Source organism: Kitasatospora sp. RG8 (assembly GCF_017813315.1).
Taxonomy (GTDB): Bacteria; Actinomycetota; Actinomycetes; order Streptomycetales; family Streptomycetaceae; genus Kitasatospora.
Window position 1 is genome coordinate 159,056 of sequence record NZ_JAGIYX010000010.1, and the last position, 57,290, is coordinate 216,345.

Consider the following 57,290-nt stretch of genomic DNA (forward strand, 5'->3'; position numbering starts at 1 on the left):
CTCGCCGCGGACAGCCGCTGCCGCCCGCTGTGCTTCCACCTCACACCCGGCCAGGCCGGCGACGCACCAGCGTTCGAGCACGTCATGGCCACCCTGCGCGTTCCCAAGCCGATCGGGCGGCCGTGCACCCGGCCCCTCGTGGTTCTGGCGGACCGGGCCTATTCGTCGCGTGCCATCCGCGACCACCTGCGCCGGCGCGGGATCCGGGCAGTGATCCCGCAGCCCGCCGACCAGATCGCCAACCGCAAGCGCAAAGGCCGGCAAGGCGGTCGCCCGCCGGCCTTCGACCGCGAGGCCTACAAGCAGCGCAACACCGTCGAGCGCTGCATCAACCGCCTGAAGAACTGGCGCGGCCTGGCCACCCGCTACGAGAAGACGGCCACCGTCTTCCAGGCCGGCCTCCACATCGCGGGAATCTTCATCTGGTCCGCCCGCTGATCCAAAAGAAAGGACCTAACCGGCCCGCCCCACCCCGCCCACCCTCCCGGAAGGGCACCTCCATGCCCGAATCGCCCGTACCGCAGCAGCCCCCGCTCGCCGACGCCCTCATCGACGTCCTCGGCAACGCCCTGGCTGCCGCCCACTTCGCCGTCGCCGCCGCGTTCAACGCGCACGCCCGGGGCGACGTCACCCCCGCCGTCCCCGACGACTTCGACTGGCCCCAACTCGAAGCCTTCATCCACCAACTCGGCTACGAGGCCGACGAGTCCGACGCGGCCCTCAACCTGTACCGGCTCCTCACCGCCGCCCAGCGGATCGCCTACCGCGAGGGCGCCGGCCGCAACACCACCTGGCACCCCGCCCGCCTCAACCCCAGACCGCGGCCCGGGCCCGGAGCTCACCGGTGATCGATCCCAAGCGGTCGCGTGACGGGCCCGATCGGCCCGTGAGCCTCGGGTGCCGGCGTCGGCCGGCTACCCGGCCAGGGGCCAGCCGATGACCTGGTCGAGTTCGACTCCGCGGAGAACGGCCTTCTCCAGCCTGACGTCGGTGGCGTCGGTGAGCCCGTAGGGCGGAGTGCCGGTGAGGACCCGGCCGAGCCGGGCGCCGGTCAGGTCCGCTGCCCGGAGGTCGGCGCCGGTCAGGTCGCAGCCGGCCAGCATGACGCCCCTCATCGAGGCGCCGCTCAGATCGGCTCCGCGGAGATCGCACAGCTTGAAGTGGCAGCCGTCGAGCGTGGCGTGGCGGAGATCGGTCCCACGGAACGTGCACCGCGTGAACCACAGCGGCCGTAGCCGTACCGACGCGAGGTCCGCGCCGTCGAAGGACTCCCGCTGGAGGGTCGCGTACAGGCGGCGCGAGGCGAGCTCGTCCTTCGGCGTCATCGGTCGGCTCATGCGGGACATCGTGCCAGCCCGCAGCGGGGCACCTCGGCGGCGGGGCGTCCCGGCGCGCGGTCGCGGAATAGCCCGGGCGCGGCCGAGGCTGACCTGACCATGGGTGAGATTCTCGTGACCGGCGCGACCGGCAACGTGGGCCGGGAGGTCGTTGTCCAACTCCTGGCCAGGGGTGCCTCCGTGCGTGCACTGGCGCGTGATCCCGAAACGGCCGGGCTGCCGGCTGGAGCCGAGGTCGTGGGCGGGGACCTCTCCCGGCCGGACACGCTGGAGGAGGCGCTGGCCGGGACCGACACCGTGTTCCTGATCTGGCCGTTCCTCACGACCGAGGGCGCCCCCGCCGTACTGGAGGCGATCGCGCGGCACGCTCGCCACGTCGTCTATCTCTCGTCGTCGGGGGTGGACGACGACGCCGAGCGCCAGACCGACCCGATCAACCAGCTCCACGCCGACATGGAGCGCCTGGTCGAAGGAACCGGCCCGGCGTGGACCGTTCTGCGCTCGAACACCATCGCCTCCAACGCGCGGGGGTGGGCCGCGCAGATCCGCGCCACGGACGTCGTCCGCGGGCCTGACATCGCCGCCACAGCGGTGATCCACGAGCGCGACGTCGCGGCCGTGGCGGCGCACGCGCTCACCGACGACGGGCACGCGGGCCGGAAGCACGTCCTGACCGGTCCCCAGGTGCTCAGCAGGGCCGATCAGGTGCACGCGATCGGGGTGGCGATCGACCGCCCGACGCGTTTCGAGAAGGTCCCGGTGGAGGTCGCCCGTCGGCAGATGCTCGCCGACGGCAGGCCCCCCGCTCTCGTCGAGGCCCTGTTGGCCAGCGCCGAAACACGACCGGGATCGGACGTGATCACGTCGGCGGTGGAAGTGATCACCGGACGGCCGGCGCGCACGTTCCACTCGTGGGCGCAGGAGCACACGGACGGGTTCCGCTAGGACGGGATCCGCCCACGCAGGAACCGCCCACACGGGATCCGCCCCACGGTGATCGTGACCGCCGCCGTCCCGGCCGACTTCGCCGGGCGAAACCCCCGTGCCATTGGGAGCGGTGTCTCCTACGCTGCTCCGGCGTGAGCACATCGAACGCCATACCCGTCCTGCGAACCCCTGACCTGCGGAGCGCCTATCAGGCGGCCCAGCGGATCCTGGACCTCGCCATCCCCATGGACCGGTTCAACATCAGTGCGGAGGCACAGGCACGGACCCTGGCCGAGGCGCAGCGCATGGCCGCCGCCTTCCCGGACGCCAGGCTCTGTACCGAGGACCCGTACCGGCCCGAGTCCCACGACGACGTCCGGCGCATGGTGGTGGCGGGGGACGAGGGAGTGTCGGCGGCGCTCCCCGTCGTGCTCGTCATCGAGAACCAGCCGGTCGGGTCGATCGAGGAGAGGTTCCTCGACATGATCGGCTCCGGGCCCGCCTACGTCGACTGGGACTACTTCTCCTGGCCGGCCGTCCCGGAACTCGGCCTGGACGTCCGGAACAAGGACGCCTACGTCCAGATCGTCTTCAACTGCCACGGGGTGGGCCGCGAAGTCCCCGCAAGCGATCACACGGTGTACATCCACTTCCGGGAGGGTGACGTCGAACGCGCCGAGTGGCTGGCCCGGCAGGCGGGACTCCAGCCGATCGGGCCGGTGGAGTGCGGCTGGTAGCCGACGCGACGCCCCACCCGCCCGGATTCGCCCCACCCGCCCGGGACCGGCCCGGGCGTACCCCGGCCCCGGGCCTCACCCGGCCCGGGTGCCGGGTCCCGGTCGCCGGCGGGGCGCGGTCACGGCTCGTGCCCCATGCGGTCGGGACAACAGGCGGCCGACGCTGAACCCCTGGCCCGGCGGTCTGGGGATCAGGCCGCCGGACCCCAGTTGTCCACATCACAGGGGTTCACATGAAAACCACCCGGTCCGTTCCCACCGTTCCGCACGCCCGCAGCGCCTCCGTGGGCACCTCGCTGGTCGGCCTGCTGGAACAGCAGGTGCACGCGCGGCCCGAGGCCGTCGCGGTCGTCGACGAGGAGCGGAGCCTCACCAACCGGGAGCTGTCCGTCGAAGCCGGCCGGCTCGCCGCCCGTCTGCACCGCCTCGGGGCGGGCGCCGACGACTGCGTCGGCCTGTGCGTCGAACCGTCCGTCGACCTGATGGTCGGCGCCTGGGGCATCCTGCACGCCGGGGCCGGCTACCTGCCGCTCTCGCCGGACTACCCCGAGGACCGGCTGCGCTACATGATCGAGGACAGCCGCACCCGGGTCATCGTCACCCAGGACCACCTGCGGGACCGCCTGGCCGGCCTGGCCCCGCAGGGCACCCGGATCGTCACCGCCTCCGAGGCCCCGGCCGACGGCGCGCAGGCGCCTCCGGCCGGCCCCCGCCCGGAGGCCCTGGCGTACGTCATCTACACCTCCGGCAGCACCGGCCGCCCGAAGGGCGTGATGATCGAGCACCGCAGCGTCGTGTCCCAGCTGCGCTGGATGCACGCCACCGGCCACCTGGGCGCGGGCGTGGCGGTGCTGCAGAAGACGCCGATGAGTTTCGACGCGGCCCAGTGGGAGATCCTGGCCCCGGCGGCCGGGGCCCGGGTCGTCATGGGTGCGCCCGGCGTGTACCGGGACCCGGAGGCCCTGATCGCCACCGTCCGGCGGCACGGGGTGACGGCGCTGCAGTGCGTGCCGACCCTGCTCCAGGCGCTGCTGGACACCGAGGGGTTCGCCGGGTGCACCAGCCTCACCCGGGTGTTCTCCGGCGGCGAGGCGCTCTCGCAGCGGCTCGCCCGCTCGTTCTCCGGCCAACTGCCGTGGGCCTCGCTGGTCAACCTCTACGGGCCCACCGAGTGCACCATCAACGCGACCGCCCATGTGGTGGACCCGGAGGCGATCGGCGACGGCGCGGGCACCGTCCCGATCGGGCGACCGGTCGACAACACCCACTGCTTCATCCTGGACGGGGACCTGGCGCCGGTGGGCGTCGGGACGACCGGCGAGCTGTACATCGGCGGGGTCCAGCTGGCGCGCGGGTACCTGCACCGGCCCGAGCTGACCGTCGAGCGCTTCATCCCCTCCCCGTTCATCCCGACCGAGCGGCTCTACCGGACGGGCGACCTGACGTACTGGAACGAGGACGGCACCATCCAGTTCGCCGGCCGGGCCGACAACCAGGTCAAGCTCCGCGGTCACCGCGTGGAGCTGGACGAGATCGCCGTCGCCATCGAGGAGCACACCTGGGTCAGACGGGCGGCGGCGGTCGTCACCGACGACGAACGCACCGGCCACCAGAGCCTGGTGGCGTGCGTCGAGCTGAACCCCCGGGAGGCGGCCCTGATGGACCAGGGCAACCACGGCCGCCACCACCAGTCCAAGGCGAGCCGGCTCCAGGTGAAGGCCCAGCTGTCCGACCCGGGCCTGCGGGAAGCCGGGGAGTTGCGCGGGCGGCCGGTGGTGGAGCTGCCCGGCAAACGGGAGTCCGGCCTCCAGCGGCGCGAGACGTACGCCCGCAAGACCTACCGCTTCTACGAGGGAGGGCCCGTCACCCGGGACGATCTGCGCAGGCTGCTCGCCCCGCGCCCGGCCGACACCTACGCCCGCCGGCTCGACCGGCTGACCTTCCCCGAACTCGGCCGGATCCTGCGGTGGTTCGGACAGTTCCACAGTGAGGAGCGGCTGCTGCCCAAGTACGCGTACGCCTCGCCCGGCGCGCTGTACGCGACGCAGCTCTACCTGGAGACCGGCGGCCTGGACGGCCTCGACGCCGGCCTGTACTACTACCACCCGGTCGACCACACCCTGGTGCGGATCGGCCCGGCCGAGGAGCGCGCCGAGGCGTACCTCTCGGTGCACTTCTCCGGCAAGAGGAGGGCGATCGAGCCGGTCTACAGCAACAACATCCAGGAGGTCCTGGAGTTCGAGACCGGGCACATGCTGGGCGTCTTCGAGGAGGTGCTGCCGGCGTACGGCCTGGCCGTCCACCCGCTCGGCCTCGACACCTCCGTCAAGGACCGCCTGGACGTCGCGGAGGAGGACCACTACCTGGGCACCTTCGCGATCCGGGGCGGCGGCGCCGCGCCGCGGCCGGACACCGTCGAGCTGTTCGTCCAGGCCCACCCCGGCCGGGTCGAAGGCCTGCCGGCCGGCCAGTACCGCTACGTGAAGGGAGAGTTGGTGCACGTGTCGGACGAGCTGGTGCAGTCGCGGCACGTGATCGCGATCAACCAGGGCGCGTACGACCGGGCCGCCTTCGGCATCACCGCCGTCAGCCGGGCCGACCGGCCGTGGCTGGAGTACATCGACCTGGGCACCAAGCTGCACCACCTCCAGCGCAACGGCCTCGCCCTGGGGTTCATGTCCTCCGGCTACAGCTCCCGGACCGGCCATCCGCTGCCGGCCGCGCGGCGGATCGACGCGATCCTGGACGCCTGCGGCATAGCCACCGGGCCGTCGTACTTCTTCGTCGGCGGCAAGGTCAGCGAGGAGCAGATCCGCAGCGAGGGCATGCGCGAGGACGCCGTCCACATGAAGGGGCCGGCCGAGATCATCAAGGACGAACTGGCGACCTTCCTGCCCGAGTACATGCTCCCGAACCGGGTGCTGGTGCTGGACTCGCTGCCGCTGACGGCGAACGGGAAGGTCGACACCAAGGCCCTGGCCGGCTGCTCCGACGCCGTCGCCCGGGCGGGTGGCAGGAGCGCGTACGTGGCTCCCGCGACGCGCTACGAGCGGTGGCTCGCGCAGGCGTGGGGCAGGGCGCTGAAGTACGAGAACGAGAACGCCTCGCCGGCGCGGTCACCGGAGGGTGCGGTGGAGGGCTCGCCGGAGGGTGCGGCGGAGGGTTCGGCCGTGGTCTCGGTGGAGGACGAGTTCTTCGCCGCCGGCGGCAACTCACTGATCGCCGTGGCGCTGGTCAACCGGATCAACCGGGAGTTCGGCGCCCGGCTGCCGCTCCAGGTGGTGTTCGAACACCCCAAGCTGGCCGACCTGGCCGCGCGGATCGAGGGCGCCGTGGAGGGCGCCCGGGCGGGCGGCGACGGGGCCGGCGGGCCGAGCTCGCGGTTGGTGCCGCTGCACCCCGGCAGCGCGGACCGTCCGGTGTTCTGCTGGCCGGGCCTCGGCGGCTACCCGATGAACCTGCGCCTGCTGGGACGCGAGGCGGGCGACGGGCGCGCGTTCTACGGGATCCAGGCACACGGCATCAACGCCGGCGAGGAGCCGTACCCGACCATCCGGGAGATGGCCGCCGCCGACGTCGCCGAGATCCGGCGGGTGCAGCCCGAGGGGCCGTACACGCTCTGGGGCTACTCCTTCGGCGCCCGGGTCGCGTTCGAGGCGGCCTGGCAGTTGGAGAGCGCCGGGGAGCGGGTGACGGAGGTGCTGCTGATCTGCCCGGCCAACCCGAAGGTCCGCCAGGCCGACGGCCGGCGCTACGGGCGGGAGGCGTCGTACCGCAACCCGGCGTACCTGACGATCCTGTTCTCCGTCTTCGCCAGTGCCGTCAGGAGCCCCGAACTGGAGCGCTGCCTGGCCGAAGTGGAGGACGAGGACGGCTTCGTGGCCTTCGTCCATCGTCTCCTCCCGGAGCTGGACGAGGAGATGATCCGGCGGATCACCCGAATCGTGGGCGAGACCTACGAGTTCGAGTACACCTTCCGTGAGCTGGCCGAGCGGCGGCTGGACGCGCCGGTGACCGTCTTCAAGGCCTCGGGGGACGACTACTCGTTCATCGACGGGCACACCGGCTGGTCCGCGCGCCCGCCGACCGTGGTCGAACTGGCCGGAGACCACTACGGCGTGCTGAAGGAGCACGGCATCGGCGAACTGGCGGCGGCGATCCGCAACCGCTAGGCCTCCGCCGGTCCGGCAGAAGGGCGACGCCCTGCACCGCACGGTGCCGGTCGCCGCCCTTCTGCGTGAGGCCGCGGCCCGGCGAGGCCGGGGCGCGGCCCTTCCCGGGAGGTCTCCTGTCGGACGGGTGTGCCAGAGTCTGCGCATGCTTGAGATCGCGGTGAAGACGGAGAAGCCGGGCCGGCAGGTCCGCGTGACCGCCGAGGAGCTGGCCGGGCTGGTCCGGCGGCTCGACGGCAACGGTGACCGGTTCCTGGTGCTCCAGCGCGTCCCGGACCTTCCCGACGTCTTCGCCCAGGTCTGGGAGGAGGCCGACGGTGTCTTCACGCTGGAGCACCGCGACGGGGGCGCCGACCGGCACTTCGAGACCAGGGTCGAAGGCTCCGAGGCCGTGATCGCGGCGCTGACCGGCTGGGCCCGCCAGGAGGACGGCTGGGACACCGGCCTGGTCTGGTCGCCGCTGGACCTGGGCCCCACCCCTGAGGTGCCGCCGCTCGACCTGGACGAGGACGAGCGCGGGGAACTGGAGAAGAGCGTCCGCGAGATGCTGGCCGGTGGCTATGCCTCCCGTGACCAACTGGCCGAGCACGCCGAGGAGTACCTCGTCTCCGGCGACCGCCGGCCCGTCTCGCGCGAGCAGGCGCGGGTGCTGGCCGACCGGCTCTGGCTGGAGCGCGTCGCGGAACAGGCCGCCTGGCAGGGCGAGACCGACCCCGAGCGGCTCAGCCGCGCGTTCGCCGCCCTCCAGGAGGCCGGCATCACCGCCCGCGAGAACTTCACCTGCTGTCGCAGCTGTGGCGAGGCCGAGATCGGCGCCGAAGGCGGGCCCGACGCCCGCGGCTTCGTCTACTTCCACAGCCAGTGCACGGACTCCGCCGCGGCCGGCCACGGACTGATGCTGCTCTACGGGGGCTTCGACGGCTCGTCCGGGACCACCAGGGCCGTCGGCGAGGAGGTCGTGGCCGCCGTCGAAGCCGTCGGCCTCCGCACCGAGTGGGACCGCGACCCCGGCCGGGCCATCACCGTCACCCCGCTGGACTGGCGCCGGCGCCTGGTCGGTTAGCCGCACCGGGCCGGTTGCGCCGGCCGGGTGGCCCCGGAGCCGCAGCGGCCTGGTCGCGTTGGCCTGGGGCTCCGGTGAGTTGGAGCAGCCTGGGTCGCACCGCCTGGGTCGCACCGCCTGGCCACACCGCCCTGGTCGCGCCGCCCTGGTCCCACCGCCCTGGTCGCAGCGGCCGGCGAGGCCGGGGGCGCGGCCCACGCGGGGGAGGGCGTCCGGTCAGTGCCGCCCGGGCCCGGCCGACGAGCCTCCGGGGCCGGACACCCAGCGCGGATCCAACGCGACGGCCTTCACCCCTTCGAGGTCGAGCACCGGCTTGGTCCGGGTCCGCGGGCCCAGGTCGGAGGCCGCGTCGCAGGCGCCGGCCACCACCCGGCTGCCGTTCGGGCGCAGCGTGTCGACCGTGTTGCACCGGACCTCGCCGGTCGCGCCGGCCGACGCCTCGTAGGACTTCACGACGGTGCCGTCGGCCGTGGTCACCGTCTGGCACCCCACCGGCGCACGGTCGCAGTTCATGCGGTCCTTCACCTGGTCCGTCACCCCGCTCTGCACGGTGATCGTGACCAGCCCCTTGCCCCGGCCGTCGTCGAGCAGTGCGGTGGCGTACTCGGGGCCGTTCTCCGAGCCCCCGGTCGCCTTCCCCCGGCCGGAAAGCATCGTGACCAGCAGCGCCCGGAGGTCGGACGGCTTCGCAGCCGGGGGTGCGTCGGTGGCGGACGGGGCGCCGCTGGAGGGCGACGCGCCGGCGGAGGGCTGGGCGAGGGTGGAGGGCTGGGCGGGGGTGGAGGACTGGGCGGCCTGCTGCACCGGGGTCGGGGGCGTCCGGTCGGCGCCGTGCAACAGGGCGGCGCCGACGCCCAGGACCGCCACGAACGCCACCACACCCGTCAACCGCGCGGCCCGGGCCCGGCGGTGCCGGCGCTCGCCCCGCTCCGCCGACCGCAGCACCAGATCGTGCGGGGGCGGCGCGAACCGGGCCGCCGCGCGGTCCAGGCCGTGGGCCATGGCGCGTCCCAACTCATGTTCCAGCTTCTCGTCCGCGGACACGGGATGACTCCGTTCATCCAAGTTCATCCAAGGGGTACCGCCGCCTCGGCCCACCAGGGGCGGCGGCTCGGCAGGAGCGCGGGGCTAACCCGCCGACACGTCGGCCAGCTCGTCGCCGAGCAGCCCGCGCAGCCTGCGCAGCGCACGCAGGCTACGGGTGCGGACGGTCGTGGGAGGAATCTTGAGGATCTGCGCGGTCTCCTCGACCGACCGGTCCTCCCAGTAACGCAGCACCAGCACGGCCCGGTCGGCGGCGGACAGGCGCGCCAGCCCGTCCAGGAGCGTCAGCCGCAGGTCGGCCTGGTCGGCACGGGCCTCGGCCGTGTCGTCCAGCCGGTCGCTGACGCGCTCCCAGAAGCTCAGCCGCCGACGTTGCGCCAGGTACGTTCGGACCAGGACGGTGTGCGCGTAGGCCACCGGCGGCCGGTCGTGGTTGATCTTCCGCCAGGACCGGTACATCTTGGCGAGCGTCTCCTGCACCAGGTCCTCGGCCTGGTGCCAGTCCCCGGTGAGCAGGCACGCCGTGCGGAACAGCCGGCCGCCGGCGGCATGCGCGAACTCCAGGTAACCCGCAGGTGCTTCCCCCACCGAGACGTCCTTTCCTGCTTTCCTGTCGTCCCTCCTACATGCGGCCGCCCTCATCGCGCGTTTCCGGATGTGGCGCACGTCACTTCGGGGTTCCGGGTGGACTTCGGGGTTCCCGGCGGACTTCAGGAATCTCGGTGGACTTCGGGGTTCCCGGTGGGGAGGCGGTTGCCTCAGGGGCCGTCCATCCCCGGCAGCGTGTCCTGCTCCACCTCGTGGCGGGCCACGCGCTCGGACGGGTCCCGGCACTCCGGGCCGAGGCGCAGCATCCGGGACTCGGGATCGTGCAGCGGCCGGTGGCAGCGGCGGCAGGTGACCCGGGGGCGCAGCACCTCCGGCGCGTCGGTGCCGGGGAGTGGTTCGGGGGTGAGGCCGGTCGCGGGGCTGGTCGTGGGGCCGGCCGCGGGGTCGGCCGCCGGGGCGGTCGCCGGGCCGGGGTCGGGGGTGGTCATGGGCCGACGGTAGTGGGCGGGGGCGTGAAAGGATCTCCCCATGGCGAGTGAGCGCAGCAGTGCAGGAGACCCGGCGCGCACACTGGCGCTGCTCTGGGGCGTGTCGGCGGAGGAGAAGCCGGGTCGGCGGGGGCCACGACAGGCGAAGTCGCCGGCGGAGATCGCCGCCGTGGCGATCGCACTGGCCGATGCCGAGGGCGTGGATGCCGTGACCATGCGGCGCGTCGCCCAGGAGCTCGGCGTCTCCCCGATGGCGCTCTACACCTACGTGCCGGGCAAGGCCGAGCTGCTGGACCTGATGCTGGACACCGTCTACGCGACCATGCCGCGTACCGCCCCCGCCGACGAGGGCTGGCGCGCCCGGGTCACCGCCGTGGCCGACGACAACCGTGCGCTCCACCGGGCGCACCCCTGGGTGGCGGGCGTGTCCACCAGCCGTCCGCCGTTGGGGCCGGGGGTGATGGCCAAGTACGAGTACGAGCTGCGGGCCCTGGAGGGGACCGGCCTGCCGGACGTCGAGCTGGACTCGGCCCTCACCCACCTGCTGGGTTTCGTGCGGACCTGTGCCCTGATGGCGGCCGACGAGCGTGCCGCCGAGCAGGACAGCGCGATGAGCGATGCGCAGTGGTGGGCCGCCAATGCCGACCTGCTGGCCCGCGTGTTCGACCCCGAGCGCTACCCGGTCGCCGCTCGCGTCGGCGCCGCGGCCGGCGAGGCCCACGGCGGCGCCTACAGCCCGGATCACGCGTACGCGTTCGGCCTCGCCCGGGTGCTGGACGGCTTCGCGGCGCTGATCGCGGCGCGGGGCGAATAAGTCGACCGGTCTGCATATTTCTGTGTGCGGTGTGCCCGCTGGGCCTGCGGCGTGGGCTGTGCCTGGGGCGTGGGCTGGTGCCCGGCGCGCGAGCCCGCTGCGTGCGTCCGCGGCGCGAGTGAATCTGTAGACCGATCGGTATATGCAGACCGGTCTACATAGGTAGACCGGTCTGCATAAAACGCCTGCTCGCCCGCTCGTCCGGCCGCTCGTCCGAACTCCCGGGGCCGACCTCCCGCGCGGCGCCTTCCGCGGTGCCTCCCGAGGGGCGTCCCGTCGGCGGCCTGCCCCGCCCGGTCGCCCGCGGGGCGCCTCCTCAGCGGCCCGGCCGGGCGTCGTACTCGGCGCGGGCCGTCAGCACGGCGGGCACGCGCGCCTCGGACCAGTGGGCGAGTGCGGCGACCAGCTGCGCGGCCTCCCGGCCCAGCGGGGTGAGGCTGTAGTCGACCCGGGGCGGGATGACCGGATGGGCCTCGCGCAGCACGAAGCCGTCGCGCTCCAGGGTCTGGAGGGTCTGCGCGAGCATCTTCTCGCTCACCCCCGCGACCCTGCGTCGCAGCTCGCTGAAGCGGTAGCCGCGCTCGTTCAGCGCCCCGAGCACCAGGACGCCCCAGCGGGTGGTGACGTGTTCCAGTACCCCGCGCGAGGGGCACATGCGGTCGAAGACGTCCGGCGGGGGCAGTTCGCCGACGGGCTTGGCCTTGCTCATTACCTCCATGTCAGTACCCTACTTTGAAGTGCGTACTTTCGGATAGTTAGTGCTGTCCCTAGGGTTAGTTGCGAGGTCAACAAGGACACCAACCACGAGGGAGCACACCATGTACGTCGTCACCGGAGCCACTGGACAGCTCGGCCGCCTGGTCGTCGAGGGCCTGCTGGCCAAGGTCCCCGCGGGCGAGGTGGCGGTCGCCGTCCGCTCCGCCGCGAAGGCCGCCGACCTGGCCGCCCGAGGCGTGACCGTTCGCGAGGTCGACTACGACCGCCCGGAGAGCCTGGCCGGTGCCTTCGCTGCGGGTGACCGCGTGCTGCTGATCTCGGGCAGCGAGGTCGGCCGCCGGATCCCGCAGCACACCGCGGTGGTCGAGGCGGCACGTGCCGCCGGGGTCGCGCTGCTCGCGTACACCAGCGCGCCGGGTGCGGCCACGTTCCGGCTCGCGGACGAGCACAAGGCGACCGAGGCGGCGATCCGCGAGTCCGGCGTCCCCTACTCCTTCCTCCGCAACGGCTGGTACACCGAGAACTACCTGGGCGACGCCGCCGGCACGGTGGCCCGCGGCGTCGTGATCGGCAGTGCGGGCGAGGGCCGGGTGGCCAGTGCCCCGCGCAGCGACTACGCCGACGCCGCGGTCGCGGTGCTGCTCGGCGAGGGCGACGTGAGCGGTCACGCGGACACCGTGTACGAGCTGAGCGGCGACGCCGCGTGGAGCCTGCCGGAGCTGGCCGCCGAGCTGGCGCGGGTCTCGGGCCGGCCGGTCGAGCACCGCGAGGTGACCCCGGCCGAGCACCGCGAGGTGCTGGTCGGCGCGGGCCTGCCGGAGGCCTTCGCCGAGGCCCTGGTGGACGTGGACGCGGGCATCGCGCGCGGCGAGCTGGCCGGCACCCCCGGCGACCTGGCCCGGCTGATCGGCCGTCCGACCGGCCCGCTGGCCGAGAGCGTGCGCGCCGCGCTGAGCGCCTGAGGGCCCCGGACCGCCCGTCCCGGCGGCTCCCGGTCCGCCCGTTCCGCGGTCCCCGGTCCGCCCCTGTCATGACCAAAAACCGAATACGGAGATGACATCCTGCCCTTCGCCCGCTACCGTCGCCTCGACACACGTGCGCGCGGAGGGCAGGCCGTCAATGCCAGAGACAACCCAGCAGGAGGCCGGCAGAGGGCTCTGGTTCGGCATGGCCGCGTACGGGATCTGGGGGCTCTTCCCCCTGTTCTGGCCGCTGCTGGAGCCCGGCGCCGCCGACGACATCCTGGCCAACCGGATGGTCTGGTCGCTGGTCTCCGTGGCGCTGCTGCTGCTGGTCCAGCGGCACTGGGGCTGGATACGCCCGCTGCTGCGCCAGCCGCGCCGCCTCGCGATGCTGGGCGGGGCCGCCGCCGTGATCTCGGTCAACTGGGGCGTCTACATCTGGGGCGTCAACGCCGGGCACGTCGTGGAGACCAGCCTCGGCTACTTCATCAACCCGCTGGTCACCATCGGGTTCGGCGTGCTGATGCTGAAGGAGCGGCTGCGGCCCGCGCAGTGGGCGGCCGTCGGGGTCGGAGCCCTCGCCGTGGTGGTGCTGACGGTCGGGTACGGCCGGCTGCCGTGGATCGCGCTGACCCTGGCGTTCTCCTTCGCCACCTACGGGCTGCTGAAGAAGAAGGTCGGGCTGAGCGGGCTGGAGAGCCTGGCGGCCGAGAGCGCCTTCATGTTCCCCTTCGCCCTCGGCTACCTGATCTACCTGGAGGTCAGCGGCCGCGGCACCTTCGGGCACACCGTGGCCGGTTCGTACGGCTGGGGGCACTCGGGGCTGCTGATGCTCAGCGGGGTGATCACCGCGATCCCGCTGCTCTTCTTCGGCGCGGCGGCCGTCCGGGTGCCGCTCACCGTGCTCGGGCTGCTGCAGTACCTGGCGCCGGTGTTCCAGTTCCTGATCGGCGTCGCGGTCTTCCACGAGTCCATGCCGCCCGCCCGCTGGGCCGGCTTCGCCCTGGTCTGGGCGGCGCTGGCGCTGCTCACCTGGGACGCGCTGCGCCGGGTACGGGCCGACCGCGTGGAGCGGGCGGCCGCCCTGGCCCGGACGGCCCCGGCCGACGCCACGGCCCCGGCCGACGCCACGGCCCCGGCCGACGCCACGGCCCCGGCCGAAGCCACCGCCACCGCCCGCTGACACCGGCGCGCCGGTGCCGCCCCGGCGGCGACTGCCGACTGCCGACTGCCCGCCCGCCGACCGGCCGGTGACACCCCGTCGCCCGCCGGCCGGTGGCACCCTGCCGACCGGTGGTGGGCCCTCAGGCCGTGATGTCCCGGCTCGTGAAACGGGACCACGCCGCCGAACCGAAGACCGCGACGTACGCACCCTGGAGCCCCAGGTTCTTCAGCACGTTGTCCCAGTACATCGGTTCGCGCAGCAGGTCCCCGAAGCTCAGCCAGTGGTGGGCGAAGAGGAACGGCTGGATCGCGTGCAGCTGCGGGAAGCTGTCCAGGATCTGGACGGTGATCACCAGGCCGACGGTGGCGGCCATCGCCGCGATGCCGCTGCCGGTGAGCGTCGAGATGAAGAGCCCGATCGCGACCAGCCCGGCCAGCGAGGCGGCCACCACGACGGCGACCAGCACCGCCCGCAGCAGGGCCGGGCCGACCCCGATGGTCTCCCCGGAGACCAGCGTGACCTCTCCCATCGGGAACAGCGCCGCGCCGGTGGCCAGCGCCGCCAGGGCGACGGTCAGGGTCGCGGCCAGGCAGAACGCCAGCCCGGCGGTGAACTTGGCGGCCAGCAGCCTGGTCCGCCCGGCCGGTGCGACCAGCAGGTAGCGCAGCGTTCCGCCGGCCGACTCGCCGGCCACCGAGTCCCCGGCGACCACGCCGACGGTCATCGGAAGGAAGACCGGCAGCGACACCGCGAGCGCGGTGAAGACCAGGAACAGGCCGTTCTGCGTCACCTGGGCGATGAACGCCGGGCCCTCGCCCCTGCTCGGGCCGTCCGTCTCGATCTTGACGACCACGCCGATCAGGACCGGCAGCACGGCCAGGATGCCGAGCAGCACCATGGTCCGCACCCGGCGGAAGGTCAGCAGCAGTTCGCTGCGGAACAGCGCGAGGAACCCGGCCGCCGTCTGCGGCCGGCGCCCGGCCGCCCGGGGGGTCACCACCCCCGTCGCCTCAGCCTGCGACATCGAATCCCTCCCCGGTCAGCGCCACGAAGGCGTCCTCCAACGTGCCCCGTTCCACACCGAAGCCGTGCACCCGCACCCCGGCCGCGACCAGTGCCGCACAGATCCCGGGCAGGACGTCGTCGGCCGGCGCGTCCAGCCCGCCGTCCACCCGGCCTTCGCCCTTCTGCAGTCCGGCGACGTGGTGTGCGGCCAGCACCTCGGCGGCCTGCGCCACGTCCGGTGTGCGGACCACCAGCCGGCCCTGCGCCCGGGCGGCCAGTTCGGCGACGGTGCCCTGCACCAGCAGCCGGCCGCGCGACATCACCGCGGCGTGGGTGCAGACCTGCTCGATCTCGTCCAGCAGGTGCGAGGAGAGGAAGACCGTCGTGCCCTCGGCCGCGACCTCCCGGACGAGGGCCCGGATCTCCCGCATGCCCTGCGGGTCGAGGCCGTTGGTCGGCTCGTCGAGCACCAGCAGCTCGCGGGGCTGGAGCAGCGCCGAGGCGAGTCCGAGCCGCTGCTTCATGCCCAGCGAGTAGGCCCGGGCCTTCTTGCCCGCGGCGGCCGTCAGGCCGACCCGCTCCAGGGCCTCGGCCACCCGTTGCCGGCGGGTGCGCGGGTCGGCGGTCGGATCGGCCGCGTCGAACCGGGCCAGGTTGTCCCGGCCGGAGAGGAAGCCGTACAGCGCAGGGCCCTCGATCAGCGCGCCGACCCGGGGCAGCACCGTGCCGACGGACTGCGGCATCGGTTCGCCGAGCACGGTGGCCACGCCCGCGGTGGGCGCGATCAGACCCATCAGCATCCGGATGGTGGTGGTCTTGCCGGAGCCGTTGGGGCCGAGGAAGCCGAAGACCGAGCCCCGCGGGACCGTCAGGTCCAGCCCGTCCACGGCGAGCTGGCCGCCGCGGAACCGCTTGGTCAGGCCACTGGTCCTGATCACGTAGTCGGACCCGGAGACCGGCCCACCGGCCGAGCCGGCCGAGCCGGACGCGGTGGACGCGGCGGAGGCGGCAGAAGTGGAGGAAACGGCAGAAGCGGAGGAAACGGCGGAGGCGGAGGAGGCGCTGGAGGCGGAGGGAGCGGAGGAGACGGCGGGAGCATCGGGAACGGCCACGGGGGCCGGGCGCGCAGCCGCGCCCCGGCCCCCGGCCGGCTCCGTAACGTCCCCCGTTACAGGAGCCTGGGTCACTTACTTCACCCCGGCCGCACTCTGCAGCACCGGCAGCGTCACCGCGCCCGCGAAGACCCGGCCGTCGTCGGTGACCAGCACGTTCAGCACCTTGGTGCTGATCAGCGAGCCGCCCTCGACCGGCTTGCCGAGCGACTTCACCAGCGCCAGCGGGTTCTGCACCCGGGCCTCGCCGCCCTTGCCGTGCCTGCCCTTCGCGCCCTCGGCCGGGACGGAGACGTCGCCGGTGGGCAGCTTGCCGCTCAGCACGGCCGTCCAGCCGTCGCCGACCACGTTCAGCCCGGCGGCGGCCTTCTCCGCCTCCTCCCGGGACGGGGCCTTCCCGGCGTCGCCAGCCTTCTGCTCCGTCACCTTGGCGCCCTTGGGCACCGCGAAGTCGAAGGTCTTGGCGGCCGGCTTGGCGAACGACACCTCGGTGAAGTGGACGTCGAACACCTTGCCGCCGTCGGTGCCCTTGACCAGCACCGCGAGCGGCACGCCGTTGTCGGCGGCCACCGCGATCCGCACCTCGCCGATGGTCGAGCCGGACCGGGTGGGCTTCAGGCTGAGCTGGTACGCCTTCTGCCCGGCGACGGTCGCCGTGCCGTCCACGGTGACGGTGGTGCTGCCCGCGCCCGCCGCGAGGAACTGGCGGGCGGCCTCCTGCGGGGTGGCCGGCACCTGGGTCAGCGGCGGCTTGCCGCCGTGCCCGTCACCGCCGAGCCCGTCGGGACGGGAGCCCTGCGGGGCCGTCAGGTGGACGGCCTCGTTGCTGGTGCTGTCCCAGGCCCAGACCTGGTCGCCGTTGTGGACCAGCTCGTACCCGGCCAGCTGCTGGATCAGGCCGATCCGCTGGCGGTCGGGGCCGTCCACGGCGACCCGCAGGGTGTGCTCGCCGCCGAGCAGCTGCGTCAGCTTGGCCTCCGGCGAGGCCGCGGACGGCTTCGAGCCGCCGGTACCGCCCGAGCCGACCCCTCCGCCACCGGCCGTGAGGCCGGCGCCGGCCCCGAGGAGCTCGCTCGGCACCCCGAGGTCCGCGGAGACCGAGACCGTGCCCGAGAGCGTCTGCGCCTGCGAGCCGAGCGCCTTCGCCACCACCTGTTCCGCCGTCAGCGCCGGCAGGTCCGGCGGGGAGTCGGCCGCGAGCGCCGGCACCAGGCCCACGCCCGCGGCGATCACCGCCGCCACCGCCACCGGCACCGCCACCCGCACCGCGGTGCGCCGCCCGGCCCGGTACGGCACCGCGGCGCCCTCCCCGTCGCGCTCGGCCGCCCTGTCGTCCGTCATGAGTGTCCTACCCCTCCGTAGCCGTGACCGACTTCCTCTGCACCTCCATTACACGGCGCCGGGCGGCCGGGGTCATCGCCCTCCAGGGCCAGATAGGGGTCGCCCTCCGGGCGCAGCCGACCCTGATGCGTCCTCAGGGTTGTCTCCTCCGGATGTACGAGAACTGGCGTAGGGTCGCGCCATGGATGCAACCAACACCCCGACTGCGAACGCGATGCGGCGCGCCCTGCGCCGTGCCCGGGACGGTGTCGCGCTGGACGCGGCCGAGGCGGCGGTCCTGCTCCAAGCCAGGGGCGACGACCTCCTGGACCTCTGTTCGAGCGCGGCCCGGGTGCGCGACGCGGGCCTGGAGGCGGCGGGCCGGGCCGGTGTCATCACCTACTCCAAGAGCGTCTTCATCCCGCTCACCCGGCTCTGCCGCGACAAGTGCCACTACTGCACCTTCGCCACCGTCCCCGGCAAGCTGCGCCGGGCCGGGCACGGGATGTTCATGTCCCCGGACGAGGTGCTGGACGTGGCCCGGCGCGGGGCCGAACTCGGCTGCAAGGAAGCCCTGATCACCCTCGGTGACAAGCCGGAGGACCGCTGGCCCGAGGCCCGCGAGTGGCTGGACGCGCACGGCTACGACGACACCATCGCGTACGTCCGGGCGATGTCGATCCGCATCCTGGAGGAGACCGGCCTGCTGCCGCACCTCAACCCCGGGGTGCTGAGCTGGACGGACTTCCAGCGGCTCAAGCCGGTCTCGGCGTCCATGGGAATGATGCTGGAGACCACCGCCACCCGTCTGTGGAGCGAGCCCGGCGGCCCGCACCACGGCTCGCCCGACAAGGAGCCGGCCGTCAGGCTGCGGGTGCTGGAGGACGCCGGGCGCAGCTCCGTCCCCTTCACCAGCGGGCTGCTGATCGGCATCGGCGAGACCTACGAGGAGCGCGCGGAGTCGCTGTTCGCGCTGCGCCGGATCTCCCGGGCCTACCACGGCATCCAGGAGCTGATCCTGCAGAACTTCCGCGCCAAGCCGGACACGGCGATGCGCGGCATGCCGGACGCGGAGCTGGACGAGCTGGTCGCCACCGTCGCCGTGGCCCGGCACATCATGGGCCCGTCGGCCTGTCTCCAGGCGCCGCCGAACCTGGTGGACGGCGAGTACCGGCGGCTGATCGGCGCCGGCATCGACGACTGGGGCGGGGTCTCGCCGCTGACGCCCGACCACGTGAACCCCGAGCGCCCCTGGCCGCAGATCGACCGGCTGGCGGAGCAGTCGGCGGCGGCCGGTTTCGAGCTGCGCGAGCGCCTCGCCGTCTACCCCGAGTACGTCCGCAACGGCGAGCCCTGGCTGGACCCGCGGGTGCTGCCGCACGTCCGCGCGCTGTCCGACCCGGAGACCGGCCTGGCCCGCCCGGACGCGGTCGTCCGGGGGCTCCCCTGGCAGGAGCCGGAGGACCTCCCGGCCTCGTACGGGCGGACCGACCTGCACACCGCCATCGACTCCGAGGGCCGCACCGGCGACCGCCGGGCCGACTTCGAGGACGTCTACGGCGACTGGGAGGTGCTGCGCGAGCAGGTGCTCGCCAAGGGCGCGCCCGAGCGGCTGGCCGGCGACCTGCGGGAGGCCCTGGCGGTGGCCGCCGACGACCCGGTGAGGCTGACCGACGACCAGGCGCTGGCCCTGTTCCACGCGGACGGCCCGGCGCTGGACGCGCTCTGCCGGATCGCCGACGACGTGCGCCGCTCGGCGGTCGGCGACGACGTCACCTACTGCGTCACCCGGAACATCAACTTCACCAACGTCTGCTACACCGGCTGCCGGTTCTGCGCGTTCGCCCAGCGCCGCACCGACGCGGACGCGTACACCCTCTCGCTGGAGCAGGTGGCCGACCGGGCCGCGCAGGCCTGGGAGGTCGGCGCCACCGAGGTCTGCATGCAGGGCGGCATCCACCCGGACCTCCCCGGCACCGCCTACTTCGACATCGCGCGGGCGGTGAAGGAGCGGGTTCCCGGCATCCACGTGCACGCCTTCTCGCCGATGGAGGTCGTCAACGGGGCTACCCGGACCGGGCTCTCCATCCGCGACTGGCTCCAGGAGGCCAAGGCGTCCGGCCTGGACACCATTCCGGGCACCGCCGCCGAGATCCTGGACGACGACGTCCGCTGGGTGCTCACCAAGGGCAAGCTGCCGGCCGCCACCTGGGTCGAGGTGGTCACCACCGCGCACGAGCTGGGCATCCGCTCCTCGTCCACCATGATGTACGGGCACGTGGACACCCCGGCGCACTGGCTCGGGCACCTGCGGCTGCTCGCCGGGATCCAGCAACGGACCGGCGGCTTCACCGAGTTCGTGACGCTGCCGTTCATCCACACCAACGCGCCGGTCTACCTGGCCGGCATCTCCCGGCCCGGGCCGACCGCCCGGGACAACCGCGCGGTGGTGGCGATGGCCCGGCTGCTGCTGCACCCGCACATCCCCAACATCCAGACCAGCTGGGTGAAGCTGGGGGCCGAGGGCGCGGCCGAGATGCTCCGCTCGGGCGCCAACGACCTGGGCGGCACGCTGATGGAGGAGACCATCTCGCGGATGGCCGGTTCGGCGTACGGGAGTTACAAGTCCGTCCGGGACCTCCAGGCGATCGCCGAGGCGGCGGGCCGGCCGCACCGGCAGCGCACCACCACCTACGGCGAGGTCCCCGCCGAGCGGCAGGCCGCGGCCCTGGCCTCGGACGGACACCTGCCGGAGCTGCTGCCGGTGCTCGACTGAACCGAGGGCCGGCCCGGCGGGCGGTCCCGGAACCGGACCGCCGGAACCGGCGTCCCTGTCGTGGCGGTCCGGGCCTCGGGCCGCCACGACGATCGGGGGACGCGGTGGGGACGGCAGCGGTCAGAGGCGGCAACGGCCGGTGGGGCGTGCTCGCGGCGGTGGTGGTCGCCGGGGTGCTGGGCTGGGGCTTCGCGGCGTACGCGGGGGACGTCTACCACCGTGAGATCGGGGGACCGCTCCAGCACTGCGCCAAGGTGGGGAGCCTGGCCGGGCCGGCGGTCGCCGCGGCGGTGATGGCGCCCCTGCTGAGCGCCGCGGGCGCGGTCGCGGCCGGGTGGGTCGCGGTGCGGTCCTCGCGGAGTCCGCTCCTGCTGGTCGCCGGGGGCGTACTGGCCGTGGCCGCCGGGCTGTTCGCCGTCGGCGAGGTGTTCAACGCCGTGGACGTGCTGTCCGGCCCCCACACCTGGGGCAACACCTGCGAGTGACGGCCCGGCTGTCCCGCTCGGGCAGCCCCTCTTCGACGGCCTCGGCCCGTCGGCCCGCTTCGGCGGCCCCTCGCGCCGGTCAGGGCGAGTGCGGTGGCCAGGCGGGTGCGGGAGATGGTCATGGCCCCGGACGGTGGGGAGTGCGGGGTGGTGGTCCGGGGCGGGCGCGTGGCGCGGCAGCAACATTCTGTTGAAGACTGGTGTTCCGGGGAACCCCTCGACTTGTTCAGCCATTCGAATACAGTGCGAGGGCGCGCGACCGGCTTCCGTCGCGCCGCCGCTCCCCGGACGAAAGGCGCCCCGTCGTGATGCCACTCTGGTCACGCGCACAGCAGCAGGACTTCCGCAGCCGGGTGCGGGGCTGTCTGCTCGGCGGCGCGATCGGTGACGCGCTCGGCGCGGGCATCGAGTTCGAGTCGCTGGAGAAGATCCGGGCGGTGCACGGCCCGCAGGGCGTCACCGGCTACGTCCCCGCGTACGGGCGACTCGGCGCGGTCACCGACGACACCCAGATGGTGCTCTTCACCGTCGACGGGCTGATCCGCGCCCACATCCGCCGGGACACCGGCAGCTGGCACCCGCCCACCGACCTCCACCTCGCCTACCTGCGCTGGTCCGCCACCCAGCGGGACTGGGGTCCGGACGAGCGGCGGGCCGACCTCGGCTGGCTCGGCCGCGAGGAGTGGCTGTACGCCCAGCGCGCCCCCGGCCAGGCCTGCCTCTCCGGCCTCTCCGGGCCGGACGCCGAGCGCCTCGGCACCCTGGACGCGCCCAAGAACCCGCACTCCAAGGGCTGCGGCACGGTGATGCGGGCCGCGCCGTTCGGGCTGCTCACCACCTGGGAGCCGAGCCTGGTGTTCCAGCTGGCGGTGGAGTGCTCGGTGCTGACCCACGGCCACCCCACCGGCTACCTCTCGGCCGGCGCGCTGGCGGTGATCGTCCAGACCGCGGCCCGCGGCGGGACCCTGGAGGAGGGCGTCCACCTGGCGTTGGCACTGCTCTCCGAGCGGCCGGCGCACGAGGAGACCACGGCGGCGCTGCGGGCGGCGCTGGACGCGGTCCGGGCCGGGGAGCCGTCCGCGGAGCGGGTCGAGGCGCTGGGGGAGGGCTGGGTCGCCGAGGAGGCGCTGGCGATCGGGCTCTACTGCGCGCTGGTCGCCCACGACATCCGCTCGGGCCTGCTGCTGGCGGTGAACCACTCGGGGGACAGCGACTCCACCGGCGCGATCTGCGGCAACCTGCTCGGGGTGCTGCACGGGGACACCGCGCTGCCGCCCGGCCTGGTGGCCGGTCTGGAGGGGCGCGGGGCGCTGCTGGAGCTGGCCGACGACTTCGTCCTGGAGCTGATGCACGGGTCCGAGCTGCACGGCCCGGACACCGCGGAGGGCGCCGCCTGGTCCGCGCGCTACCCCGTGCTGCGCTGATCGTCCGGCCGCCTGGGCCGCACTGGTCGCCCGAGCTGCACTGGTCGCCTCGGCCGCACTGGCTTCCTCGAACGCCCCGGGTGCGTCGAGTGTCCCGGACGCGCGGCTGCCCGTGGTGGTGTCCGCCGCCGGGGGAGGCGACGGGCTCCGCCACGGGCAGCCGGTCGAGAACGGTGGACGCGGATCAGAGGTCGCCGAACGCCCCTGCTCCGGCGGCGGACGCGAACGCCGTCCAGGCCTCGGCGGAGAAGTGCAGCTGAGGGCCCTGCGGATCCTTGGAGTCCCGGACCGCCACAGCGTCCGCGGCCGGCGTGGCGATCTCCACACAGGCGCCGTTGCCGCCACTGTGACTGCTCTTGCGCCAGGCGGTCCCGTTCTCGAAGGTGGTGCTCATGCGTGGTATCCCTCTTCAATGTTGGCTATCAGTGACCGGCTCTCGGCCACCCCGAGCGCAGCCGCCCGCAGGTGGTCGTAAAGACTGGTATAGCGGCGCACGTCCGCGTCCTTCTCCAGGTAGAGATCGCTCGTCACCCCTTCGAAGTAGACAACCGTGGAATCGGCTGACTCCGGGAACTCCAGCAGGGAGAATGTCCCGGTCATACCGGGGTGGGCGCCGTGCTCGAAGGGGATCACCTGGATGGTGATGTTGGGGCGCTGGCTCAGCTCCAGCATGTGCTTCAGCTGATCGGCCATCACGGCCTTGCTGCCGACCTCGCGGCGCAGCACCGCCTCGTCTATGACGGTCCAGAGGCTGCCGAGCTGGTTCTCGCCGTTGACGCGGTCCTGGCGCTTCATCCGGACCTGCACCCGGCGCTGGACGGCGAGCGCGTCGGTGTCCGGCTGGGTGCCCTCGACCACGGCCTGGGCGTACTGCTCGGTCTGGAGCAGGCCGGGGACGAACGAGGACTCGTAGGCGCGGATCGAGGAGGCCTCGGCCTCCAGGCCGATGTAGACGCTGTAGGGGGTGGGCATGTCGTTGAAGTCGTGCCACCAGCCGCGCTGCCGCGACTCCCGGGCCATCTCCATCAGGCTGGCGCGCATCGCCTCGTCGGTCACGTTGTAGACGTCGCAGAGGTCGCGGACGTCGCGCTGGCTGATGCTGCGGCGTCCGTTCTCCAGCCGGCTGATCTTCGACTGGGAGACCATCAGCCGGCCGGCCACCTCCTCCGCCGTCATGGCCAGGCCCTCGCGCAGCTTGCGCAGTTCGGAGCCCAGGCGCCTGCGACGGACGGTGGGATTGATGTTCGCGGACACGTCGACCTCCGGCCGGACCTCTGGTGATCGTTGGAACGGCAGTCCTCGGAACACTGTGGAAATTGGGACCAACCCCCCTGACTTGGAGCAGCATGTCACCTTGGATCAGGTCGGCGCCGGGTAATCGCAGGAGCGCAGTAGAACAGATCATCGGAAAAGCGCTTCGGCGAGACAGCGGGCACCCACGAGTGGTAAGGCGGCTCTGCGGCTCGATCCGGTACTTCTGCGGTGGTGGTGCGGGCGCCGCCGACGCCCGCACAAGTGCTGGTGGCACGTGCCGGGGCGGTCCGGTCCCGGCTCCGTGGAGCGGTCCGGCCGGACTCCGGGGACGGCGGAGGGGCGGCCGCCCGGCGACTTCCGTCGCGGGCGACCGCCCCTCCGTGCTGCTGGTTGCTCGCCGCCGGGTGGCGGCGTGAGCGGTGCGGCGAGCGCCGTGCCGCGTGCTGCCGTGCCGTGCCGTGCGTGCTGCGGTGCCGTGGTGCGGGCCCGGCCTGTGGCACGGGCCCTGCGGTGCGTGCCCTGCGGTGCGGGTCCAGCTGTGCGGACCCAGCCGTGCGTGTCATGCGGTGCGGGCCCAGCCGTGCGTGTCATGTGGTGCGGATCCTGCTGTGCAGGACCCGGGCGCGGGTCCTGCGGTGTCGCCCGTTCGTTCCGGTCGGTGTCAGCGCACGCCCACGCGGGGCGCCACGACCCGGCCGGCGGCCCCGCCGCGGCCCGACGCCCGCTGACCGGGGCGGCCTGCGGCGGCAGGGGTGCCGCTGCCTCCCTGGGGTGAACGGTTCTGCTGCGACGGAAGGCCGTTCTGCACGTCCATCACGGCGTGCGCGACCATCCCGCCGAGCGGGTCGTACCGGATCAGGTCGCGCAGTCGCGACCGTGAGGACCGGCCCTCGTTGCCCGGGTACAGATGCTTGCCCAGGCCCACCGAGTGGGCCAGGGCGGCGAGCGCCGCGGTCCGCGGGTCCGGCGGCACGCCGGTGCGGATCGCGGTGTCCAGCCGCTGTTTGATCGCGGCGTTGGTGCAGTCGTCGGACGCCTGGTAGCGCGTCGTCGGCAGCACCCCGCACACCTGGCCCGGCACGGCCGTGACCATGCCGCACCTCTCCAGGTGCGCCAGATAGGTCTGCCGCAGCCCCAGCCGGGGCCCGCCGATCCAGTGCGCGGCACGGACCGGACTGCCGCGTCGGCGCAGCAACTCCAGTGCGTGGTCCAGTGTCGGGTCGCCGGTCGGCCTTGGCAGCACGACGGCGATCCGGTCGCCCTCCGGGACGATCCGTCCGGCCAGGGACAGCTCGACGAGCTGCGCCCCGGCAAGTCCGAGGTCGAGGGTCTGCGGCTGCGCCGTGGTACCCGTGGTCGGGTCCAAGGCGAGCAGCAAGAGTTCCTCGGGAATAGTTCTGCGGCTCTTGCCCATCCAAGCCTCCCCGCGTGGATGGGAAACAGCGTGACGCCTCTCACACGGGCTTGTCGAGTACGCCTCCGAATCGTGACCTTGCGTACGAGGCGGGGAACCGGCGGCGCCAGGCCCGGCGTCTGACCGGTGAACGGGCCGCGGTGCGGCCGTGCGGCGGCAATAACCGCCGGTCGGGCGGGGTGTGGGCGGCCGGAACCTCCGTCGGTGGCGGAGACTGTACAGGTACACGGGGCGGGGCGTCGGCTTCCCGAAATCGGGTCTGCCGGTGCCCCGCCGGTCGTTGAGGAGGCTGGGTTACGTGGGCGAGTCCCCCGACAGGGTGCTGCGGGACGGCGAGCGGGCGAGCGAGCGGGGTGGGGAACGGGTGCGTCCGGCGGACGGTGACGGCGTCCAGGAGGCAGCCGGTGCGGCCGGTGCCGCCGCCGGTGCCGCCGATGTTTCCGGCGACGCCGACGCCTCGGACGCCGTGGACGCCGTGGATGCGGCGGACGCTGCTGACGGCGGGTCGGCCGAGGCACCGTCCGGGACGGCGAAGGCCGGCTCCACCGTGCAGCTCCGGGTCCGGGATGTGGACACGGTGACCACGATGCTCCGGCTGCCCGTCGACAACGCGACCACGGCCCTGCGGCTCCCCCCGGAGCTGACCTCGCCCGCCCCGAAGAGTGACGAGTCCGCAGCTGACGGAGGGTCTGCCGATTCCGACGGCGATGCCCCCGTGAAGGGCGGCGCGTCCGGCGGGGCCTCCGGACGGCCGGCCGGAACCGACCCGCGTCTCGCCCTTCGGACCGCCGCGTCGGCGGAGAAGCCGGCGGAGAAGCCGGCGGAGAAGCCGGCCGCGAAGGCAGCGGCGAAGGCAGCGGCGAAGGCGACGGAAGAGCCGGCCGCGAAGGCAGCGGAGAAGGCACCCGCGAAGGCGCTGGACGAGCCGGCCAAGAAGCCGGCGGAGAAGCCTGCCGTGAAGCCCGCCAAGAAGCCGGCGGAGAAGCCTGCCGTGAAGCCCGCCCAGGAGCCGGCGGACAAGCAGTCCGAGAAGCCGGGGCCGGCGAAGGCCGAGAAGCTGGAGAAGTCCCTCCCCGCGAAGGCCGCCGCGCTTCCCGTCGCCGCCGCGCTCCCCGCGACCCCCGTGCAGCCCGCCGCCCCCGGCTCGGGCACCGTTCCCGAGCCCCCCGAGCCGGAGCCGACGCCCGAGCCGGGCCCCGTCCCCGAGCCGGTGCCCGAGCCCCACCCGGAGCCCGCGCCCGTCCCCGAGCCGGAGCCGACGCCCGGCCCGGAACCGCTGCCGAAGCCCACGCCCGCCCCGAAGCCCGGGCCGGCGCCCGCTCCCGCCCCGCTCCCCGTCCCGGACCCGCAGCCGGTGCCGCCGGCCCCGCCGCTGCCGAAGCCGGAGCCGCTGCCCGCCCCCGCACCGCCGGCCGTCCCGGAGGCGGTCGGCACCGAACCCGGTCCGGTCGACCTGCTGAGCATCACCGAGCCGATGCTCGGACCGGCGACGACGGCCGAGGCGATGGAGGTGCTGGCGGCGCTCAACGCCCGCCCGGTCTCGCCGCTGCGCCGCGCGCTCAAGCGGATCACCATCTGGACGGTCTTCCTCGCCGTCGTACTCGGCGCGGTCGTGGTCGCCCAGCTGCTCCGCCCGCTGCCGGACGCGAAGGTGAAGCTGACCGCCGCGGGCAGTTTCAACTTCGGTGGCGACCAGATGGACCTCGCCTGGCCGGCCAAGGGCCAGTCGGCCGCCGAGGTGGTCGGCGTCGGCAGCCTCGGCAGCTCCGGCCCGGAGACGCCGGCCTCGATCGCCAGTGTCACCAAGGTCATGAACGCCTACCTGATCCTCCAGTCGCACCCGCTGAAGAAGGGCGAGAGCGGCCCGAAGATCACCGTCGACAAGCAGGCCGCCCAGGAGTCCGGCAACAGCGACGAGTCCAGGGTCACCCTGGCCGAGGGCCAGCAGCTCACCCAGTACCAGGCGCTGGAGATGCTGATGCTGCCGTCGGCCAACAACGTGGCCCGGCTGCTGGCCCGCTGGGACGTCGGCTCGGAGGACGCGTTCGTCAAGAAGATGAACGACACCGCCGCCAAGTTCGGCATGAACAACACCGTCTACACCGACCCGGCCGGTTACAGCCCGGACACCAAGAGCACCGCGAAGGACCAGCTGAAGCTGGCCGAGCAGGTGATGCAGAACGAGATCTTCCGGCAGATCGTCTCCACCCCGGACACCAACTTCAACGGGCAGAAGATCTTCAACACCAACACCCTGATCAACGCGAAGAACGGGGTCATCGGCGTCAAGACCGGTTCCAGCACCCCGGCCGGCGGCTGCCTGATGTGGGCCGCCTACAAGGAGGTCGGCGGCGTGAAGCGGCTGATCCTCGGCGTCACCCTGGGCCAGCAGGCCACCTCCCCCGCGACCAGCGACGGGATCCTCCCGACGGTGCTGAAGGTCAGCGGCAAGCAGATCCAGGCGGCGCAGAACGTGGTGACCGGGCAGACCATCGCCAAGCAGGGCGACGTGGTGGCCCGGGTCGAGGACGGCCTCGGCGGCACGGTCCCGGTCGTCGCAGGCAAGGATCTCGTCGCGGCAGGGTTCCCCGGCATCACCGGCACCCTCACCCTGGACCCGGTGAAGCTCGGCCACCAGGCCCAGGCCGGAACCCAGGTCGGCACGCTGAGCCTGGGCGCGGGTGACAACAAGACGGAGGTCCCGGTCCTGCTCCAGTCCGACCTGGCCCCGCCGTCCATCCTCTCCAGGCTGACCCGGATGCTCTGACCGGAGTCGTCGCCGGAAGGGACAACACGAACGGAGTGGGAAGTCGGCCGGTCCGACTTCCCACTCCGTTCTCATGCCCGTTCTCATGCCCGGCCCGGTGTGCGCTCGAAGTCACCGCCCGAGATCACACGGGGCCGCCCGCCCGAAGCCGCCCGCTGCGGTCGCCCGCCCGAAGTCGCCCGCCCGGGGCGGGGCCTACAGCCGGACACCGCCCCAGCGGCCCGGTTCGGTGCGGGTGCCCAGCCACTCGGTGAGCGGCGGTTCCTCGGACAGCACCCGCCCCAGCGAGATCGCCAGCGTCAGCGCGGTGAACATCACGATCAGCCAGGAGAGCCCGGTGAAGACCACCCCGTAGGGCCCGAACTGGCTCACACTGCGCGACATCGCCCCCGGCAGGTAGATCCGCGACGCGATCCCGAGGCCGACCACCGCCACCCCGCAGAGCAGCGACCCCGGCAACAGCGGCAGCCAGCGCACCCGGCCCGCCAGCAGCAGGTGCTGCGTCCACCACCACATGCCGCCCGCGGTGAGGAAGGTCAGGGGGATCCCGAGCCACAGGCCCAGGCCGAACCCGCTCCGGATCGGGCTCTGGAGCACCAGGGCGATCAGCCAGACCAGCAGCCAGACCAGCCACCGCCAGGCCGCCAGCCGCGTCCCGGACTTGGGCAACTCCCAGCAGCGCTCGCAGACCCGCTGCATCGCCCGGCTCAGCGCGGTCGCCGACAGCAGCGTCATCAGGACGCCGATCGCCCCGTAACCGGACTCGGACTCCTGGTCCTCGTGGCTCTCCAGCAGTTGCTGCACCGACTGCTGGGCCGATCCCTGGATCCCCAGCTCCTGGCGGAGCGTGTGCACCACGCCGTCCCGGATCGCGGCCGGGGCGAACACCGCCAGCACGAAGAGCGCCGGCAGCGCGCTCAGGAAGGCCTGGGCGGCCAAACGGGTGGCGTTGTCCAGCAGGTTCACCCGCAGCAGCTGGCCGAGTGCCCGGCCGACCAGTGGCACCTGTTCGGGCAGCGCGCGGGCGTGCCGGGCCAGCGTCTGTGACCGGTCCTTCAGCCGGTCCTTCAGCCGGGCCATCCGCCCGGGCGGCTGCTCGCTCACGGGCTCGTCCTCCTGGTGCAGTCGCGGCCGTGGACGGGCGGGCGGGCAGGGGCGTGCCCTGGACGCCGTGCTCCATGGTCACCCGGCCCGAGCGCGCCCGCATCCGGGCAGCCCCGGGCGCGGCGCGGGCGCCGGGCGCCGGGCGGCGGGCGCGCGGCCGGTGAGGGCGGAAGGTCAGCGGGTGGAACGGTCCAGCAGGGCGAGCGTCACGCCGCCGAGGGGGGTCACCCGGCTCGGTGTGCCGTACCGGGCCTTGAGCGCCTGCGCCTGGTCGTCGGGCATCGCGGCCAGTGGCTCGGCGGTGTCCCCGAGCACCAGCAGCCATATCCGCTGCGCCTGCCCCACGCACTCGGCCGGCCGCGGACAGGCGGAGGGGAAGAGGTCCTCCGCCTGCTCCGCGCTGCGCTCGACGAAGACGGGGTAGGGGTGGACGCCCTCCGGCAGGTAGTAGGTGACGCCCGGTCCGACCATCGCCCAGCTCTGGTTGCCGAGCGGGGCCGCCAGGCCGTCCCCGGGCCGGTAGCCGGCCGCGATCAGCTCGGCGGCCGCCCGGTACGGCGCCTCGGAGAGGGAGTGCGAGCCCGGGTCCCGCACCTCGGACTGCGTGGGCAGCGCCGCCGCCGCCGGCACCGCGAGCAGCCCGACCGCCAGCAGCACCCCGGCGGCCCGGACCTGTCCCGGCGTCCGGCTGCGCCGTGCGGCCGCGGCCACCGTCGTGTACACCGCGCGCACCCCGCCGCCGGCCAGCGCGGCCCAGGCCGGCACCGTGAACAGCAGGTACCGGTCGATGAAGTACGAGGTGCTGCCCTGCGACGCCAGCCAGACGGAGGCCACCGGCAGCACCGCGAGCAGCAGCAGCTGCACCGCGGGCAGCCGCCGTCCGGGCAGTACCAGTACCAGCAGGGCGAGCAGGGCGAAGACGTGGAACACCCCGGCCGAGCCGAACAGCGCCTCGCCGAAGTGCTGCAGCGTGTGGAGGCCGGGCTTCCCGATCCAGCCCAGCTGCCGCCCGGACTGCCGGCTGCCCAACAGCAGCACCGGCAGCACCGGCAGCGTCGCCACGGCCACCGCCAGCGGGTACTGCCAGAGCACCCGCCGCCGCACCGCGCCGCGGGCCCGCCACAGGTGCGCCGCCACCACCGCCAGCTGCCCGGCGAGGGTGCTGAACGAGATCACGTGGCCCGCCCCGGCCACCGCCATCGTCACGCAGTACGGCGCCCAGCGCCTCCAGGTCGGCCGCTCCAGCGCGCGCAGCAGCAGCCAGGTCGCCGCGGCGATCGCGCAGGTCACCAGCGCGTACGAGCGGGCCTCCTGGGCGTACCGGGAGATCGTCGGCACCACGGCGAACAGCAGCCCGCCGCTGACTGCCGCCACCCGGCCGCCGAACAGCCGCTGAGCGGTGAGTGCCACGAACGCCGCCGCGCCGGCCATCGCCAGCACCGACGGCAGCCGCAGCGCGATCATGGAGTCGCCGGCCACCGCGGTCCAGCCGTGCATCAGCACGTAGTAGGCGCCGTTGCTGGCGTCGATGTGCTGGAGCAGCCGGAAGAGGTCGCCGAGCGGCCGGGTGGCCGCGGTCCACGTCGACACCTCGTCCCGCCAGAGCTCCGGCGTGCCGAGCCGGTACCCGCCGATGCAGAGCATGGCCAGCGCCGGCCACAACCAGACCTGCCCGAGCAGGCGGAGAGCCGGGTGCGGGGCGGCGGCTGGTCTCATCGGGGGCCTTCGTGATCGGACGGGTGCGGGCAGTCCCTCGCAGGCTACTGGACGCCGTCTGACACCCAGTCGGCAGTCGCCCCTCAGGGCGCCGCCCCCCGCTCCCGCCCTCCCGGACGCCGACCCGGCGCAGGACCCGCCCGCGTACCGCGGAAACCCCAACACCCGCCCCACCGCCGATCCGGTACGCTGTCCACCGAGTGCGCCTCAGTAGCTCAGGGGATAGAGCACGGCTCTCCTAAAGCCGGTGTCGCAGGTTCGAATCCTGCCTGGGGCACAGAAGGAACGACCCGAGGGAAAAGCCCCGGACCACCACGGTCCGGGGCTTTTTCGTCAGGGTCGCGTACCTCTGGAGGAGGAGGCGGCGGCGGGCGGCGTCAGCTCCCGGGGTGATCAGGAACGCGACGTCCTGCCGATGGGGGCGGGGTCGGGGCGAACCTAGGCTCGATCATGATCCTGACGGAGCATCACGGCTGGTCAGGCGGTTGATCCGAGGGGCCATGACGACGTACCGATACACCCTGGCCGAGTTGCGCGGGCAGTTGCGGCAACTGGCGCTCACCGGAGCGGCGATCGCATTGGGGGTGGCCTTCCTGATCGCCTCGGTCAGTGGCAGCGGGGCGTTGGTCGACTCCTTCAGCCAGAGCGCCGCCGCCGAGGTCGGCCCCGCCGACGTCCAGGTGACGGCGCCGGAGGCGCGGGGCCCGCTGGAGCCGGGGGCGGCCGACCGGGCCCGGCAGGTGCCCGGGGTGGCCGCGGTGTCCGCGCGGCTGGCCGGCCGGGGCGGGGTGCTGACCCCCGCCGGGCGCCTGCTGGACGAGGCGGCCGTGATCAGCTCGGTCGCGGCCGACCCGGCGCTGCGCTGGCAGCTGCTCAAGGACGGGCGGTGGCCGGCCGGCCCGGGCGAGGTGCTGCTCGACGCCGACACCGCCCGCCGGGTCGACGCCCGGCCCGGTTCGGACGTCCGGCTCACCCGGGCGGACGGCACCACCGGCACCGTGCGGCTGGCCGGGACGCTGGACGGCCGGGGCGCGCCCGGCTTCGCCGGACGACCGGTCGTCGCGGTGCCGGACGGCTCGGTGGCGCAGTACGCGACCGGGGTCGCCACCACCTCGCTCGACCTGCGCCTCGCCCCGGGTACCTCGCACGCGCGGACCGCCGAGGCGCTGGGGCAGGCCCTCGGCGGCGGGGTCGAGGTCCGCACCCACGACGCCTCCGTCGCCGAGGCGACCCGGCAGAGCCGGACGCTCTACGGGGTGGTGCTGATCGCGGCGCTGTCGTTCGTGCTGATCGCCCTCGCCGTCGCCCGCATGGTGGTCGGCAACACCTTCTCCGTCGTGCTCGCCCAGCGGACCCGCCGGCTCGCCCTGCTGCGCTGCGTCGGCGCCGACCGGGCCCAGGTCCGGCGGCTCATCCGCCGCCAGGGGCTGCTGCTCGGGGCGGGCGCGTCGGCCGCCGGGGTCCTGCTCGGGGCGGGGCTCTGCGGCGCCGGCACCCTGCTGGCCGGCACCGCCGACCTCGGGCCGGTGCACCTCTCGCTCACGCCGTCCCCGGTGACCTGCGTCCTGGCCTGGCTGTTCGGCGTACTGCTCACGGTGCTCGCCGTGCGCGGCCCGGCGAAGGCGGCCTCGGCGGTGCCGCCGGTCGCGGCGCTCGGCGGCGTCACCGGCCCCACCGGAGGTGCCAGGGTGCGCGCGACGGTGCTGTCCGTGCTGCTGCTGGCGGCGGGCGCCGGACTGCTGGCGGCCGGGGTGACGACCGGGCCGCCGTTGTCACTGCTCGCGGTCACCCTGGGGGCGATCAGCAGCTTCTTCGGGGTCCTGCGGTTCTGCCACCGGCTGCTCCCGGCCGTCGTCGCCGGGCTGGGCGTACCGGTGCGGCGGTTCTGCGGGACGGCGGGCGGGCTCGCCACCCGGCAGCTCCGGCTCAACCCGGGGCGCACCGGCGCCACCGGATCCGCGCTGCTGCTCGGGGTGACGGTGATGGTGAGCGCGGTCACCGCGCTGGAGATCACCTCCAACTCCCTGGTCCCGGCGGTCTCGGCCCGCCAGCCGGGCGTCTTCTCGGTGACCGCCCCCGGCGGAGCCCCGCTGCCGGCCGGGGCGCTCGCCGCGCTCGGGCGGGAGCGGACGCTCGGCGTCACGCCCGTCCGCTCGGCCGCACTGGAGGTCGACGGCCGCAGCACGCTGGTGGCCGCGGCCGACCCGGCCCTGGTCAACCCGGCCACCGACGGGGCCGGCCAGGCCCGGGCGCTGGCGGACGGCTCCGCCCTCAGCGGCTTCGGCGACGACGGTCCGGCCGGCCCCGGCGAACACGGCGAGCACGGCGCGCACCGGGTCGCCGGCACGGCGGGAGCACCGGGCACCACCCTGCGGATCGAGTCCGGCCGCAGCCGGCTGCCGTTCACGCTGCAGAACGGGGCCGTCCTCTTCGTCACCCCGGCCACCCTGGACCGGCTCGCCCCGGCGGCGGCCGTCACCACGCTCTGGATCAGCCCCGCCGCCGGTGCCGACCGGTTCGCCGCCCGGCAGGCGATGGACCGGGCCCTGGACGGTCAGCCGCAGGTCACCGTCACCGACACGGCCGCGCAGGCCGAGACCCTGCGCTCGCTGCTGGACCGGATGATGCTGATCAGCATGGCCCTGCTCGCCTTCTCGGTGGCGATCGCCGGGCTCGGCGTCGCGGCCACCCTGATGCTCGGCGTCGACGAGCGCGCCCGGGAGATCGGCATGCTCCGGGCGATCGGGATGTCCCGGCAGCAGCTGCGCCGGATGCTCACCCTGGAGGCACTCCTGCTGGCGCTGGCCGGCGCCCTGGTCGGCACGGGCCTGGGCCTGGGCTACGGCTGGGCGGCCGCCAGGTCCGTCACCTCGACCCTGGGCACGGTGGGCGGCCCGCCGGTCCTCCTGGTGCTCGCGGCCCTGGCGCTCACCGTGCTGACCGGCCTCGCCGCGGCCGTCCTGCCGGCCCGCCGGGTGGGGCGGATGACGGTGGTGGACGCGCTGCACGCGCCGTGACGGGGCCGGGTGCTCCCGGGTCCCGGGCGGCTGTGCACGGCCGGCGCGGGACCGGGCCGGTCCCGCCGGTGCTAGCCGGTCGCGCCGTCCGGGCGCTCGGCGGCGTCGTCGAAGGGCGGGTCGTAGGGGGCGGGGCGGGGCGGGGAGACCAGGACGCGCTGGACCCTCGGCCTGGTCCGCCAGTTGACCCGCCGGACGTCCCGGGCGAGGGCGCCGGGCCGCCAGAGCTCGACGCCGATGGTGACCGCGCCCAGCACGAACCCGGAGGCCAGCCACCCGCCCAGCACGTCGCTCGGCCAGTGCACTCCGAGGGCGATCCTCGTCCAGCCGATCGTGAGCACCGTCAGCACGGCGACGGTGCAGGCGGCGATCCGCCCGCCGCGCCGGCTCTGCGACCAGAGCAGCCCGGCCAGGACGGCGCAGGTGATGGTGGAGGCCATCGCGTGCCCGGAGGGGAAGGCCGGGCCGCCGGCGTGCGAGACCGGATCCGGGAAGGACGGCCGCTGGCGGTCGAAGGAGAGCTTCAGCAGCCACTGCATGCCCCAGCCGACCAGGGTCTGCGCCACCACCCAGCCGGCCAGCACCCGGGCGCCGATCAGCCAGAGCCAGACCGCCGTGAGGCCGAGCAGTGTCCGCATGGTGATCGTGCCGCCGATGTCGGAGAGCGTCTGCACCGAGGCCGTCCAGGCGGTGCTCTCCCGGGCGTAGCGGTGCATGCCGTCGATCCACGCGTGGTCGAGCCGGGCGAGCGGCTCCCAGCCGGTCTGCACCAGGGCCGCCAGGACGCCGAACAGCAGGGCGCAACCGGCCGCCAGCGCCACGCACCAGCGGAGGTGGCGGTTACGCGGGGTGACGGGCGGCGCGCTGTTGGTCAGGTGCATGGCTGACACCTTCCCAGTGTGATGTGCCGAGCGGGCGCTGGACCGATAGCGATTTGGCATCTTTTGTGCGGAGAACCTGCGTGCGCCGGGGCGTGGGCGCGGGCGGATCCCCCGTGGTGCGGGAACGCGGACGGTGTTGCGGGGGTTCACGAAGGAGAGGGCGGGATGCGTGGAGGGTTGGCGGAGGAGTCGTGCGCCGGCTCCCGGGCCGACCCCGGCGGCGCCCCGCCCGGGCTCCGGAGGGCGTACCGCTCCGAACCGGTCGCCCCACTGGCACCGGATGTACCGGAGTGGTCACCCTCCGTCCATCGCCGGGGTGAAAACCGGCAGGATACTGCATCGCTGGAAGAATCTGAGCGACTTGGGAATGTTGTCCGGAATCTGTTCGTTGGATCGTTACGTGTGAGCCCCGAGGGGCCCGCACTTCTTGCCCTTCCCGCCCCGACGGGGCAGGCAGGCAACCTCGGCAGCACCAGCAAAGGGAGCAAGCATGGCCACCCGTGCCGTCGTTCGCGACAGGGCCGACCGGACTCGCGCGGCCCGCCCGACCAACCTTGAGGCCGATCGTGACCTGGTCGGTATGTACCTCGACGAGATCGCCAGGACGCCCCTGCTCGATGCCGCCGAGGAGGTCGAGCTCTCACTGCGGATCGAGGCCGGCGTGTACGCACAGCACCTGCTGGAGGAGGGAGAGCTGCCCAAGGGCGTGAAGCGCGAGGAGCTGGAGGCGATAGCCGAGGACGCGGAACGCGCCAAGGACGTCTTCATCCGCTCCAACCTCCGCCTGGTGGTGGCCGTCGCCCGGCGTTACCCGCGCAGCGGCCTCCCGCTCCTGGACCTCATCCAGGAGGGCAATGCGGGGCTGGTCCGGGCGGTCGAGAAGTTCGACTACGCGAAGGGCTTCAAGTTCTCCACCTACGCGACCTGGTGGATCCGGCAGGCGATCACCCGGTCGATCGCCGACCAGTCGCGGACGATCCGCCTGCCCGTCCACCTGGTCGAGGAGCTCGGCCGGATCCGGCGGGTGCAGCGCGAGAAGTCCAAGGAGCTGGGCCGCGAGGCCGATCCGGCCGAGATCGCGGCCGAGCTGGACACCACCGAGGCGCGGATCAAGGACGTGCTGGACTGGGCGCGCGACCCGGTGAGCCTGAACATGTCGGTCGACGACGAGGGTGAGACCCAGTTCGGCGACCTCGTCGAGGACACCGGGGCGACGTCCCCGGAGGACGCCGTGATGGTGATGCTCCGCCGCGAGGAGCTGGACGACCTGATCGGCCGGCTGGACGACCGTACGGCGTCGATCATCCGGTCCCGGTACGGGATGGAGGACGGCCGGGAGCGGACACTGACCGAGGTCGGCAAGCAGCACGGGCTGACCCGCGAGCGGATCCGCCAGATCGAGAAGCACGCGCTGGCCGAGCTGAAGAAGATCGCCGACCACGCCGGCTTCGAGGCCGCCTGACGGGTTCTCCCGGCGGCCTCGGCCACCGTCGCCCGGGCCGCCGTCGGCCACCGCCGTGGGCCCCGGCGCGGAGCGTTCCGCGCCGGGGTCCACGCGTCCCCGGACGGCGGCCCGGCCGCGGGGCCGGGGACGGCTCCGGGGCCCGGCCCGGTGCCGGGAGCTTCTAGGCTGGAGGAGTGGACAACGTGCAAGACGGAGGCCGACCGGTGACCGAGCAGAAGCCCGTGCAGGACGGCACGGACCCCACGACGGCCGCGGGCGACGGGTCCGGCGTCTCCGCCCAAGCGGCGCCGAAGGCCCGCCTGGTCTTCCGCGACCCGCTGGACCAGCAGTCCCGGGACGACACCGACAGCGGCTGGGGCGACCGCCCGGCAGCGGGGGAGAGCAGTGGGCGGGGGCTGGACTGGTACCTGAGCCAGCGCCCGCCGCACCACGGCGACTGACCGGGGCGTGCCGCTGCGCGCAGGGCGCCTCCGCGCGGCCGCGCACCGGGCTGCCAGGGCTCAGCGCTGGGACATGACCAGCGCGTCGCGGATCTCGGTGAGCAGGACGACCTCCTTGGCCTCCGCCTCCACCTGGACCTCGGCCAGGGTCCTCCGTTTGGCGGTGAACCTGGACATGGGCAGGATCAGGCAGAAGTAGACGACGGCCGCGGTGATCAGGAACTGCAGGGCCGCGCTCAGCAGCGAGCCCCAGAGGATGAGGACGCCGGACGTCACCTCCCCGGTCGCGCTCACCTCACAGGGGCCCTTGAGGCAGGAGCTGTAGGAGGTCAGGTCCTTGGCCCCGAACACGCCGACGATCGGATTGATCACGCCCTTGACGAAGGTGTTGACAATGTTGGTGAAAGCCGCGCCGATGACCACGGCGACGGCGAGGTCGACGACATTTCCCCGCAGCAGGAATTCCTTGAAGCCTTTCATGCCGCGTGAACGACGAAGTCGTTGTCCGGTTACAGGTGATCTTCGGTGGCCCCCGATTGACAACCCGTTTGGTGGACGGGTGCGGCGCCCGGCGGTGGCAGGCCCGCCCGCGCGGGCCCGAACGCCAGCGCCGCCGCCACGGTGAGCAGGAGCAGGGCCGGCAGCCCGGGCCGGTGCCGGAAGGCCTGCCGGAGCCGGTGGAGGCGGCCGGACCCGCGCCGGATCGGCGGGAACGACGGCACCTCCCGCCGGGGCGGGACGGAGGGCGCGGGGAGCGGGAACGGAGGGGGGAGGCTCGTGGTCGTCATGAGCACCGCCGGTGGTCGCAGGGCGCCGGCCCGCTGCGGACCGGCTTCTCGTGACGCACACTCTGGGCCGCAAGCGAGCCCGGCGGAAGTCCTTTCCCCAGGTCTGTGGAAAACCCGGGGTTGTGGATAACTTCCGTCACCCGCCCGGGTGAATTCGGGGGCTCCGGGAATGCGATCCCAAACCTGCACCGGAACCACCCCGGGCCCCGCACACCCCCCCGGGCCCCGCACGGAAACCACCCCGGGCCCCGCACGGAAACCACCCCGGGCCCCGCACGGAAACCACCCCGGGCCCCGCACAGTTCCCCCGGGCCCCGCACGACGAAGGGCCCGCCGACCCCGCCGGAGCGGGGCCAACGGGCCCTTCGAAAGCCTGGGATCAGCCGGCCGGCTTCGCCGCGGCCGCCGGGGCGGGGCTCGCCGCGGGGGCGGAGCCGCCCGAGGACGAGGCCGGGGCTGCCGACGAGGACGAGGACGACGAGGACGAACCCGCGCCCACCGAGCTGCTGGAGGACGAGCGGCTGTCGGTCCGGTAGAAGCCGGAACCCTTGAAGACCACACCCACGGCCGAGAAGACCTTGCGGAGCCGTCCCTGGCATTCGGGGCACGTGGTCAGCGCCTCGTCGGTGAACTTCTGCACCGCCTCCAGGCCGTTGCCGCACTCGGTGCACTGGTACTGGTACGTGGGCACTTGTCTTCCTCCTGGCACTCTCGCCTGATGAGTGCTAACGATGGTCAATGATGCGGCATTCCGCTGGATCAGTCCAGCGACTCGAATGTGAGATGAGACGGGGGGCGCCGCCTGGCGCCCCCCGCACGCGTGCTGTACGCGCTCCGCTCAGCGCTCGGCCGCGCCGACCAGCTGCCGCGCCACGGGCCGCTCGCCACCGGCGGCGACCACCGGGGTGCTCGCCGCCCCCGGCGCGACCAGCAGGTGCCGTAGGGCGACCAGCGCGACCAGGCCCAGTCCGGCGCCGGCCACCGGCACCAGGAACCCGGCCGACGGCCCGTGGCCGTCGATCAGCCGCCCGGCCACCGTGGAACCGGTCGCCAGGCCGAGGCCGATGGCGCCGGTCAGCCAGGTGAAGGCCTCGGTCTTGGCGCCGTCCGCGACCAGCGTCTCGACCAGGGTGTACCCGGTGATCAGGGTCGGCGCGATGGCCAGGCCGCAGACCAGGCCGGCGACGGACAGGGCGACCAGGTTGGGCATCGCCCAGAGCGTCGAGCAGCCCAGCACCAGCAGCGCGTAGCTGGCCAGCATCCGCTGCCGGGCGGCGCGGCGCCAGGCGATCATGCCGTAGAGCACGCCGGCCAGCATCGAGCCGCCGGCGAAGATCCCGTAGACCGTGCCGTTGGCGCCGGGCTGGCCGACGGACTCGGTGAAGGCGGTGACGGAGACCTGCATCCCGCCGAACACCGTGCCGACACCCAGGAACGCGCCGGCCAGCAGACGGACGCCGGGCGAGGACAGCGCGGAGACCCGGCGGGCGCCCGGCTGGTGCGGGTGGCGGGCCGGGGCGGTGCGGCGCTGGGCGGCGAAGGCGAGCCCGCCGGCGACGGTCAGCGCGGCCTCGGCGATCAGCCCGGCCGAGGGGTTGACCGAGGTGGCGATGGCGCTGGCCAGCACGGGGCCGATCACGAAGGTGAACTCGTCCGTCACCGACTCGAAGGCGAACGCGGTGTTCAGCTTGGCCGCGGGCGCGCCCTCGGTGGAGAGCTTGGCGACCCAGCGGGAGCGGACCATCGCGCCGATCTGCGGCACGCTGGCACCCGCCGGGGCGGCCGCCAGCAGCAGGGCCCAGACGGGGGCGTGGCCGAGGGCCAGCGCGATCAGCACGCCGACCGAGACCGCGTGCACGATCACGCTCGGCACCAGGACGGCCGCCTGGCCGTACCGGTCGGCCAGCCGGCCGGTCTGCGGCCCGACGAGGGCCTGGGCGACGGCCGAGACGGCCGCGACGGTGCCGGCGGTGCCGTACGAGCCGTGGGTGTCGAAGACGAGCAGCAGGATGCCCAGGCTCAGCATGGCGTACGGGAGCCGCGCGGCGAACGCGGGCGCCAGGAACGTCCAGGCGCCCGGGGTGCGCAGCAGCGCGCCGTAGCCGATGCGGGCGGGCGCCTCGGCGTCGGAGGGGGCGTCCACGGGGACGCCGCTGTTGTCGACCGTTCGGCGGGCCGTCACGGTCGGTCCTTCCTGCTGCCTGGTAGCGCGGAAGGGGCAAGGGGTGGCCCCGACGGCGCCGAGAGTCGTCCTCTCGCGCGTCGACCGGGGTAGTTACCGGGCCGGCCCGGTGTGGTTGCCGGGGGTCAGGCCGCGGCCGCCGAGCGGTCGCGCCAACTCTGCTTCAGGCAGATGCTGGGGTGTTTCGTCCATCATACTTATACGCGCGTAGATGTCGCGCTTGCCTCCACAATACAGGGTCCATCCAAATTTGTCCTGCCAATTGAAGGTAAACGGCGGACGAACCCCTCAAGTCGCAGGCCAGGGCGTCCGTTCAGCCACTTCAAGCCCCCCTGCTCGGCTGCCCCCGGGTCCCGCCCGGCCCCTGCCCGGCCGCCCCCGGGTCCCGCCCGGCCCCTGCCCGGCCGCCCCCGGGTCCCGCGCCCGGCCTCCCTCAGCGCCCCCGGCCGTTCAGCCACCCGGCGAGCTTGCCGCCCTTGTCCACGGCCCGCAGCCGCCGCTCCGCGGCCTCGCCCACCTCGTCGGTGGTGACCACCAGCAGCTCGTCGCCGCCGCGCAGCACGGTCGCCTTGTCCGGGACGAAGCTGCTCCCCTCGCGGACGACCAGGGTGACCGCCGCCCCGGCCGGCAGCCGCAGCTCGCTGATCTCCACGCCGGACATCTTCGAGTCAGGCGCCAGCGCCACCGAGAGCAGGTGTCCGTGCAGCTTCTCCAGCGGGGCGGACTCGATGCCGAGGTCCTGTCCCATCGAGCCCTCGCCGATCCGCAGCCACTTGGCCACCAGGGGCAGGGTGGGGCCCTGGAGCAGGGTGAACACCACGACCAGGATGAAGACGATGTTGAAGACTTCCTGGGCCATCGGGGCGCCCGCGACCATCGGGATGGTGGCCAGCACGATGGGCACCGCCCCGCGCAGTCCGGCCCAGCTCAGCAGCGCCTGTTCGCGCACGGGGAGCCTGAACGGCGTGAGGGTGAGCACCACCGAGAGCGGCCGCGCCAGGAAGACCAGCACCGCGCCGATCACCAGCGCGGGCACCACGGCCGAGCCCATCGACTCGGGGGCGCAGAGCAGGCCGAGCAGCACGAACATGCCGATCTGCCCGATCCAGGCCAGCCCGTCGGCGAAGCCGCGGACGGCCGGTCCGTGCGGCAGCTTGGCGTTGCCGAGGATGACGGCGCTGATGTAGACGGCGAGGAAGCCGGAGCCGTGCAGCAGTGCGCCGCCCGCGTAGGCGAGCACGGTGAGCGCCATGACCGCGATCGGGTAGAGGCCGGAGGACGGCAGTGCGACGTGCTTGATCCCGAACGCGCCGATCCTGCCGACCGCGAAGCCGACGGCCGCGCCGATCGCCAGTTCGGCGACGATCGTGCCGACCAGCACGTACCAGGAGTCCAGCTCGCCCGCGGTGGCGAAGGCCACGACCAGGATGACCACGGGCGCGTCGTTGAAGCCGGACTCCGCCTCCAGCAGGCCGGTGAGCCGGTGCGGCAGCGGCACCATCCGCAGGACGGAGAAGACGGCCGCGGCGTCGGTCGAGGAGACGATCGCGCCGAGCAGCATGGAGGTCCGCCAGTCGAGGCCGACCAGCCAGTGGGCGCCGGCGGCGGTCACGAAGACGCTGACCCCGACGCCGACGGTGGCGAGCACGGTGGCGGCGGGCATCACCGGTCTCACCTCGCGCCAGCTGGTCTTGAGACCGCCCTCGGCCAGGATCACCACTAGGGCGGCGTAGCCGAGCACCTGGGTGAGGGCGGCGTTGTTGAAGGAGACGCCGAGGCCGTTCTGGCCGAGGGCGACGCCGATGCCGAGGTAGATCAGCAGGCTGGGCAGTCCCGACCGGGTCGAGATGCGCACGGCGACCACCGCGACCAGCAGGATCACGGAGAACTCGAGGAGCAGCTGGTTCAAGTGGTCGACGTTCACGCAGGGGCACCTCGGGCAGGCTGGGGGCGGGCGGGGTGTCTGGCGGCGGTGAGGCCGGAGGAGTCGACGGCCGGAAGGGGGACGGGGCCGGCGAAGGCCGATTGCTCCCCTTGCGGATCGTTACTCAGTCTAACATTTTGCCATATCTTTAGCTTCACCTTTCCCACCGGCCTCCCGCCTGCGGTTCTCTGACCTCCCCGGATCCCACCGTGGGCGTCCCCCGTGCACGCCCGCCAGCCGAGTCGGCCTAATGTGGTGCCCTGTCATGGCCGAGTGCCCTGGACATGCCCACCTGCTCCCCAGTCGAGGACCGCAAGGACCCAGATGCCCCGCTCGAAGAAGTTCCGGCGCGCCCGTCTGATCGTGATCGTGCTGGTCGTGCTGCTGGTGGCCGGCACCGGCTACGGCGGCTACCGGGGGGTGGCCGCGGTCCGCGCGTCGTTCCCGGAGGTCGACGGCAGCGTCAAGGTGGCGGGCCTGAGCGCGCCGGTCGACGTCAAGCGGGACGCCAACGGCATCCCCCAGCTCTACGCCGACACCGGCGAGGACCTCTTCCGGGCCCAGGGCTACGTCCAGGCCCAGGACCGCTTCTGGGAGATGGACGTCCGGCGGCACATCACCGCCGGCCGCCTCTCCGAGATGTTCGGCGACGGCCAGGTCGAGACCGACTCCTTCATCCGCACCATGGGCTGGCGCCAGGTGGCGCAGAAGGAGTTCGACGAGAAGCTCGCGCCGGAGACCAAGAAGTACCTCCAGGCCTACGCGGACGGCGTCAACGCCTGGCTCGGCGAACACCCCGGCGGCCAGAGCGCCTCGCTGGAGTACACGCTGCTCGGCGTCGTCAACGGCGGCTACAAGCCCGAGCAGTGGACGCCCGTCGACTCGGTGTCCTGGCTGAAGGCGATGGCCTGGAACCTCTCCGGGAACCTCCAGGAGGAGATCGACCGCTCGCTGCTCGCCCAGGACTTCAGCCCGGAGAAGATCGCCGAGCTGTACCCGGAGTACCCGTACGCGAGCAACGGCACGATCGTGAGGACCGGCACCGTCAGCGGCGACACCTACCGCCCCGCCGACGGCGCCGCCCCGGCCGCCGGCGCGCCCGGCACCGGTTCCGCCGCCCAGGGTGCGGCTGCCACCAAGGCGATGCTGAAGGACGTCACCGACCGGATCGACGCGATGCCGCAGCTGCTCGGCCGACAGGGCCAGGGCATCGGGTCCAACTCCTGGGCGGTCGCCGGTTCGCACACCACGACCGGCAAGCCGCTGCTGGCCAACGACCCGCACCTCGGCCCCGGCCTGCCCTCGGTCTGGTACCAGATGGGCCTGCACTGCCGGACCGTCTCGGCCGCCTGCCAGTACGACGTCTCGGGCTTCACCTTCGCCGGCATGCCGGGCGTGGTGATCGGCCACAACAAGGACATCGCCTGGGGTTTCACCAACCTCGGCGCCGACGTCACCGACCTCTTCCTGGAGAAGGTCACCGGCCCGGAGACGTACCTGGTGGACGGCAAGGAGGTGAAGTTCGCGCTGCGCAAGGAGACCATCAAGGTCGCCGGCGGCGAGGACCGCACCATCACCGTCCGCACCACGCAGACCGGCGCACCGCTGATCTCCGACCAGAGCACCGAGCAGCAGAACGTCGGCAAGTACGCGCCGAACGGCACCGCCGCCCCCGACCGCGGCACCGGCGGCTACGGCGTCGCCCTGCAGTGGACGGCGCTCAGCCCCGGCAAGACCATGGACGCCGTCTTCGAGCTGGACCGCGCCAAGGGCTGGGACGACTTCCGGGCCGCCGCCAAGGACTTCGCCGTCCCCGCGCAGAACCTGATCTACGCCGACTCCAAGGTCATCGGTTACCAGGCCCCCGGCGACATCCCCGTGCGGGGCAAGGGCGACGGCACCTACCCGGCCCCCGGCTGGGACTCCGCCTACCAGTGGAAGGGCTCCATCCCCTTCACCGCCCTGCCGTACAGCTACAACCCCCCGGCCGGCTACATCGTCACCGCCAACCAGGCCGTGGTCGACCCCTCGTACAAGTACCTGCTGACCAAGGACTGGGAGTACGGCACCCGGGCCAAGGAGATCACCGACCAGATCGAGGCCAAGCTCAAGAACAACGGCAGGATCTCGCCGGACGACATGCAGGAGATGCAGCTCGACAACACCAGCATCCTCGCGAAGAAGCTGGTCCCGCTGCTGCTCAAGGTGCAGATCGACGACCCGTACGTGCGCGAGGCGCAGGACCTCCTGAAGGACTGGAACTACCACCAGGACGCCGACTCGGCCGCCGCCGCCTACTACAACGGCGTCTGGCGCCAGCTGCTCAGCCTCTCCTTCGGCCAGAAGTTCCCGGCCGACCTGCGGGCCAAGGACAACTGCCTGCTGGTCCGCCGGCAGACCGACCCGACCAAGCCGGACAGCAGCACCCAGATCGTCACCGAGTGCGGCACCCGTGACCCGGGCAAGGCCCAGCCGGACGGCGGCGACCGCTGGACCGAGGTGGTGCGCCAGCAGCTGGACAAGCCCGACAGCGGCTGGTGGACGTACATCGACTCGGAGCACAAGGAGCAGAAGGGCCTGGACAACCTGCTCGCCGAGGCGATGAAGAACGCCCGTCAGGACCTCACCTCGCTGCTCAGCAAGGACGTCTCCACCTGGAGCTGGGGCCGCCTGCACAAGCTGACGCTGCGCGAGCAGACCATGGGGACCGACGACTCGTCGATCGCCTCCGGCGTCGTGCACAAGCTGCTCAACCGCGGCCCCTACCGCCTCTCGGGCGGTTCGGCGGCGGTCGACGCGGCCGGCTGGAACGCGGCCGCCGGGTACGAGGTGGACTGGATCCCGTCGATGCGGATGGTGGTCGACATGAGCGACCTCGACGCCTCGCGCTGGATCAACGTCGGCGGCGCCTCCGGGCACGCCTTCCACCCCAACTACAACGACCAGACCGACCTCTGGCTCGACGGCAAGCTGCTGACCTGGGCCTTCTCGCCGGACGCGGTCGAGAAGTCGGCCAAGAACAAGCTGGTGCTGACCACCGGCTGACCCGCCGCAGGACCGCGGCCCCGCCCACCCCGCACCGGGGAGGGCGGGGCCGCGGCCGTTACCGGCCCGGCGCGTCCCCGCCGAGGCGGTGCAGCCCCGACGGCGTGAGCGCCACGTCCACCGGCAGGTCGTGCGGCTCGGCCGGCACGCTCGCCAGCAGCTCGTGCTCGTACAGCAGCACCGCCAGCAGCGGCCGTACGCCGGCCCGCTCCAGCCGGGCCAGCACCCGGTCGTACGAGCCGCCGCCCCGGCCCAGCCGCAGCCCCTGCCGGTCCACCGCCAGGCCCGGCAGCAGCACCAGCTCCGCCCCGGTCACCGCCTCCGGCCCGAGCCGGCCGCCGACCGGCTCCAGCAGCCCGCGCCCGGCCGGGGCCAGCGCCCCGGGACCCTCGTACGCGGCCCAGTCCAGGTCGTTGTCGGCCAGCAGTACCGGCAGCAGCACCCGCACCCCGCGCGCCAGCAGCGCGTCCAGCAGCGGACGGGTGCCCGGCTCGGCGCCGACCGAGACGTAGGCGGCCACCGTGGCACCCGGCGCGGCCAGCTCCCCGGCGTGCCCGGCCAGCTCCTCCGCGGCCGCCTCGCGGACCTCCGGCGCCAGTGCGCGCCGCTGCGACAGCAGCCGTGTCCTCAGCGCGCTCTTCTCGTTGTGCATGGGATCCTCCACGGCTCGATCCTCCCCAGCTCTGTGCGGGCGACGCCCAGAGCCTGACATGCGGAAGGCACCCCGATGTCCACCCCGCTGCTGGTCCAGGCCCTGGCCGTCCTGAGTGCCCCCGCGCTGGCCGGCGCCACCGCGCTCGGGCTGCGACAGCGCCGCCGCGACCGGGGCGCGGCCGCCCGCGAGGCCGGGCTGCGCGAGCGCGTCGCCGGGCTGGAGGCCCGCTGCGCCGAGCTGGAGCGCACCGCCTCCTGCGACCCGCTCACCGGCGTCTGGAACTACCGGCACCTCCAGCTCACCCTGGACGGGGAGATCGAGCGGGCCCGCCGCGCCGAGCAGGCCGAGCAGCAGGACGGGCCGCGCCCGGTGGCCCTGCTGCTGCTGGAGATCGCGGGCTTCGAGGCGGTCGTCGCCGAGCACGGCCGGGCCCGGGCCAACGCGGTGCTGCGCGACCTCGCCCAGCGGCTCGGCATGGAGATCCGCCGCTCGGACACCTTCGGCCGGTACAGCGGCGAGGAGTTCATGGCCGTGCTGCCGGACACCGGCGCGGAGGGCGCCGCGCAGGTCGCCGAGCGGCTGGTCTGGTCGGTCCGCCGCCACCTGCTGCTGGACTGGTCCTCCGGCCCGCGCGAGGACCGTCGCCCGCACGGCAACGGGCTGACCGCCGCCGTCGGCGTCGCGGTGCTGCCGGAGGACGGCACGCACGCCGCCGTGCTGCTCCGGGCCGCCGACCGGGCCCTGGCCGAGGCCCGGGCGGCCGGCGGGGACTGCTGGCGCGGAACGTCCTGCCCGCGGTCGCACGGCGGTCCCGCCGCCGAGCACGACCGTTCGGGAAAGGCGGGTAGTCTGTCGGCCTGTGCCGGTGAGGACACCCTCGCCTCTCCCGTCACCCCACCTCTGCCTGCCATCGTGGCCGGGCCCAGCAACGTGCTGTCACCACCGGTCCACCGCGCTCGGCCAGGCGTAAACATGCCTTAGTAAGGTAAAACGCATGACGACGACCAGCTCTCGACCGCCGGTAACCAAGGCCGTGGTCCCCGCCGCCGGACTGGGTACCCGCTTCCTCCCGGCGACCAAGGCCACTCCGAAGGAGATGCTGCCGGTCGTCGACAAGCCGGCGATCCAGTACGTCGTCGAGGAGGCCGCCGCCGCCGGGCTGTCCGACATACTGATGGTCACCGGCCGCAACAAGCGCGCTCTCGAGGACCACTTCGACCGCGCCTACGAGCTGGAGGAGCTGCTCGCCCGCAAGGGCGACCAGGACCGCCTGCGCCGGGTCCGCGAGTCCGTCGAGCTGGCCAACATGCACTACGTCCGCCAGGGCGACCCCAAGGGCCTCGGCCACGCCGTCTCGGTCGCCGAGCAGCACGTCGCCGGCCAGCCCTTCGCCGTCCTGCTCGGTGACGACCTGATCGACCCGCGCGACCCGCTGCTCGCCCGCATGATCGAGGTCCAGCAGGAGCTCGGCGGCTCGGTCGTCGCGCTGATGGAGGTCGACCCCTCCCAGATCCACCTCTACGGCTGCGCCGCCGTCAAGGCCAACGGCTTCGGCGAGGACGTCTTCCAGGTGACCGACCTGGTCGAGAAGCCCGAGACCGCCGAGGCCCCCTCGAACTACGCCGTCATCGGCCGCTACGTCCTCGACCCCTCGGTCTTCGACGTGCTGCGCGAGACCCCGCCCGGCCGCGGCGGCGAGATCCAGCTCACCGACGCCCTGCGCGAGCTGACCACCCGCGCCCCGGAGACCGGCGGCCAGGTGCACGGCGTCCTCTTCAAGGGCCGCCGCTACGACACCGGTGACCGCTCGGACTACCTGCGCGCTATCGTCCGACTGGCCTCCGAGCGCGAGGACCTCGGCCCGGAGTTCCGCTCCTGGCTCCGGGAGTTCGTCGCCTCCGAGCTCCAGGACTGACCTACGACAGAGAGCGAGTGAGCCGATGACCGGGTCCACGGAGGGCAACACCACCCCCGCCGCCTGCTGCGGGGGACCCGCGGACCCGGCACCGGCCGCTCGCTCCGGCGGCCTCTGGACGGTCGACGAGCACCTCGCCGACGTCCTGGCCGCCGTCGGCCCGCTGCCCGCGATCGAGCTCCAGCTGCTCGAAGCCCAGGGCTGCCGGCTCGACGAGGACGTCCTGGCCGACGGCGACCTGCCGCCCTTCGACAACAGCTCGATGGACGGCTACGCGCTCCGCACCGCCGACACCGCCGGCGCCACCGCCGAGTACCCCTCGGTCCTCGCCGTGGTCGGGGACATCGCGGCCGGCGCCGGCGACCTGCCCAAGGTCGGCCCCGGCCAGGCCGCCCGCATCATGACCGGCGCCCCCGTCCCGCCCGGCGCCCAGGCCGTCGCCCCGGTCGAGTGGACCGACGGCGGCACCGGCAGCGGGCAGGCCGCCGACGCGATGGCCGCCGCCGTCGAGGACGAGGAGGTCCGGGTGCTGCGCCCGGTCTCCGAGGGCGCCCACATCCGCCGCCGCGGAAGCGACGTCGCCGCCGGCTCGCGGGTGCTGGAGTCCGGCACCCGGCTCGGCCCCGCCCAGCTCGGCCTGCTCGCCGCGATCGGCCGGGCCACCGTGAAGGTCCGCCCGCGCCCGCGCGTGGTGGTCCTCTCCACCGGCAGCGAGCTGGTCCAGCCCGGCGAGCCGGTCGGCCCCGGCCAGATCTCCGACTCCAACAGCTTCACCCTCACCGCCGCGGCGCGGGACGCCGGCGCCATCGCCTACCGCGTCGGCGGCGTGCCCGACGACGCGGCGCGGCTGCGCGCCGTCCTGGAGGACCAGCTCGGCCGGGCCGACCTGATCGTCACCAGCGGTGGCGTCAGCGTCGGCGCGTACGACGTGGTCAAGGAGGTCTTCGAGTCCTACGGCGGGGTGGACTTCCGCCGGTTGCGGATGCAGCCCGGCAAGCCGCAGGGTTTCGGCCGGATCGGCGCCGGGAGCGGCGCAGGGGCCGGCGGCTCCGGCGTGCCGCTGATGGCCCTGCCCGGCAACCCGGTCAGCGCCTACATCTCCTTCGAGCTGTTCGTCCGCCCGGTGATCCGCACCATGCTCGGCGCCGCCGACGTCCACCGTCCGGTGGTCCGGGGGCTCTGCCGGTCGGCGCTGCGCTCGCCCGCGGGCCGCCGGCAGTTCCTGCGCGGCCGGTACGACGCCGCGGCCGGCGTGGTCGAGCCGGTGGGCGGGGCCGGGTCCCACCTGGTCGGCGCGCTGGCCCGGGCGGACTGCCTGATCACCGTCCCCGAGGACGTCACCGAGCTGCCCGCCGGCAGCGAGGTGGACGTCGTCCTGCTCGGCGGCTGACCGGCCGGCGCGGCGGGCCGTCTCGCGGACACGGCCCGTCCCACGCCCCGGCCGGGACGGGGGGTACGGTAGCGCGGTATTCGACCTGCGCGCCCCCTCTGGAGCACCCGTGAGCACCTCACCACCCGGCGACCGCCTGACCCATGTCGACGACCAGGGCGCGGCCCGGATGGTCGACGTCTCGGGGAAGGCCACCACCGCGCGCACCGCCGTCGCGGCCGGCCGGGTCCGGGTCTCCCCGCGCGTGGTCGAGCTGCTGCGCGGCGAGGGCGTGCCCAAGGGCGACGCCCTCGCCGTCGCCCGGATCGCCGGGATCATGGGCGCCAAGAAGACCCCGGACCTCATCCCGCTCTGCCACCCGATCGCGGTCTCCGGGGTCAAGGTGGACCTCTCCGTCGCGGACGACGCGGTCGAGATCACCGCGACCGTGAAGACCGCCGACCGCACCGGCGTCGAGATGGAGGCGCTCACCGCCGTCGCGGTGGCCGGCCTCACCGTGATCGACATGGTCAAGGCCGTCGACAAGAGCGCCACCATCGAGGCCGTCCGGGTGCTCAGCAAGACCGGCGGCAAGAGCGGCGACTGGTTCACCCCGGAGGCGGGCGCGTGAGCGCGCCGGCCGGACGGGCGCTCGCCGTCACCGTCTCCAACCGGGCCTCGGCCGGCGTCTACGAGGACAAGGGCGGCCCGCTGCTGGTGGCCGGCCTGCGCGCGATGGGCTTCACCGCCGACGGCCCCCGGGTCGTCCCGGACGGCGAACCGGTCGAGGCGGCCCTGCGGGAGGCGGTTGCGGCCGGCTACGACGTGGTGCTGACCACCGGCGGCACCGGCATCTCCCCGATGGACCTCACCCCCGAGATGACCGCCCGTGTCATCGACCGGCAGGTCCCCGGCATCGCCGAGGCCATCCGGGCCGAGGGCCGTGCGAAGGTCCCGACCTCCGCACTCTCCCGCGGGCTCGCCGGCCTCGCCGGACGTACCCTGATCGTCAACCTGCCGGGCTCGACCGGCGGCGTCAAGGACGGCCTGGCCGTCCTGGAGCCGCTGCTCGCCCACGCCGTCGACCAGCTCGGCGGCGGGGACCACCCCCGGCCCGACGCACCTGACTCCGGGAGAGCGCACTGAACGCCGGCTGGCCGGTAGAGCTCCACGAGGGGGAGGTCGTGCTGCGCCCGATCCGGGCCCGCGACCAGCGCGAGTGGCAGGAGGTCAGCCGGCGCAACCGGGACTGGCTGCGCCGCTGGGAGGCCACCGTGCCGCCCGGTCCGGCCGGCCAGGGCGCCGGTCCGCGGCCGACCTACCGGCAGATGGTCCGGTTCCTGCGCGGCGAGGCCTCGGCCGGCCGGATGCTGCCCTTCGTCGTGCTCTACAAGGGGCAGCTGGTCGGCCAGCTGACCGTGGGCGGGATCACCTGGGGCTCGATGTGCTCGGCCAACGTCGGCTACTGGATCGACGAGGCGGTGGCCGGCCGGGGCATCATGCCGGCCGCGGTGGCGCTTTCGGTGGACCACTGTTTCCGCACCCTCGGACTCCACCGGATCGAGGTCTGCATCCGTCCCGAGAACGCCCCGAGCCGGCGCGTGGTGGAAAAGCTCGGTTTCCGCTCGGAGGGAATGCGGCCCCGCTATCTGCACATCGACGGCGACTGGCGGGACCACCTGGTGTACGCGCTCACCGCCGAGGAGGTCCCCGAGGGGATGCTGGAGCGCTGGCGGACGCTCAGTTCGGGCAGGGGTCCAGGTAATTGAATATATGTTCGAAAGAAATATCGATATGGCATCGGCGTGGCGACGGACGGGCACAAATACCGGCAAAATAGTCGGAGAATCAGCTTGATCACACGACACGCCGTGCCAAATTGCTGCCAGGCCTTCCCCGGCGCCCGTACGGTGTGAAACGTGAGCAGTAGCGGCCTTATCTACGCCGTCATCGTAGGGGCCTGGGCCGCCTATCTCGTGCCGATGTGGCTCCGCAGGCAGGACGAGCTCAACGAGGCGCGCCCGACGGAACGCTTCAGCACCGCCATCCGCCTGCTGGCCGGGCGTTCGGCGCTGGAGCGGCGGGCATCCCGGGCCCTGGGCGACGAACCGCGTGACGACGAGCAGAGCAAGGACGGCCCTCCCGGACGGGACGAGGCCGCCTCCGGCGACCCCGGGGACACCCCGGCGGACGGTACGGCGGACGGCGCGGCGGAGGCCCCGTCGGACGGCCCGGCCGAACGCGCCGTGGAGCCCCCCGCGGGGCACGCGGCCGAGCGGACCGCCGAGGAGACCGCCGAGCGGCGGGCCGGGGCCGAGCGCCGGGCCCGGCTGCTGGCCCGGCGGCGCCGGATGGTCAGCGTCCTCTTCCTGGCGTTCGCGTTCGGCGCGGTCGTCGCGGCGGTGGCCGGTCTGGCCTTCCTCTGGGTCCCGGCCGTGCCGGCCGTCCTCCTCACCCTCTACATCGGCCACCTGCGGCGGCTGGAGCGCCTGCGGTACGAGGTGAAGCTCGACCGCGCCCGGGCGGCCCAGGCCGCCGAGCGGCTGCGCAAGCGCGAGCAGCGGCGCGCCGAGGCCCGGCCGGCAGAGGAGCTGCCGCCGGTCGCCCCCGAGGAGCCCGTCCGTGCCCGCCCGCACCTGCGGCTCGCCACCGACCCGGAGCCGGCCGAACCCGCGCCGGCCGCCACCACCGGTGCGGCCTCGGCCTCGGCCGTGGCGGAGGCGACCGAGCACGAGGAGTGGGTCGACGGCATGCGCGAGCGCGGTGCGGCCGGCCCGGACTCCTGGGAGCCCGTCCCCGTCCCGCTGCCGACCTACGTCACCGCCCCGGTGGCCCCCCGGGTCACCCGCGGCCTCGACCTGTCGGCCCCGGGCACCTGGACGGCCGGCCGCCCCACCGAGGCCCGCACCACCCCGCTCTTCGACCAGTACGCCGAAGCGCCGGCCCCCGAGACCCGCCCCCGCGCGGCCAACGAATGACCGCGCCGGGACGCCGGTCGGGACGGCGTCCCGGGGGGTGGTCACGAGCCCCCTCGGAAAGGTGCTAAAGTTTCTTCTCGTTGGGGCTGTGGCGCAGTCCGGTAGCGCACCTCGTTCGCATCGAGGGGGTCAGGGGTTCGAATCCCCTCAGCTCCACCCAACAGGAAGTCCCGCCCGATCATCAGATCGGGCGGGACTTCTGCGTTGTGGGGGGAAGGGCGCCGGACGGGGGCTCAGGCGACTCCTGAGGGGCCCCGGTTGGGCGGTGTGACGATGATCACTCGGGTGTGCCGGCCGCCGTGCAGGGTGCGTGGTGGAGGCAGTCGTGGCCGGTGGCGCCCTCTGCGGCGAAACGGCCGAGGGCCGGGCGGAGCGGGTGCTCCGGCCGGCCCTCGGGGGTGGGGCGGGGTCCGTCAGGGCTGGCCGGAGCCCGCGTACGGGCCCGGCTGCGGGGCCCCGGCCTGCGGCGGCACGCTGCCGTAGCGGGCCGGACGGTGGCCGCGCGGGTGGCGGGTCAGGGTGTAGCCCGCGACGCCTGCCAGGGCGGCCAGGGCGCCGCCGGCCAGGGTCCAGAACCAGCGGGTGTTCCAGCCGGAGAACCAGCCGGTGTACCAGTGCTCCTCGGGCTCCTCGGGTGCGGCCGCCTTGGCGGTCGCGGCGCCGCCGCCGGCCGGCGGGACGAGCGGGGCCTTGAGGTTGCCGCCCTCCGGCTGGGCGTTGTCCGCGTCGCCCTTGGCGGCGACGTGCAGCTGGACGGAGGCGGCGAGGCCGAGGTCGGGCTGCGGGACGTCGGAGACCGACAGGCGGACGTAGTAGGTGCCGGGAAGCGGGTCGCCGGACCACGGCTCGGCCCAGGACCGGACCTCGCGCAGGGTGCAGCTCAGCGCGAGCGAGGCCGCGGCGGGCTCGGCGGTCGCGTTCTGGGTGCCGGCGGTGCAGGACTGGCGGCGGCGCAGCCCGTCGAACACCTCGACGCTCCAGCTCTGCGGGCCGTGCCGGTCCGCCGAGGGCGCCAGGTTGACGGTCAGGCCGACCGTCGGCGTCTGGCCCTCGGAGGCGCCGAACGCCCAGTACAGGTAGTCGCCGGTGGAGGCCGAGACGTTGGCGTCCTGGCCGGCGGCGAGGTTGATGGCGGTCAGGAAGGACGTCCCGGCCTTGGTGACCGGTGCCGGGGTGCCGCTGGCGCCGGCCGTCGGGGACGGCGAGGCGGCGGAGGCGGCCGGAGCCGCGACCACGAGGGCCGGGAGCAGGGCCAGGCCGGCCAGGGCGGTACGGAAAGAGGTGCGCATGGTCAGTTCTCCCGCCAGACAGCGATCCGCCAGCGTGCGATCCAGCCGAAGACCAGGCCGGTGAGCAGGCCGGCCAGGGTGAGCACCAGTAGCAGGATCCAGCCGCGGCCGAGACCCATCGCCGGGCCGTCCGGGGCGGGCGAGGCGGCGGCCAGGTCGACCGTCAGCTCCAGCGGCAGGCCGGGCTCGGCCTGGACACCGGGCTGGGCGGCCAGCGAGTTGCTGACGACCAGGCAGACGGTCGTCTCCGGCTTGCCGCTGGGCGAGGCGGACGGCGTCGCCGACGCGTAGCCCTTGGAGTCGCCGGTGGACCAGCGCAGGCCGGCGGAGACCACGTCGGTCCGGCCGCTGCCGGCGTCGGTGCCGCGGACCAGCTCCTGGCCGGTGGCGCTGGTGGCCTGGAGCAGGACGCCGTAGTCGCGGGCCACGGCCCGGTCCACGGAGACGCTGACGGAGGCGCGCAGCTCCTGCCCGGCCTTGACCGGGACGCGGTACACGCGGTGCTCGGAGAACTTCTCCCGGTCGCTGTAGACGCCGGGGGTCAGGACGGGGGCGCTCTCGCACTTGTCGGTGCCCGCGGTCTTGACCGGCGTCACGGTGTAGGTGTCGTTGGAGCGGTCGACCAGCTGCTTCACCTTGTCGGTGAGCTGCTCCTGGGTGCGCACGTCGGTGTAGGTGCCGCCGGTGGCGTTGGCGATGCAGAGCAGCTGCTGGCGGGTCTTGTCGTCGTGCGCCAGGCCCAGGGTGTCGACCACCAGGTGGATGCCCTGGGCGGCCAGCTCGCGGGCCACGTCGCACGGGTCCGGCGGGGCGCAGGAGTCCTCGCCGTCGGTGATCAGCACCACCCGTCGGGTGGTCTCGCCCTTGCCGAGGTCCTGGGCGGCTCCGCGCAGGGCGAGGCCGATCGGGGTCCAGCCGGTCGGGCGCAGGGTCGCGACGGCGGTCTTGGCCTCGACCTTGTTGGTCTTGCCGACGGGGAACAGCTGCCGGGTGTCCTGGCAGCCCTGGGCCTTGTCGTCGCCGGGGTAGTTGGCGCCCAGGGTGCGGATGCCGAACTCGGTCTCCGCGGGAAGGGCGTCGATCACCTCGTTGAGGGACTGCTGGGCCACCGCGATGCGGCTCTTGCCCTGGATGTCGGTGGCCCGCATGGAGCCGCTGACGTCCAGGACGAGGTCGACCCGGGGGGCCTCCTTGCCGCCGGCGGCGCCGGCTGATGGTTCGTCGGCATGGGCGGGCAGGCCGCTGAGCAGCGCACCGCCTGTTATCGCCAGGGCGGCCAGCAGGCTGCCGAGCCTGGCCTTCGGTCGTCGTCCGGTAGTCACCCGCCAGATCCTAGGGATCATCAGTTCGCCGTGGCCAACGAGGTCCGGTGCGCGGCCGGCCGGGAACCGGCGTGAACTCCCGGGCGCCGGTGGGTGATCGGACGCCGGGCGCGAGCTGGTGCGCCCGTCGGGGAGGCGGTGGCGTGCGAGGCCGTTTCCGGGCGGGGCCGGGGGAGGGGTGCGGGCAATCCGGGACACACCGGGCGGAAGAGTCAATAAATATGGATAGTGCTCGTTAGGGTGACGAACGGGTCATGGGTGCTGCCGTGACGGCGCGCCCTCCCGGCCGGTACGTCCGACTGATTGGAAGGACCAGCACGTGAGCAACCTCTTCGCTATCGCCTACCCGGATCTGGCCACTGCTCGGGCGGTGCGCAACGAGGCGGTCGGACTGCAGAAGCAGAAGCTGATCGACCTGGAGGACGCGGTCGTCGTCGAGCGCCGCGAGGACGGCCGGATCAAGCTGCACCAGCAGGTCGGCACCACGGGTGCGGGAGCCGCCTCCGGGGCGCTCTGGGGCGGGGTGATCGGCCTGCTGTTCTTCATGCCGTTCCTCGGCGCGGCGGTCGGCGGTGCCACGGGCGCCGCGGTGGGCGCCTCCACCGACATCGGGGTGGACGACAACTTCATGCGCGAGGTCGGCGAGCACCTCCAGCCGGGCACCGCCGCCGTCTTCCTGCTGGTCCGCAAGGCCACCGCGGACAAGGTCCTCCCGGCGCTGGCCCGTTACGGGGGGAAGATCATCCAGACCTCGCTCTCCGCCGCGGCGGAGGCCGAGCTGAAGGCGACCGTCGAGGCGTCCCGGCCGCAGCCCGCTCCGGCCTCCGCCTGAGCCACCGGCCTCCTGACCAGCCGCTCACATCGGGGCGGACGGGCGCGGCCGCCCGTCCGCCCCGATCGCCGTCCTCCGACGGCCCCGCCCCCGCACCACCACCGCAGCAGGGACACCAGGACGGTCCGTGGCGACACCCTCCGCCGTGACGAGAGGCTCCGGCCGGCCGCGCCGGACGGTGCCGACCCGGCGCAACACCGAGCTCGTGCTGGTCCTGGCCGCCGTGCTGACCGCCGTCTACGGATACGCCGAGGTCGGCGTCAACATCGACGGCACGGTGCCCGCCGACGCGGCCGAGTACGGCGCCGCGCTCGGCGTGCTCGCACTGCTGGCACACGCCGCGGTCCGCTGGAAGGCGCCGTACGCCGACCCGCTGCTGCTGCCGATCGGCGTGCTGCTCAACGGGATCGGCCTGGTCGTCATCTACCGCCTGGACCGGGCCACGGGCGGCGGCGCGGCGCCCACCCAGCTGCTCTGGTCCACCCTCGGGGTGGGCCTGTTCATCGCCGTCGTCCTGCTGCTGCGCGACCACAAACGGCTGCAGCGCTACGCGTACATCGGCGCGCTGGTGGCCCTGGTGCTGCTGGTGCTGCCGGTCTTCTTCCCGCCGGTGTACGGGTCGCGGATCTGGATCACGATCGGACCGCTCTCCTTCCAGCCGGGGGAGTTCGCCAAGATCCTGCTGGCGGTCTTCTTCGCCGCCTACCTGGCGGTGCACCGGGACGCGCTGGCGCTGACCGGCCGGCGGGTCCTCGGGTTCCAGCTGCCGCGCGGGCGGGTGCTCGGGCCGGTGCTGCTGATCTGGGCGGCCTTCGTCGGCGTCCTCGTCCTGGAGACCGACCTCGGCACCTCGCTGCTCTTCTTCGGCCTCTTCGTGGTGATGCTCTACGTGGCCACCGCGCGCAGCGGCTGGATCGCGATCGGGCTGTTCCTGGCCGCGGTGGCGGCGGTCGGGGTCGGCCGGCTCTCGCCGCACGTGCACAGCCGGGTCGCCGACTGGCTGGACCCGCTCGGCTCGATCGCCGCCGGCCGGGGCGCCAACCAGATCGCCCAGTCGTTGTTCGCCTTCGCCTGGGGAGGCGAGCTGGGCACCGGGCTCGGCAACGGGCACTCCGTGCTGATCGGCTTCGCCGCCAAGTCCGACTTCATCCTCGCCACCATCGGCGAGGAACTCGGCCTGACCGGGCTGATGGCGGTCCTCCTGCTGTACGCCCTGCTGGTCTCGCGGGGGTTCAGGACCGGGATCGCGCTGCGGGACCCGTTCGGGCGGCTGCTGGCGATCGGGCTGGCCGCGATCGTCGGCCTCCAGGTGTTCGTGGTGGCCGGCGGGGTGCTGGACCTCATCCCGTTGACCGGGATGACGCTGCCGTTCGTCGCGCAGGGCGGCTCCTCGGTGGTGACCAACTGGATCATCGTCGCGCTGCTGGTGCGCATGAGCGATCTCGCCCGCCGGCCGGCGGAGGCAGCCTGATGGCGCTGAACAGGGGAGGGGGCCGCGGGCGGGGCAACGGGCCGCAGGGCCTGCCCGGGATCTCCGTCACCGGGCGCCGGGCGGGCACCTTCTGCCTGCTGCTGATCGTGGCGCTCTGCGTCCAGGCCACCCGGGTGCAGGTGTTCCGGGCGGAGGAGCTGAACCACAACGAGGCCAACCAGCGGCTCACCATCGAGCGCTACTCCCAGCCGCGCGGCAACATCCGGGTCGGCGCCGACAGCGTCACCGGCTCCGAGCCGACCGGCGGCCGGTACGACTACAAGCGCAGCTACACCGACGGACCGCTGTACGCCGCCGTCACCGGGTACTCCTCGCAGGCGTACGGCAACTCCCTGCTGGAGGGGACCGAGGACGACCTGCTCTCCGGCACCGACAGCCGGCTGGCGAGCTGGGCCGTCTGGGACGCCGTCGCCCGGAAGCAGAACCCCGGCGGCGACGTCCACACCACCATCGACCGGGCGGCCCAGCAGGCCGCGGTGCGCGGGCTCGGGGACCAGAAGGGCGCGGTCGCCGCGATCGAGCCCGCCACCGGCCGGATCCTGGCGCTGGCCAGCACCCCCTCGTACGACCCGGGGAGCTTCGCGGGTTCCTCCGCCGCCGACCAGGAGGCCTGGAACGGGCTCCAGGCCGACCCCGACCAGCCGATGCTCAACCGGGCGCTGCGCCAGACCTACCCGCCCGGTTCGACCTTCAAGGTGGTCACCGCGGCGGCCGCGCTGCAGAACGGCGTGGTCACCGACATCGACGCGCCGACCGGCGCGCCCTACCCGTACGTGCTGCCGGGGACCACCACGCCGCTGGTCAACGACACCACGGCCTGCGACGAGCCCGGGCAGTCGCTGGACACCGCCATGGTCCACAGCTGCAACAGCGCCATGGGCTACCTCGGGGTGCAGGTCGGGCTGGAGGGGATGGTCTCGACGGCCGAGGCCTTCGGCTTCAACGACGCGAGGCTGGACGTCCCCGTCCGCCCGGCGCGCTCCAACTTCGACACCCGCATGAACCCGTCCCAGCTGGCGCTCTCCTCGATCGGCCAGTTCGACACCGCGGCCACCCCGCTGGTGATGGCGATGGTCGCGGCCGGAGCCGCCGACAACGGCACCGTGATGCATCCACAGCTTGTGGACAGACTGACCAGGAGCGACGGCACCACCGTGCAGCTGATGCGGCCGCAGCCCTACCGGCAGGCGATGAGCCCGGCGGTGGCCGCGCAGGTGCGGAAGCTGATGACCGACGTGGTGGAGAACGGCACCGGGCGCAACGCCCGGATCGGCGGCGCGGAGGTCGGCGGCAAGACCGGCACCGCCCAGCACGGGGTGGACAACTCCGGGACGCCGTACGCCT

At 73.7% G+C, this 57,290-nt stretch carries 48 protein-coding genes and 2 tRNA genes (1 of these 50 cut by a window edge); 29 read left to right on the forward strand and 21 right to left on the reverse strand.

Annotated elements, in window-relative coordinates; all coding sequences use genetic code 11:
- Both J5Y04_RS17785 and J5Y04_RS17790 read left to right on the forward strand, forming a co-directional pair.
- Positions 1-438 (forward strand): IS5 family transposase (locus J5Y04_RS17785; protein WP_209413011.1); only part of this gene is annotated, 438 nt, incomplete at its 5' end.
- Positions 439-500: 62 nt separating this feature from the next.
- Positions 501-848 (forward strand): hypothetical protein, encoded by a 348-nt coding sequence (locus J5Y04_RS17790; protein WP_209413012.1) that lies wholly within the window; start codon positions 501-503, stop codon positions 846-848.
- A gap of 66 nt (positions 849-914) precedes the next feature.
- On the opposite strand, the gene J5Y04_RS17795 is transcribed toward J5Y04_RS17790, so the two are convergent.
- Positions 915-1,337, reverse strand: a complete 423-nt coding sequence (locus J5Y04_RS17795; protein ID WP_245204958.1) for a pentapeptide repeat-containing protein — start codon at positions 1,335-1,337, stop codon at positions 915-917.
- A gap of 99 nt (positions 1,338-1,436) precedes the next feature.
- On the opposite strand from J5Y04_RS17795, the gene J5Y04_RS17800 reads away from it, so the two are divergent.
- From J5Y04_RS17800 to J5Y04_RS17815, 4 genes are all read left to right on the forward strand, one after another.
- Positions 1,437-2,282 carry an NAD(P)H-binding protein gene (locus tag J5Y04_RS17800; protein ID WP_209413014.1) on the forward strand — a complete coding sequence of 282 codons (846 nt, stop codon included), beginning with the start codon at positions 1,437-1,439 and terminating at the stop codon, positions 2,280-2,282.
- 134 nt (positions 2,283-2,416) lie between these two features.
- Positions 2,417-3,001, forward strand: coding sequence for a hypothetical protein (locus tag J5Y04_RS17805; protein WP_209413015.1), 585 nt, complete (start codon positions 2,417-2,419; stop codon positions 2,999-3,001).
- Positions 3,002-3,234: 233 nt separating this feature from the next.
- On the forward strand, positions 3,235-7,173 hold the full coding sequence (locus J5Y04_RS17810; protein WP_209413016.1) for an amino acid adenylation domain-containing protein: 3,939 nt from the start codon (positions 3,235-3,237) through the stop codon (positions 7,171-7,173).
- A 145-nt stretch (positions 7,174-7,318) separates the two neighbouring features.
- Entirely contained in the window at positions 7,319-8,236 is a 918-nt protein-coding gene (locus J5Y04_RS17815; protein WP_209413017.1) for a hypothetical protein, read from the forward strand.
- A 216-nt stretch (positions 8,237-8,452) separates the two neighbouring features.
- Here J5Y04_RS17815 and J5Y04_RS17820 read toward each other — a convergent pair whose 3' ends face one another.
- From J5Y04_RS17820 to J5Y04_RS17830, 3 genes are all read right to left on the reverse strand, one after another.
- Positions 8,453-9,280, reverse strand: a complete 828-nt coding sequence (locus tag J5Y04_RS17820; RefSeq protein ID WP_209413018.1) for a hypothetical protein — start codon at positions 9,278-9,280, stop codon at positions 8,453-8,455.
- 84 nt (positions 9,281-9,364) lie between these two features.
- On the reverse strand, positions 9,365-9,868 hold the full coding sequence (locus tag J5Y04_RS17825; RefSeq protein WP_307853165.1) for a SigE family RNA polymerase sigma factor: 504 nt from the start codon (positions 9,866-9,868) through the stop codon (positions 9,365-9,367).
- A gap of 170 nt (positions 9,869-10,038) precedes the next feature.
- Positions 10,039-10,317, reverse strand: coding sequence for a DUF6011 domain-containing protein (locus tag J5Y04_RS17830; protein WP_209413087.1), 279 nt, complete (start codon positions 10,315-10,317; stop codon positions 10,039-10,041).
- A 40-nt stretch (positions 10,318-10,357) separates the two neighbouring features.
- Between J5Y04_RS17830 and J5Y04_RS17835 the strand changes: the two genes are divergently transcribed.
- On the forward strand, positions 10,358-11,131 hold the full coding sequence (locus tag J5Y04_RS17835) for a TetR/AcrR family transcriptional regulator (protein WP_209413019.1): 774 nt from the start codon (positions 10,358-10,360) through the stop codon (positions 11,129-11,131).
- A 316-nt stretch (positions 11,132-11,447) separates the two neighbouring features.
- On the opposite strand, the gene J5Y04_RS17840 is transcribed toward J5Y04_RS17835, so the two are convergent.
- Complete coding sequence (locus tag J5Y04_RS17840; RefSeq protein ID WP_209413079.1) at positions 11,448-11,840, reverse strand: helix-turn-helix domain-containing protein; 393 nt, start codon at positions 11,838-11,840, stop codon at positions 11,448-11,450.
- A 109-nt stretch (positions 11,841-11,949) separates the two neighbouring features.
- Here J5Y04_RS17840 and J5Y04_RS17845 point away from each other — a divergent pair, with 109 nt between their 5' ends.
- Entirely contained in the window at positions 11,950-12,810 is an 861-nt protein-coding gene (locus J5Y04_RS17845) for an SDR family oxidoreductase (protein WP_209413020.1), read from the forward strand.
- Between the two features lie 157 nt (positions 12,811-12,967).
- Positions 12,968-13,993, forward strand: a complete 1,026-nt coding sequence (rarD, locus tag J5Y04_RS17850) for an EamA family transporter RarD (protein ID WP_209413021.1) — start codon at positions 12,968-12,970, stop codon at positions 13,991-13,993.
- A 121-nt stretch (positions 13,994-14,114) separates the two neighbouring features.
- Here the strand turns inward: rarD and J5Y04_RS17855 are convergent, their stop codons facing one another.
- The 3 genes from J5Y04_RS17855 to J5Y04_RS17865 all read right to left on the reverse strand — a co-directional run bounded on the left by J5Y04_RS17855 (position 14,115) and on the right by J5Y04_RS17865 (position 17,433).
- Entirely contained in the window at positions 14,115-14,999 is an 885-nt protein-coding gene (locus tag J5Y04_RS17855) for an ABC transporter permease (RefSeq protein ID WP_209413022.1), read from the reverse strand.
- Positions 14,986-15,918, reverse strand: a complete 933-nt coding sequence (locus J5Y04_RS17860) for an ABC transporter ATP-binding protein (protein WP_307853166.1) — start codon at positions 15,916-15,918, stop codon at positions 14,986-14,988. The genes J5Y04_RS17855 and J5Y04_RS17860 overlap by 14 nt, the downstream gene beginning before the upstream one ends.
- A 249-nt stretch (positions 15,919-16,167) precedes the next feature.
- Entirely contained in the window at positions 16,168-17,433 is a 1,266-nt protein-coding gene (locus J5Y04_RS17865; protein ID WP_209413024.1) for a DUF2092 domain-containing protein, read from the reverse strand.
- 181 nt (positions 17,434-17,614) lie between these two features.
- Between J5Y04_RS17865 and J5Y04_RS17875 the strand changes: the two genes are divergently transcribed.
- The 3 genes from J5Y04_RS17875 to J5Y04_RS17885 all read left to right on the forward strand — a co-directional run bounded on the left by J5Y04_RS17875 (position 17,615) and on the right by J5Y04_RS17885 (position 22,097).
- Positions 17,615-20,188, forward strand: a complete 2,574-nt coding sequence (locus tag J5Y04_RS17875; RefSeq protein WP_209413025.1) for a bifunctional FO biosynthesis protein CofGH — start codon at positions 17,615-17,617, stop codon at positions 20,186-20,188.
- Between the two features lie 104 nt (positions 20,189-20,292).
- Entirely contained in the window at positions 20,293-20,673 is a 381-nt protein-coding gene (locus tag J5Y04_RS17880; RefSeq protein WP_209413026.1) for a hypothetical protein, read from the forward strand.
- Positions 20,674-20,981: 308 nt separating this feature from the next.
- Complete coding sequence (locus J5Y04_RS17885; protein WP_209413027.1) at positions 20,982-22,097, forward strand: ADP-ribosylglycohydrolase family protein; 1,116 nt, start codon at positions 20,982-20,984, stop codon at positions 22,095-22,097.
- A gap of 184 nt (positions 22,098-22,281) precedes the next feature.
- On the opposite strand, the gene J5Y04_RS17890 is transcribed toward J5Y04_RS17885, so the two are convergent.
- The 3 genes from J5Y04_RS17890 to J5Y04_RS17900 all read right to left on the reverse strand — a co-directional run bounded on the left by J5Y04_RS17890 (position 22,282) and on the right by J5Y04_RS17900 (position 24,765).
- Positions 22,282-22,491, reverse strand: a complete 210-nt coding sequence (locus J5Y04_RS17890; protein ID WP_148643230.1) for a DUF397 domain-containing protein — start codon at positions 22,489-22,491, stop codon at positions 22,282-22,284.
- Complete coding sequence (locus J5Y04_RS17895) at positions 22,488-23,351, reverse strand: helix-turn-helix transcriptional regulator (protein ID WP_148643229.1); 864 nt, start codon at positions 23,349-23,351, stop codon at positions 22,488-22,490. The genes J5Y04_RS17890 and J5Y04_RS17895 overlap by 4 nt, the downstream gene beginning before the upstream one ends.
- A gap of 661 nt (positions 23,352-24,012) precedes the next feature.
- The gene (locus J5Y04_RS17900; RefSeq protein WP_148643228.1) at positions 24,013-24,765 is read right to left on the reverse strand and encodes a GPP34 family phosphoprotein; all 753 of its coding nucleotides are present in this window, start codon (positions 24,763-24,765) and stop codon (positions 24,013-24,015) included.
- A 298-nt stretch (positions 24,766-25,063) separates the two neighbouring features.
- On the opposite strand from J5Y04_RS17900, the gene J5Y04_RS43550 reads away from it, so the two are divergent.
- On the forward strand, positions 25,064-27,532 hold the full coding sequence (locus J5Y04_RS43550) for a D-alanyl-D-alanine carboxypeptidase (RefSeq protein WP_209413028.1): 2,469 nt from the start codon (positions 25,064-25,066) through the stop codon (positions 27,530-27,532).
- Between the two features lie 195 nt (positions 27,533-27,727).
- Here the strand turns inward: J5Y04_RS43550 and J5Y04_RS17910 are convergent, their stop codons facing one another.
- Entirely contained in the window at positions 27,728-28,636 is a 909-nt protein-coding gene (locus tag J5Y04_RS17910) for a YhjD/YihY/BrkB family envelope integrity protein (protein ID WP_307853167.1), read from the reverse strand.
- Positions 28,637-28,810: 174 nt separating this feature from the next.
- Positions 28,811-30,352 (reverse strand): glycosyltransferase family 39 protein, encoded by a 1,542-nt coding sequence (locus J5Y04_RS17915; protein ID WP_209413029.1) that lies wholly within the window; start codon positions 30,350-30,352, stop codon positions 28,811-28,813.
- 204 nt (positions 30,353-30,556) lie between these two features.
- Between J5Y04_RS17915 and J5Y04_RS17920 the strand changes: the two genes are divergently transcribed.
- Together J5Y04_RS17920 and J5Y04_RS17925 are read left to right on the forward strand one after the other, a co-directional pair.
- Positions 30,557-30,629, forward strand: a tRNA-Arg gene (locus J5Y04_RS17920).
- Positions 30,630-30,852: 223 nt separating this feature from the next.
- On the forward strand, positions 30,853-33,369 hold the full coding sequence (locus J5Y04_RS17925; RefSeq protein WP_209413030.1) for an ABC transporter permease: 2,517 nt from the start codon (positions 30,853-30,855) through the stop codon (positions 33,367-33,369).
- A 71-nt stretch (positions 33,370-33,440) separates the two neighbouring features.
- Here J5Y04_RS17925 and J5Y04_RS17930 read toward each other — a convergent pair whose 3' ends face one another.
- Complete coding sequence (locus J5Y04_RS17930; RefSeq protein ID WP_209413031.1) at positions 33,441-34,250, reverse strand: phosphatase PAP2 family protein; 810 nt, start codon at positions 34,248-34,250, stop codon at positions 33,441-33,443.
- Between the two features lie 490 nt (positions 34,251-34,740).
- Here J5Y04_RS17930 and J5Y04_RS17935 point away from each other — a divergent pair, with 490 nt between their 5' ends.
- Positions 34,741-35,712: a sigma-70 family RNA polymerase sigma factor gene (locus J5Y04_RS17935; RefSeq protein WP_209413032.1), complete on the forward strand. Its 972-nt coding sequence runs from the start codon at positions 34,741-34,743 to the stop codon at positions 35,710-35,712.
- A gap of 206 nt (positions 35,713-35,918) precedes the next feature.
- Positions 35,919-36,155: a hypothetical protein gene (locus tag J5Y04_RS17940; protein ID WP_209413088.1), complete on the forward strand. Its 237-nt coding sequence runs from the start codon at positions 35,919-35,921 to the stop codon at positions 36,153-36,155.
- Between the two features lie 60 nt (positions 36,156-36,215).
- Here J5Y04_RS17940 and mscL read toward each other — a convergent pair whose 3' ends face one another.
- From mscL to J5Y04_RS17960, 4 genes are all read right to left on the reverse strand, one after another.
- The gene (gene mscL / locus J5Y04_RS17945; protein ID WP_209413033.1) at positions 36,216-36,635 is read right to left on the reverse strand and encodes a large conductance mechanosensitive channel protein MscL; all 420 of its coding nucleotides are present in this window, start codon (positions 36,633-36,635) and stop codon (positions 36,216-36,218) included.
- A 687-nt stretch (positions 36,636-37,322) separates the two neighbouring features.
- Positions 37,323-37,634 (reverse strand): FmdB family zinc ribbon protein, encoded by a 312-nt coding sequence (locus J5Y04_RS17950; RefSeq protein WP_209413034.1) that lies wholly within the window; start codon positions 37,632-37,634, stop codon positions 37,323-37,325.
- A gap of 147 nt (positions 37,635-37,781) precedes the next feature.
- The gene (locus J5Y04_RS17955) at positions 37,782-39,086 is read right to left on the reverse strand and encodes an MFS transporter (protein ID WP_209413082.1); all 1,305 of its coding nucleotides are present in this window, start codon (positions 39,084-39,086) and stop codon (positions 37,782-37,784) included.
- 472 nt (positions 39,087-39,558) lie between these two features.
- Positions 39,559-41,049 carry a potassium/proton antiporter gene (locus J5Y04_RS17960; RefSeq protein ID WP_209413035.1) on the reverse strand — a complete coding sequence of 497 codons (1,491 nt, stop codon included), beginning with the start codon at positions 41,047-41,049 and terminating at the stop codon, positions 39,559-39,561.
- A 324-nt stretch (positions 41,050-41,373) separates the two neighbouring features.
- On the opposite strand from J5Y04_RS17960, the gene J5Y04_RS17965 reads away from it, so the two are divergent.
- Positions 41,374-44,094, forward strand: coding sequence for a penicillin acylase family protein (locus tag J5Y04_RS17965; RefSeq protein ID WP_209413036.1), 2,721 nt, complete (start codon positions 41,374-41,376; stop codon positions 44,092-44,094).
- A 58-nt stretch (positions 44,095-44,152) separates the two neighbouring features.
- Here the strand turns inward: J5Y04_RS17965 and J5Y04_RS17970 are convergent, their stop codons facing one another.
- Positions 44,153-44,746: a 5-formyltetrahydrofolate cyclo-ligase gene (locus J5Y04_RS17970; protein WP_209413083.1), complete on the reverse strand. Its 594-nt coding sequence runs from the start codon at positions 44,744-44,746 to the stop codon at positions 44,153-44,155.
- A 75-nt stretch (positions 44,747-44,821) separates the two neighbouring features.
- On the opposite strand from J5Y04_RS17970, the gene J5Y04_RS17975 reads away from it, so the two are divergent.
- From J5Y04_RS17975 to J5Y04_RS18010, 8 genes are all read left to right on the forward strand, one after another.
- Entirely contained in the window at positions 44,822-45,730 is a 909-nt protein-coding gene (locus tag J5Y04_RS17975) for a GGDEF domain-containing protein (protein WP_209413037.1), read from the forward strand.
- A 13-nt stretch (positions 45,731-45,743) separates the two neighbouring features.
- Complete coding sequence (gene galU / locus J5Y04_RS17980) at positions 45,744-46,664, forward strand: UTP--glucose-1-phosphate uridylyltransferase GalU (protein ID WP_209413038.1); 921 nt, start codon at positions 45,744-45,746, stop codon at positions 46,662-46,664.
- A gap of 25 nt (positions 46,665-46,689) precedes the next feature.
- Positions 46,690-48,054, forward strand: coding sequence for a gephyrin-like molybdotransferase Glp (gene glp / locus J5Y04_RS17985; RefSeq protein ID WP_209413039.1), 1,365 nt, complete (start codon positions 46,690-46,692; stop codon positions 48,052-48,054).
- Between the two features lie 169 nt (positions 48,055-48,223).
- The gene (moaC, locus tag J5Y04_RS17990) at positions 48,224-48,664 is read left to right on the forward strand and encodes a cyclic pyranopterin monophosphate synthase MoaC (RefSeq protein ID WP_245205005.1); all 441 of its coding nucleotides are present in this window, start codon (positions 48,224-48,226) and stop codon (positions 48,662-48,664) included.
- Positions 48,661-49,179 (forward strand): molybdenum cofactor biosynthesis protein B, encoded by a 519-nt coding sequence (locus J5Y04_RS17995; protein WP_209413041.1) that lies wholly within the window; start codon positions 48,661-48,663, stop codon positions 49,177-49,179. Before moaC ends, J5Y04_RS17995 begins: the two co-directional genes overlap by 4 nt.
- 38 nt (positions 49,180-49,217) lie before the next feature.
- Positions 49,218-49,802 (forward strand): GNAT family N-acetyltransferase, encoded by a 585-nt coding sequence (locus J5Y04_RS18000; protein WP_374106049.1) that lies wholly within the window; start codon positions 49,218-49,220, stop codon positions 49,800-49,802.
- 150 nt (positions 49,803-49,952) lie between these two features.
- A complete protein-coding gene (glpR, locus tag J5Y04_RS18005) occupies positions 49,953-51,011 on the forward strand; it encodes a gephyrin-like molybdotransferase receptor GlpR (protein ID WP_209413042.1) in 1,059 nt (352 codons plus the stop codon).
- Between the two features lie 82 nt (positions 51,012-51,093).
- Positions 51,094-51,167, forward strand: a tRNA-Ala gene (locus J5Y04_RS18010).
- A 257-nt stretch (positions 51,168-51,424) separates the two neighbouring features.
- Here J5Y04_RS18010 and J5Y04_RS18015 read toward each other — a convergent pair.
- Positions 51,425-52,300, reverse strand: coding sequence for a peptidase (locus tag J5Y04_RS18015; protein ID WP_209413043.1), 876 nt, complete (start codon positions 52,298-52,300; stop codon positions 51,425-51,427).
- 2 nt (positions 52,301-52,302) lie between these two features.
- Entirely contained in the window at positions 52,303-53,622 is a 1,320-nt protein-coding gene (locus J5Y04_RS18020; protein WP_307853168.1) for a VWA domain-containing protein, read from the reverse strand.
- 319 nt (positions 53,623-53,941) lie between these two features.
- Between J5Y04_RS18020 and J5Y04_RS18025 the strand changes: the two genes are divergently transcribed.
- The 3 genes from J5Y04_RS18025 to J5Y04_RS18035 form a co-directional block, all read left to right on the forward strand.
- Positions 53,942-54,454 carry a DUF1269 domain-containing protein gene (locus J5Y04_RS18025; RefSeq protein WP_209413045.1) on the forward strand — a complete coding sequence of 171 codons (513 nt, stop codon included), beginning with the start codon at positions 53,942-53,944 and terminating at the stop codon, positions 54,452-54,454.
- Positions 54,455-54,599: 145 nt separating this feature from the next.
- A complete protein-coding gene (locus J5Y04_RS18030; protein WP_307853169.1) occupies positions 54,600-55,925 on the forward strand; it encodes an FtsW/RodA/SpoVE family cell cycle protein in 1,326 nt (441 codons plus the stop codon).
- A protein-coding gene (locus J5Y04_RS18035; RefSeq protein ID WP_209413047.1) for a penicillin-binding transpeptidase domain-containing protein crosses the window boundary here: on the forward strand, positions 55,925-57,290 show its 5' portion. It continues 155 nt past the right edge of the window; 1,366 of the gene's 1,521 nt are visible here — the first part of the coding sequence; it begins with the start codon at positions 55,925-55,927; its stop codon lies beyond the right edge, outside the window. Before J5Y04_RS18030 ends, J5Y04_RS18035 begins: the two co-directional genes overlap by 1 nt.

Excerpts from the sequence above, each read along its gene's own strand:
- J5Y04_RS17790 (WP_209413012.1), top strand. The coding sequence starts at position 501 with ATGCCCGAATCGCCCGTACCGCAGCAGCCCCCGCTCGCCGACGCCCTC.
- J5Y04_RS17795 (WP_245204958.1), bottom strand. The coding sequence starts at position 1,337 with ATGAGCCGACCGATGACGCCGAAGGACGAGCTCGCCTCGCGCCGCCTG.
- J5Y04_RS17800 (WP_209413014.1), top strand. The coding sequence starts at position 1,437 with ATGGGTGAGATTCTCGTGACCGGCGCGACCGGCAACGTGGGCCGGGAG.
- J5Y04_RS17810 (WP_209413016.1), top strand. The coding sequence starts at position 3,235 with ATGAAAACCACCCGGTCCGTTCCCACCGTTCCGCACGCCCGCAGCGCC.
- J5Y04_RS17815 (WP_209413017.1), top strand. The coding sequence starts at position 7,319 with ATGCTTGAGATCGCGGTGAAGACGGAGAAGCCGGGCCGGCAGGTCCGC.
- J5Y04_RS17830 (WP_209413087.1), bottom strand. The coding sequence starts at position 10,317 with ATGACCACCCCCGACCCCGGCCCGGCGACCGCCCCGGCGGCCGACCCC.
- J5Y04_RS17835 (WP_209413019.1), top strand. The coding sequence starts at position 10,358 with ATGGCGAGTGAGCGCAGCAGTGCAGGAGACCCGGCGCGCACACTGGCG.
- J5Y04_RS17840 (WP_209413079.1), bottom strand. The coding sequence starts at position 11,840 with ATGAGCAAGGCCAAGCCCGTCGGCGAACTGCCCCCGCCGGACGTCTTC.
- J5Y04_RS17845 (WP_209413020.1), top strand. The coding sequence starts at position 11,950 with ATGTACGTCGTCACCGGAGCCACTGGACAGCTCGGCCGCCTGGTCGTC.
- rarD (WP_209413021.1), top strand. The coding sequence starts at position 12,968 with ATGCCAGAGACAACCCAGCAGGAGGCCGGCAGAGGGCTCTGGTTCGGC.
- J5Y04_RS17855 (WP_209413022.1), bottom strand. The coding sequence starts at position 14,999 with ATGTCGCAGGCTGAGGCGACGGGGGTGGTGACCCCCCGGGCGGCCGGG.
- J5Y04_RS17865 (WP_209413024.1), bottom strand. The coding sequence starts at position 17,433 with ATGACGGACGACAGGGCGGCCGAGCGCGACGGGGAGGGCGCCGCGGTG.
- J5Y04_RS17875 (WP_209413025.1), top strand. The coding sequence starts at position 17,615 with ATGGATGCAACCAACACCCCGACTGCGAACGCGATGCGGCGCGCCCTG.
- J5Y04_RS17885 (WP_209413027.1), top strand. The coding sequence starts at position 20,982 with ATGCCACTCTGGTCACGCGCACAGCAGCAGGACTTCCGCAGCCGGGTG.
- J5Y04_RS17890 (WP_148643230.1), bottom strand. The coding sequence starts at position 22,491 with ATGAGCACCACCTTCGAGAACGGGACCGCCTGGCGCAAGAGCAGTCAC.
- J5Y04_RS17900 (WP_148643228.1), bottom strand. The coding sequence starts at position 24,765 with ATGGGCAAGAGCCGCAGAACTATTCCCGAGGAACTCTTGCTGCTCGCC.
- J5Y04_RS17915 (WP_209413029.1), bottom strand. The coding sequence starts at position 30,352 with ATGAGACCAGCCGCCGCCCCGCACCCGGCTCTCCGCCTGCTCGGGCAG.
- J5Y04_RS17925 (WP_209413030.1), top strand. The coding sequence starts at position 30,853 with ATGACGACGTACCGATACACCCTGGCCGAGTTGCGCGGGCAGTTGCGG.
- J5Y04_RS17930 (WP_209413031.1), bottom strand. The coding sequence starts at position 34,250 with ATGCACCTGACCAACAGCGCGCCGCCCGTCACCCCGCGTAACCGCCAC.
- J5Y04_RS17935 (WP_209413032.1), top strand. The coding sequence starts at position 34,741 with ATGGCCACCCGTGCCGTCGTTCGCGACAGGGCCGACCGGACTCGCGCG.
- mscL (WP_209413033.1), bottom strand. The coding sequence starts at position 36,635 with ATGAAAGGCTTCAAGGAATTCCTGCTGCGGGGAAATGTCGTCGACCTC.
- J5Y04_RS17965 (WP_209413036.1), top strand. The coding sequence starts at position 41,374 with ATGCCCCGCTCGAAGAAGTTCCGGCGCGCCCGTCTGATCGTGATCGTG.
- J5Y04_RS17970 (WP_209413083.1), bottom strand. The coding sequence starts at position 44,746 with ATGCACAACGAGAAGAGCGCGCTGAGGACACGGCTGCTGTCGCAGCGG.
- J5Y04_RS17975 (WP_209413037.1), top strand. The coding sequence starts at position 44,822 with ATGTCCACCCCGCTGCTGGTCCAGGCCCTGGCCGTCCTGAGTGCCCCC.
- galU (WP_209413038.1), top strand. The coding sequence starts at position 45,744 with ATGACGACGACCAGCTCTCGACCGCCGGTAACCAAGGCCGTGGTCCCC.
- glp (WP_209413039.1), top strand. The coding sequence starts at position 46,690 with ATGACCGGGTCCACGGAGGGCAACACCACCCCCGCCGCCTGCTGCGGG.
- moaC (WP_245205005.1), top strand. The coding sequence starts at position 48,224 with ATGGTCGACGTCTCGGGGAAGGCCACCACCGCGCGCACCGCCGTCGCG.
- J5Y04_RS18015 (WP_209413043.1), bottom strand. The coding sequence starts at position 52,300 with ATGCGCACCTCTTTCCGTACCGCCCTGGCCGGCCTGGCCCTGCTCCCG.